The organism is Paraburkholderia caballeronis, assembly GCF_900104845.1.
Classification (GTDB): domain Bacteria; phylum Pseudomonadota; class Gammaproteobacteria; order Burkholderiales; family Burkholderiaceae; genus Paraburkholderia; species Paraburkholderia caballeronis.
Genome location: NZ_FNSR01000002.1, coordinates 1,310,521 through 1,367,349, shown reverse-complemented (window position 1 = coordinate 1,367,349; position 56,829 = coordinate 1,310,521). Strand labels below are relative to the sequence as shown.

Below are 56,829 nucleotides of genomic sequence, written 5' to 3'. Positions count from 1 at the left end.
CGTGAACCTGCCGTTATGCGCGGCGGGGTTCGTCGCGACGCTCGTCTGGGTGCCGCGCAAGGGGGCTGCACTGGCGCCGCTTGCCCGCCGCAGCCTCGACGTGTACGGCCAATTGCTGGCGATCGTCGCGCTCACCGCCGTGACCGGCGCCGTCATCGAATGGCGGTCGCTCGGTTTCTCGCATCCGTTCGTCGTCGGCGGATTCGTGCTGGCGGGTGTCGCGGCGTGCGCGTTCGTCGCGCTCGAAGCGCGCATCGCGGAGCCGATGCTGCCGCTCGCGCTGCTGCGCAATCCGACGTTCAGCGCGGCGGTGCTGTTCGGCGTCTGCGTGAATCTCACGTACTACGGCACCGTGTTCGTCCTCGCGCTGTACCTGCAACACGCACGCGGACAATCGCCGCTGGAAGCCGGGCTCGCGTTCGCGCCGCTGACCGGCGGTTTCCTGCTGTCGAACGTCGCGAGCGGCTGGGTGGTCGCGCGCTACGGCACGCGGCGGCCGATGATCGGCGGCGCGCTGCTCGCCGCGTGCGGTTACGCGCTGCTGATCGCCGTCGATGCGGATACGCCGCTCGCGGCCGTGCTGCTGCCGTTCCTGCTGATTCCGTCCGGCATGGGCCTCGCGGTGCCCGCGATGACGACCGCCGTGCTCGCGTCGGTCGAGCCGGGGCGGGCCGGCACCGCGTCGGCGGTGCTGAACACCGCGAGGCAGGCGGGCGGCGCGATCGGCGTTGCGGCGTTCGGCGCGCTGGCCGGCGGCGGTTTCGCGGCGCAGGTCGTTGCTGGACTGCATGTCGAAGCCGCGATATCGACCGCGCTGCTGTTGATCGCCGCGTGGCTCGCCCGCCGCGTGCGGATGGACTCCGTGCAGTCCGACAACGCCGCGGCGCGTGCCGCGCGAGCGGTGGCCGGAGCCAACGAATCTCGTTGAGCAATGAATGCGTGTCGTCGTGAAGCTTCGATGCCTCTGATAACGAACGCGCCGTCAATACAACAACGCCGACGTGGGTTGCGTCGGCGTTGTCTGGGGAAAACCGGCTTGATATGTCCGATGGTCGTCGCGTATTCACACGAAGTGAAGCCATTCGCGCGACGACCGTTGCACCCGATGCGAACGCACCTAGAGCGTGGTTTCCTGAATCGCGCCGGTCGTCACCGCCCGCTCGATCAGCCCTTCGTCCTGCGCCTTGCGGATCGCATGCGCGATCAACTCGCCCGGCTCCTCGAATTCGGCCTTCAACGCGCCGATCAGGCCGGATGCGTCGAGTATCACCAGGGTCTTTGCCGTATCCGCGAAGCTGATGAGCACGCGACGCGTGCCGTCCTCCGCGAGACTCGCGCAAAACTGTTCGATCTTGCCGCCCACGTTGAAATCGAAGTTCTGTATCAAAACGCGCTCCTTGAGTTGCGTCGCGGGTCAGCCGCGCAGTCCGCCGCGCGGCGTGCGCATCGCATCGACCGACAGCCGCCCCGCACCGGTCACCATCAGCAGCAGGAAACCGCCGGCAATCGCGAGATTCTTCCAGAAATGGACCGCCACGTCCTGCTGCATCGCGGCCTCGGTGACGTTCCAGAAGTCGTGGCCGAAGACCGCCGTTACGACAGCATACACGGCCATTGCGAAGCCGACCGCACGCGTGCGGATGCCGAATACGAGCGCGATGCTGCCGAGCAGTTCGATCGCAATCGCGATCGGCGCGGCCAGTTGCGGATACGGCACGCCGCGCGTCTGCAGATAGCCGATGAAGCCCGCATAGCCCATCAGCTTCATTGCTCCGCCCCACAGAAAGAGGACCGCCAATGCAACGCGGGCAACGAAAATGATCAGGGAATCGGCGGAACGCATCATCAGGAACTCCGGTAGGCAATTGTCGAGTGACCGCGACCCGCGCGTTCAGTTCCCGACCCTTGCATGGAGCGGCGGCGCCTGGTGAAGCAGCCGGCAGGCATCGGGACTCGCGTACAGCGTATCGAAGTTTGAAGAGAGGCCGTCGCCAGGCGGCCGGTTACTGCCAGACCGCGAGGTGCCGGCGACGCTTGAGGCAGGCGACGGAGCAACGGCAACGCGCGGTATGTTGCGGCGGCAAACGAAACCAAAGGTTCGTTTGCATTGCTACAGATATCAGCAGGCGTTGAGAAACACGGTAGCGGATAAGACCTGGGGCAAACCCCGACGACCGGAACGGCATCGGCGAACAGGAACCGCCGACGACGCCGTTGGCACGCTCAGTGCTTATGGTGCATCCAGAAACCGCGATGCGCGTCGAGCCAGCGATCGATGCGTTTTTCCAGCACACCGCGGCCGCGGCGCGAGACCGCCCAAAGCGCGGCGCACACCAGCAACATCACGGCCGGACCGAGAAGGTAAGCAACCAGCGTTTCGTTCATGGCCATCTCCCGCCATGCCAACAGACACAATGGGAATTTTATTTTAGGTGATTGTTTGGCCCGCGATAAGCGCCGTTCATCGTCATCATCCGCCGTCGGATGCGACGGTTTACGCCGTGTCCGCGATTACCCGGAGGGCGTCTTCGGCGGCCATCGCCCCGCTGGAATCGGCCGCATGAATCCGCCTGCATCGCTCGCCGTGCCGCACGCCGAATGGGGCGCTTGTCCCGCGCGGGCGGGCATACAACCGGCATCCGGCGACACCATCGAAGCGGAGATCGCGGTGCCGTGACAACTGCGCGCCGGAAATCAAACGCTGTCATTCCTCGGCGCGACCACGGTTTTCGGCCCGCCGGCTACCGAGGTGTGTTTCCCCGCCGACCAGCAGACCGCCAATGCGTTGCGCGCATAGGACAAGACCTTGCGGCCGGTTTGTCGACCGCCTGAGGCTCGCCCTTCGTCCCGGAAAGACGGAGATGCGACGCAACGCCGCACGCGTGGACCGACCGAGGAACGGCTACGACGAACATCCGGCGCTTTTTAGCGGATAAACCACCGTAACCAAGGTCTGCCTGGCACTCCAGACGCACCACAATGGAGCACACCGAAACATGCGTCGCGACGGCCGCGCGGAGCCAAAGAATCGCTCCGCGCCCTCCTTGCATCCTGTTACAAGCTATCGACTGCGACCTCATGCGACACGCATCGCAGATGCGCCAATTGCAACATGCGTGTTACATTTAATCGTCATACTTATATAAGAGTTGATCCGCATTTCTTACCGGCACGCTAATTTCTTTCGTAAAACTTATTTCCGTATAGCGCAATGCGGCGGCTCGTGCAATCCGTCGTTGCTGCACCACATCAGAGCCGTAACATCTTGTTTTTTTGAGCTTTGATGGTGCAGCCGCACCAGACGCGGCCTTGCGGGAAGCTGTCATCCGATTGCCTTCAAATACTCGAAAAAATTACCGAAATTGAGCAACTCTTCTTGAGCATTTTTTGCAACAGGGATTGATTTCCAAGATAAGCCCTCATACAATTCCGCCCAAGGTGTTACGAGATGTAACACCTTGTATCAAATGTACCGTTCCGCCGATGGCGGCGAAGATCCGGTGCAGGACAAAAAGGTTACAACGGCAGCAAATGCCGGCGGTTAATTCGGGGCTTCGGAATACACAGAAATGGACCGTAGCAGCGAGACGTTGGATTCGATCCGTGAGATCAATCTGTCGTACATCATGCTCGCGCAGCGCATGCTCCGCGAGGACAAGCCAGTCGGCATGTTCCGGCTGGGCCTGTCGTCGGAACTGGCTGATCTGATTGCCGGTCTGTCGCTCGCGCAGATCGTCAAGCTGGCCGCTTCCGACCAGCTCCTTTGTTTTTTCCGCTTCGACGACCATGCGATGCTGTCCGCGCTCACGCAGACCGCCAAGCATGCCGACGTGGCGTCCACCCATGCGGCCATCCTGCTGGCAGGACAGCCGGCGAGCCAATTCGCCTGAAGGAACGTCGATGACCTCCGCCCCCAGGCGCAGCCTGACCGAAGACGCCCAGGAAGTGTTCCGCGCGATTGCGCTGATCGAACTGGGCGCTCGCATGCAGGTGCTGGAAAGCGAACTCACGCTGTCGCGTGACCGCATGATCCGCCTGTATCGCGAGATCAAGGGCGTATCGCCGCCCAAGGGCATGCTGCCGTTCTCGGCGGACTGGTACATGACGTGGCTCGCGAACATCCACGCATCGCTGTTCTACAACACCTATCTGTTCCTGAAGAACGAAGCGCGTTGCTCGCATCTCGACGCGCTCACCAAGGGGTTCCGGCTGTATCTGGAACACTGCCGCCACAACGCGATCGAGCCGGTGCTCGATCTCACGCGCGCGTGGACCCTGGTGCGGTTTTTCGATGCCGATATTCTGCAGCTGACGCCTTGCTGCCGCTGCGGCGGCAAGTTCGTCGCGCACCGCCACGACCTGCAGAACAACGTCGTGTGCGGCGCATGCCAGCCGCCTTCGCGCGCCGGCAAGACGAAAAAGGCGGCTGCAGCGCGACGGGGCGCCGCGCAGACCGACAGCAACCTTCCGGTTACGCCGGACGGCATTGCCGAGGCTGCCTGAGCGTAGGAGAGCCAGATCCGGGTCAACCGGACGATCGACAAGACGCGAAGCCGCCCTGCACATTCCCCGTGCCGGGCGGCGAAGCGCTTTCAGCCGCCTTCAGTCTGCTTCACCCTCCCACGCCGAACGTCTGCAGCACGAGCCACAGGTTCGCCGCGCTGACCACCACGAACAGAAACCACGCAAGCGCCCGCGTCAGCGGCCGGTTCACGAACGCGCCCATCAGCGCGCGGTCGTTGGTCATCCGGATCAGCGGCCACAGCGCGAACGGCAGTTGCAGGCTCAGCACCACCTGACTCGCGACCAGCAGCCGGCCGACCGCGCCGTTGCCGAGCATCGCGACGCCGATCACGGCCGGAATCAGCGCGAGCACGCGGGTAATCAGCCGCCGCTGCCAGCACGGAATCTTCATCTGCAGGAAGCCTTCCATGATCACCTGGCCCGCGACCGTGCCGGTGAACGTCGAGCTTTGCCCCGACGCGAGCAGCGTGATTCCGAACAGGATCGCCGCCGCGCCGGTGCCGACGATCGGCGCGAGCAGCCTGAACGCGTCCTCGATTTCCGTCACCTGGGTGTGGCCGGTTTCGTGGAACGCGGCCGCCGCCAGAATCAGGATCGCCGCGTTGATCAGCAGCGCGAACACCAGCGACACGATCGTGTCGATCCGCGACAGCCCGATCGCCGAGCCGATGCTTTCCGGATCGCGCTTCACCGCGCGCGTCTGCACGATCGACGAATGCAGATACAGGTTGTGCGGCATCACGGTCGCGCCGAGGATGCCGATCGCCAGATACATCGGCTCGCGCGACGACAGCGCCTGCCACGACGGAATCAGCCCATGCGCGACCGACGGCCAGTGCGGATGCACGAGCGCGAGCTGGATCACGTAACCGAGCCCGATGGTCGCGATCAGCCCGGCCATGATCGCTTCGAGCGTGCGGAAATTCTTGCCCTTCAGCCCGAGCACGATCAGCGTGTCGAACGCGGTCAGCACGACGCCGACCATCAGCGAGCAGCCGAGCAGCAGGTGGAACGCGAGCGCGCCGCCGAGCACCTCGGCGAGATCGCACGCGATGATCGATATCTCCGCGAGCACCCACTGCCCGCGCACGACCGGCTTCGAATAGCGGTCGCGCGACAGTTGCGCGAGGTCGCGGCCGGTCACGATGCCGAGCCGCATGGACAGGCATTGCAGCACGATGGCCGCGAGGCTCGACAGCACGACGACGAACAGCAGGCTGTAGCCGTAGCGCGAGCCGGCCTCGATGTCGGTCGCCCAGTTGCCCGGGTCCATGTAGCCGATCGACACCAAGAGGCCGGGGCCGGCGAACTGCCAGATTTTTTTCCAGAACGGCGCGCGCGGCGAAACCGCGACGGTGCCCTGCACTTCGGACGGGCAGAACGGCGCGGTCGCGGTGGTCGGAAGTCTGAACTGCAACGGATACACCTTTGAGGTAGCGCGGCGCGGCGGCCGCTTTATCTGGCCCTCAAGTGTACAGCGTCGGCTCCGGCAGATCGCGGGTCAGCACGTACCGGCCGACGTCGCGCACGCGGTAGTCGAGCGGGTCGTGCAGCGTATGCACGCGCGCGTTGCGCCAGAAGCGGTCGAACGCGAGCGCGGCGTTCGTCGAGCGCGCGCCGCATGCGTCGAACAGTTGCTCGCCGACCTGGAGCGCCGCGCGGTGCGCGACGATCTTCGCCTCGGACACCGCGAGCGCGACCGTCGCGCGCGTCGCCGCGTCGAGGCTCTCGCCGCGATTCCACGCGTCGTCGAGCAGACCGGCCGCGCGGTCCGCGAGCAGCGCCGCGCTCAGGCTGCTGACCCGCATCTCGCCGAAACGCTGTTGCAGATACGGATCGTCGATCGCCTGCGCGACGCCCGAGTTGACCCACGGCCGCCCGTTCTCCAGCACGTACTGGCGCGCTTCTTCGAGCGCGCCTTCCGCGATCCCGACGAACAGGTTCGTCAGCACCAGTTGCGACACCAGCGTGCGCAGCGTCGCGCGCGGCCGCGGCGGCGTCTCCGACCGGTGCAGCACCTCGTCCGCGCGGACTTCGACGTCGTCGAACGACACCGTGCCGCTGTCGGTCTGCCGCTGGCCGATCGGGTCCCAGTCGTCGTGCACGGTGATGCCGGCCCGCGTCGTCGGCACGACCGCGAAGATCGGCTTGCCGGTCGCCGGATCGTGCGCGCTGATCGTCATCATCTGCGAGCCATAGGTGCCGGAGCAGAAACCCTTCTTGCCGAACAGCCGCACGCAGCCGTCCGCGCCCGGTTGCGCGACGAGCCGCGTGTCCAGCGGATTCACCGCGTTGCCCCACCACCAGCGGTTCTCGACCGTGCCGCGCAGATAACGCTCGCGCTGCGCGGCGTTGCCCCACACGTCGACGCTGACCACCTGCAACGCCTCGAAGCCGAGCAGATGCGCGAGCGCGCTGTCCACGCGAGCGAGCGTGCGGATCGTTTCGTAGATATGCGGCCAGCTTGCGCCGTCGCCGCCGAATTCGCGCGGCACCGCGAGCGTCAGCAGGCCGGCGTCCGCGATCAACTGCTTTTCGCGCGCGGCATGGCCGCCGGCGAGATCGCGTTGCGCGGCGCTCGCGCGCAGCGTGTCGGCCAGCGCGGCGAGCCGCGCGGTGTCGTTGTCGAGCGCGGCGGGGCGGCGGGGATCGTTCATGCTGGTGTTCCTGGGCAAGGCATCGAAGGGCGGCGCGCCCGGGCGGCGGCCGCGCGATGGTCGTATGGGTCGGTTATAAACAACGCGGGCATTGCGTTCAAGCCCGCCGCGTCAGGCGGCGCACGAACCGGTCGCCCGCGAACTGCACCACCGCGACGATCGCGATCAGCAGCACGATCACGGTGACCATCACGGTCGTGTCGAAACGCTGGTAGCCGTAGCGGATCGCGAGGTCGCCGAGGCCTCCCGCGCCGACCGCGCCCGCCATCGCCGACGAGCCGATCATCGCAACGACCGTAATCGTGAAGCCGCCGAGAATGCCCGGCAGCGCCTCGGGCAGCAGCACGTGCCAGACGATGTGGCGGCGCTCCGCGCCCATCGCCTGCGCGGCCTCGATCAGCCCGCGATCCACTTCGCGCAGGCTCACCTCCGCGACGCGCGCGAAAAACGGAATCGCGGCGATCGACAGCGGCACGATCGCCGCCCACACGCCGATCGTCGTGCCGACCAGCACGCGCGTCAGCGGCAGCAGCGCGACAAGCAGGATGATGAACGGCGTCGAGCGGAACGCGTTGACGGCCGCGCCGAGCGACGTGTTCAACGCGGGCCGCTCGAACACGCCGCCGCGCGCGGTCGTCACGAGCAGCAGCGCGAGCGGCAGGCCGATCGCGAACGCGACGGCCGCCGATACGCCGACCATCAGCAGCGTGTCGCGAATGCCGCCGATCAACTCTTCGATCCACGTATCAGACATGACCGAGCACCTCCACGCGGCTCGCATGGGAACGCGCGGCGTGCGCGAGCGCGGCCGCGCCGGCGCCGTCCGCGAGCGTCGCGGCGACGACGAGACGCCCTTGCGGACGGCCCTGGATCCGCTCGATTCCGCCGTGCACGAACCGCACGTCATCGCTGCCCGCGCCGAACGCGTGCGCGAGCGCAACGAGGTCCGGCTCGTCGCCGCGCTCGCCGGTGAAGCGCACGTCGAACAGCACGCGCGACGCATCGGCCGGCGCGTCGCCGAGGGGCCGCAGACGCGCGGCGAGTTCCTCGGGAAGATCGTCGCCGGGACGATGCAGCAGCGCGCGCGTCGCGTCGTGCCGCGGGTCGCCGAACACGCGCCACACCGGCCCGGTCTCGACCAGTTCGCCGCGTTCGATCACCGCGACCGTATCGCAGACGTCGCGGATCACTTCCATCTCATGCGTAATCAGCACGATCGTCACGCCGAGCCGCCGGTTGATGTCGCGCAGCAGCGCGAGGATCGAGCGCGTCGTCTCGGGATCGAGCGCCGACGTCGCCTCGTCGCACAGCAGCAGATCGGGCTCGTGAACGAGCGCCCGCGCGATGCCGACGCGCTGCTTCTGCCCGCCGGACAGCCGCGCGGGCCATGCGTCGCGCCGGTCGGCCAGACCGACGAGATCGAGCAGCGCGTTCACGCGCGCGTCGATCGCGGCCTTCGGCACCCCGGCGATCTTCAGCGGCAGCGCGATGTTTTCGTAGACGGTTTTCGCGGACAGCAGGTTGAAGTGCTGGAACACCATGCCGATGCGCCGCCGCAGCGCGACGAGCCCGCGCGAATCGAGCGCGCCGACGTCGACGCCGTGCACGCGCACGGTGCCGCTCGTCGGTTTTTCGAGGCCGTTCACGAGCCGCAGCAGTGTCGATTTACCCGCGCCGCTGCGGCCGATGATGCCGAACACCTCGCCGCGCGCGACGTCGATCGTCACATCGGACAGCGCTGCGTTCGCACCGCCGAACACCTTGCCGACATGGTCGAACACGACGGCGGGCCGCGCCGGATCGGCGTCCGGCGACGCGCCGTGCGCGGCCGGTCCCGGTTCGACGAAGCGTGCCGAGTTGAACCATTTCATCGTCGTGCCTCCGGAGTCGATGTGCGCGCGATGGCCGCCGCCGTCACCACGCGACCGCGTACAGATTGCCGAACGCCTTGTCGAGTTCCTTGCGGACCTGCGGCGAATGCTGATAGATCGCGATGAAGCGGCGGATGCGCGGATCGTTGACGCTCTCGGGCCGCACGACCCATTGAATCGCGAAGTTTTTGTTTTCGAGGCCGTCGAACAGCAGCGCGCTATTCGGATCGGCGGTGCCCGCGAGCTTGATGAAACTCGGATAGCCCTGCGCGAGATCGACGTCGTCGAGCGAGCGCGCGAGTTGCGACGCTTCGAGCTGCACGATCTTCAGATGCTTCGGATTCGCGACGATGTCGAGCGTGGTCGCGCGATAGTCGGCACCCGGCTTCAGCGTGACGAGACCCGCGCGCTGGAGCAGCAGCAGGCCGCGCCCGCCGTTCACTGGGTCGTTCGCGATCGCGACGGTTGCGCCGTCCTTCAGATCCTCGAACCGTTTCACTTTCTTCGAATAGAGGCCGATCTTCATGATCGTGCCGGGCGCGATCGCGACGAACTTATAACCGCCCTGCTTCTCCGCGTTCTCCAGAAACGGGATGTGCTGGAAGTAGTTGACGTCGATGTCCCTGTTCGCGAGCGCCGCGTTCGGCGTGTTCCAGTCGGTGAACTCGATGATCTTCACGTCGAGCCCTTCGGCCTTCGCCTCGCGCGCGGCTTCCTTCAGCGCATCGATCTGCGGCGAGGTCGCGGTGCCGATCTTCAACGTCGGGCTGTCCGCATGCGCGACACCCGCGCCGATCGCGAGCGCGAAACCGGCTGCCGCGAGCACGCCCGCGCGGGGCAACCGGAACAAACGACTCAGGGTACGGGCAACACGGTTCATCGCGGTCCTCTGAACGGAGATGGAGTGATCGTTCGGGAGCGATGCGGCACGCGCAACACAACGGCGCCGAAGGGCGGAACAGACGCCCCGCCTGCGACGCGGATGCGGCGGCGCGCGCGGCGGGCGCACGGCATGCGCATTCGCTCCAGACAGGTCAGAGGATGATAGGGGCGCGCGTGCGGAGGGGCTACAAATGGATTGCGGAAAGAATATCGCGGCCGCTGATATGCGCGCGCCGCCCGAAGGCGGCGCGCGGAACGGCTGTGCTTAAAGCCGCATTTGAGGCCCTATTTCATGGCCTCGTTTCGAGGCTTGAAAAATCAGGCCCGTTTCGCGACGCGCGGATCAGCGCGACGCGAGCGGCGGCGGAGTCGTGTCGTCCGCCTTCTGGTCGCCCCAGCCGCCGCCGAGCGCGCGGACCAGGTTGACCGTCGCGACCGCCTGCACGCCGCGCAGCTGGCTCTCCTGCAGTTGCGACACGAGCACCGCGCGGTCGCTGTCGATCACGTTCAGGTAGCTGACCTGCCCTTCCTGATACTGCGTGAGCGACAGATGCGCGGCGCGCTGCGACGCGTTCACCGCATCGCCCTGCGCGCGGATCTGGTCGTCGAGCAAACGCAGGTCGGACAGGTTGTCCTCGACCTCTCGGAACGCGACCAGCACCTGCTGCCGGTACTGCGCGACGTCCTCGTCGTACTTCGCGCGCGCCTGCGCAAGACCCGCGCGGCGGCGGCCGCCGTCGAAGATCGGCACGGTCAGCGCGGTGCCCGCGAACGGACCGAGCAGGAACGCGCGGCTCGACCACATGAACAGGTCGCCGAGCGTCGCCGACTCGTAGCCGAACGCGCCGGTGATGTCGAGCTTCGGGAAAAACGCCGACTTCGCGAGGCCGACACGCGCGTTCGCAGCGGCCATCGCGCGCTCGGCAGCCGCGATGTCCGGCCGGCGTTCGAGCAGCGTCGACGGCAGCCCCGCCGGAATGCGCGTGGTGACCGGCGCGAGCGGCGTCTGCGGGAACGTGAAGTCCGCGGGCGCCTTGCCGAGCAGGATCGCGAGGCCATGCTCCGACGCCGCGCGCTGCCGCGCGACGCCGATCGCATCGGCGCGCGCGGACGCCAGTTCGTTGCGCGCCTGGGCGACGTCCAGTTCGCTGATGTCGCCTTCGGCGAACCGCCGCTCGACGAGCTTCAGCGCATCCTCGCGCAGCGCGACGGTGCGCCGGTACAGATCGAGTTGCGAATCGAACTGCCGCAGCTGGAAGTAGTTCTGCGCGACGTCCGCCTGCAATGCGAGCTGCACCGACAGGAACAGCGCCTCGCTCTGCTGCGCGTCCGCGCGCGCCGCGTTCACGTTCGAGCTGACGCGGCCGAACAGGTCCGCTTCATACGACGCCGTGGCCTGCGCGCGCCACAACGTCTGCGACGGCACGTTGGCGTCCGCCGGCTGGAACTGCGAAGCGGGCGACAGCCGCTGGCGCGTCGGGCCGAAACCCGCGTCGAGCGACGGGAACCACGACGCGCGCGCGGCCTGCGTCAACGCGCGAGCCTGCTGCACGCGCGCGGCTGCCGCCTTCAGGTCCTGGTTCGCGGCCAGCGCCTGATCTTCGAGCGCGTTCAGCGTCGGGTCGCCGAACACGGTCCACCACTCGCCGCGATGCGCGTCGTCGGCGGGACGCGCGGGCGTCCACGAACCGACGTCGTGCGGCCCCTGCGCATCGGTCTGCTGCGGCGCTTCCTTGAACGCAGCCGGCGCGGCCGCGTCAGGCCGGTGATAGGTCGGCTCGACCGAGCACGCGGCCAGCCACACGGCGAGCGCCGCGGCCGCGGCAACCCGCAGGCCGCCCGACACCGCCGAAAGGCCGCCGTCGCGCCGGTGCGAACCGGCCGAGGCGCCGCGTGCGAACGAATCCATCTTCATTGTCGTTATCTCCGTCAAGCGTCCATCGCCGGCAGCGCCGTGCGCGCAGTGTCCTTCTGCGCGACATGGATCTTGCCGCCCGCGAGCGTGCGCAGCACCACATAAAACACCGGCGTCAGCAACAGGCCGAACGCGGTCACGCCGAGCATCCCGAAGAACACCGCGATCCCCATCGCGTGACGCATCTCCGAGCCCGCGCCGGTCGACAGCACGAGCGGCACCACGCCCATGATGAACGCGATCGACGTCATCAAAATCGGGCGCAGACGCAGCCGGCTCGCCTCGATCGCGGCGGAAAGCGGCGTGTGTCCGTCGTGTTCGAGTTCGCGGGCGAACTCGACGATCAGAATCGCGTTCTTCGATGCGAGGCCCACCAGCACCATCAGGCCGATCTGCGTGAAGATGTTGTTGTCGCCCTGCGTGAGCCACACGCCGGTCAACGCGCACAGCACGCTCATCGGCACGATCAGGATCACCGCGAGCGGCAGCGTCAGGCTTTCGTACAGCGCCGCGAGCACGAGGAACACGAGCAGCACGCTGATCGGGAACACCCAGATGCCCGCGTTGCCCGCGAGAATCTGCTGGTACGTCAGGTCGGTCCACTCCAGCTTCACGCCGCGCGGCAGCGTCTCGGCCGCGACGCGTTCCGCCGCCTCCTGCGCCTGGCCCGACGAGTAACCCGGAGCCGGTCCGCCGTTGATGTCCGCCGCCGTGTAGCCGTTGTAGCGGACCACCATTTCAGGCCCGTACGTCGGCGTCACCGTGACGAGCGACGACAGCGGCACCATCTCGCCGGCGGCGTTGCGCGTCTTCAGCTGCAGGATGTCGTCGGCCTTCTGGCGGAACGGCGCATCGGCCTGCACGCGCACCTGGTACACGCGTCCGAAGCGGTTGAAGTCGTTCACGTACAGCGAGCCGAGGTAGATCTGCATCGTGTTGAACACGTCCGTCACCGGCACGCCGAGCTGCTTCGCCTTCGTGCGGTCCAGATCGACGTTCAGCTGCGGCACGTTGATCTGGTAGCTGGAGAACGTCGGGCCGAGTTCCGGCGCCGTCGCCGCGCGCTTGATGAAGTCCTGGGTTGCGCGGTTCAGCGCCTCGTAACCCACCGCGCCGTGATCCTCGATCTGCATCTTGAACCCGCCGAGCGTGCCGAGGCCGAGCACCGGCGGCGGCGGGAACACCGCGACGAACGAGTCCTTGATCGCCGCGTACTGCTGGTTCAGCGCGCCCGCGATCGCGCCCGCCGACAGCGCGCGGCTGCCGCGCTCCTTGAACGGCTTCAGCGTGACGAACACGATGCCCGCGCTGGAACTGTTCGTGAAGCCGTTCACCGACAGCCCCGGGAACGCGACCGCGCTTTCGACGCCCGGCTGCTTCAGCGCGATCGAACTCATGTCGCGGATCACGCTTTCGGTCCGGTCGAGCGACGCGCCGTTCGGCAGTTGCGCGAAGGCGATCAGATACTCCTTGTCCTGCGCGGGCACGAAGCCGCCCGGCACCACGCGCGCCATCAGCACGGTCGCGCCGATCAGCACCACGTACACCGCGAGCATCGCGCCCTTGTGGCGCAGCACGCCGTTCACGCCGCGGCCGTACTGCTCGGAGCCGCGATGGAACACGTTGTTGAAGCGCCGGAAGAAGCCGCCGAACACGCGGTTCATCCCACGCGTGAGCCAGTCCTCCTTGTCGCCGTGGCCGCGCAGCAGCAATGCGGACAGCGCCGGGGACAGCGTCAGCGAGTTGAACGCGGAGATCACCGTCGAGATCGCGATCGTCATCGCGAACTGCTTGTAGAACTGGCCGGTGAGGCCCGACATGAACGCGAGCGGCACGAACACGGCGACCAGCGTCAGCGCGATCGCGATGATCGGCCCGCTCACCTCCTGCATCGCCTTGTACGTCGCGTCACGCGCGGACAGGCCGCTCTCGATGTTGCGCTCGACGTTCTCGACGACCACGATCGCATCGTCGACGACGATCCCGATCGCGAGCACCATCCCGAACAGCGACAGCGCGTTGATCGAGAAGCCGAAGGCGAGCAGCAGCGAGAACGTGCCGACGATCGACACCGGCACCGCAATGAGCGGAATGATCGACGCGCGCCACGTCTGCAGGAACACGATCACGACGATGACGACCAGCGCGATCGCTTCGAGCAGCGTATGCACCACCGCCTCGATGCTCGAACGCACGAACTGCGTCGGGTCGTACACGATCTTGTAGTCGACGCCAGCCGGGAAGTCTTCCTTCAGTTCCTTCATCGCCGCGCGCACCTGCTCCGAGATCGCGAGCGAGTTCGCGCCCGGCGCCTGGTTGATCGCGAGCGCGACCGCCGGCTTGTTGTCGAGCAGCGAGCGCAGGCCGTACTCGGACGCGGCCAGCTCGATCCGCGCGATGTCGCGCAGATACGTGACGCCGCCGTCCGGATTCGTCTTCACGATGATGTTGCCGAATTCGCCCTCGGTGCGAAGGCGGCCGCGCGCGTTCACCGACAGTTGCAGCGGCGTGCCGGGCACGTTCGGCGACGCGCCGATCACGCCGGCCGCGACCTGCACGTTCTGCTCGCGGATCGCGTTCACGACGTCGGTCGCGGTGAGGCCGCGCTGCGCGACCTTCTGCGGATCGAGCCACACGCGCATCGCGTAGTCGCCCGAGCCCCACAACTGCACTTCGCCGACGCCCTGGATCCGCGCGAGGCGGTCCTTCACGTTCAGCAGCGCGTAGTTGCGCAGATACGTCATGTCATAGCGGTTGTCCGGCGAGATCAAATGCACGACCATCGTCAGCGTCGGCGAACTCTTGATCGTCGTGATGCCGAGCCGCTGCACGTCGTCCGGCAGACGCGGCAGCGCCTGGTTCACGCGGTTCTGCACGAGCTGCGTGGCCTTGTCCGGATCGGTGCCGAGGCGGAACGTGACCGTCAGCGTCAGGTTGCCGTCGCTGTTCGCCTGCGACTGCATGTACAGCATGTTCTCGACGCCGTTGATCTGCTCTTCGAGCGGCGCCGCGACGGTCTCCGCGATCACCTTCGGATTCGCGCCCGGATACTGCGCGTGAACGACGACCGAAGGCGGCACGACCTCCGGATACTCGGAGATCGGCAGCTGGAACAGCGCGATCACGCCGGCCAGCAGGATCAGCACAGACAGCACGCCTGCGAAGATCGGCCGGTCGATGAAGAATTTGGAAATATTCATGGGTCGCCCGCAAGTAAAAAGTGTGGCTCGCGAAAAATCACGAAGCCCCGGCGGCCTTCGTCGCCGCCTGTGCGACCGAGTCGTCGCCCTGCGCGTCGCCGTTCATCGGCACCATGTGCGCGCGCACCGCCGCGCCCGGACGCACCCGCTGCGTGCCGTTCACGATCACGCGCTCGCCTTCGGCCAGGCCGCCGACGATCACGCGCAGGTTCCCCTGCTGGCCGCCGATCTGCACGGTGCGATACACGACCTGGTTGTTGCGATCCACGACGAACACGAACTTCTTGTCCTGGTCCGTGCCGATCGCCGCCTCGTCGACGAGCAGCGCCGGATGCGGGGCGCTGCCGCTCACCTTGATCCGCGCGTACAGGCCCGGCACCAGCGCGCCGTCCGCGTTGTCGAAGCGCGCGCGCACGCGGATCGTGCCCGACGACGTGTCGAGCCGGTTGTCGACCGACTCGATCGTGCCGTTGCGCGAATAACCGGCTTCGTTCGCGAGGCCCAGTTGCACCGGCACCTTGCGGCCGTCGTTCATGCGGCTGATGTAGTCGAGATAGGTCTGTTCGTCCGCGTCGAACGACGCGTAGATCGGCGACACCGACACGAGCGTCGTCAGCGGCGCGGCGCTCGCGCCCGCCGACACGACGTTGCCGAGCGTGATCTCCGCGCGCGACACGCGGCCCGCGACCGGCGCGACGATCCGCGTATAGCCGAGGTTGATCTGCGCCGCTTCGAGCGCCGCCTGCGCGGCCTTCAGGTTCGCGTTCGCCTCGCGCGACGCGTTCTGCTTCTCGTCGTAGTCGCGCTTCGCGATCGCGTTGTCGGTCAGCAGCCGCTGCGCGCGCTCCCAGTCGGTCTGCGCGTAGCCGTTGCGCGCCTGCGCGGCGGCCACCTGCGCGGCCGCCTGATCGACCGCGGCCTGATACGGACGCGGATCGATCACGAACAGCGTGTCGCCCTTCTTCACGAGCGCGCCGTCACGGAAGTTCACCGATACGATCGTGCCGGACACGAGCGGACGCACGTCGACCTTCTCGACGGCCTCCATGCGGCCCGAGTACGACTGCCAGTCGGTGATCGTGCGCTTGACGACCGCGGCCGCGTCCACTTCGGGCGCGGGCGGGGCTTCGGCCGCCGTCGCGCGCCCTTCGTTGCGGGTCACGCCGAACGTCGCGACGCCCGCGACCGCAACCACGGCGACGGCCGCCATCGCGATGCGCGAACGGGAAAGCTGAAAGAGAGGCATGTTGGGCTCCAAGAGTGGCGTTTAGTGGATTTGTTGTTGGGTCAGCACTGTGCGCTGGCGTCGAAGCAGCACTGGAAGAAGCGCGCCGCCTCGCTCAGCGCGGCCGGATGCGATGCGATCTGCGCGTGCGACACGCTCGGGTAGCGGACGACCTGGGTGCGCACGCCCGCATCGATCAGGCGGCTTGCGTATTTCTCCGCCTCGATGTGCAGCACGTCGTTCTGCGCGGTGACGATCAGCGTCGGCGGCAGGCCCGCGAGGCGGCTCGATTCGAGCGGCGCCGCGTACGGATGCATCCGCTGCGCGGCCTCCGGCAGATACGCGCGATAACACGCCGCGCATTCGCGCGCGGTGATGTCGGAGCCGAGCCGGCGCTCGTCGCCGAGGCGCGTGAGGCTCGGATCGAGCATCGGCGCGAACAGCGCCTGCGCGGCGAGCCGCACGTCGCCGCGATCGCGGCCGATGAACGCGAGCACGTTCGCGATCTGTCCGCCCGCATCGTGACCGGCGGCGACGATGCGCTTCGTGCTGCCGCCGAACGCCCGTGCGCGAGTCAGCACCCACAGCGCCGCGCGATGCGCGTCCTCGGGCGCGGCCGGAAACGGAAATTCCGGCGCGAGCGAATAACCGACCGACACGACGAGCGCCGGTAAGCGTTCTGCGAAAAAGCGTCCGGCGACGTCGCCGTCGTCGAGCGAGCCGCGCACGAAACCGCCGCCGTGGAAGTACAGCAGCACCGGCAGGCCGGTCGCGTTCGCGCGCCGGTAAAGGCGCAGGCCGATGTCCTGCACGTAGCCCTCGATCGTCACGTCGGTGACCTCGATCAGCGGGGGGTCGGACTGCGCGGCGCGTGCGGACACCGGCTGCGCAGCCTCGTCGGGCGCGGCCTCGATGGCGGGCGGTGTCGGTGACGTCGAACGTTTGAAGGCATCCATGTCGAAACGGCGCAGTACGCGAAGGTAATCTCGAATGGAGCGAATTGTGGGTTCGGCAGACTCTCAAATAAATGCCTATAATCCGGCAACACAATTCGGCGCACCTGAACAATCTGTTCCCTCTTTTCACGCAACTGATGCGTGCCGTGCGTCCGACCGCTTTCGGAGAATCGCAATGGACCGGCTCCAGGCCATGCAGGTGTTCACCCGTGTCGTCGATACCAACAGCTTCACGCGCGCAGCCGAAACGCTCGACCTGCCGCGCGCGTCCGTCACGACGATCATCCAGAATCTCGAAGCGTTTCTCGGCACGCGGTTGATGCACCGGACCACGCGCCGCCTGTCGCTGACGCCGGATGGCGCCGCGTACTACGAACGCTGCGTGCGCATTCTCGCGGATGTCGAGGAAACGGAAACGAGCTTCCAGAGCGGCAACCGCAAGCCGCAGGGCAAGCTGCGCATCGACATGCCGGGCTCGATCGGCAGGCTGATCGTGATTCCGTCACTGTGCGAATTCCACACGCGTTATCCGGACATCGACCTGCAACTCGGTTTGTCCGACCGCCCGGTCGATCTGCTGCAGGAAGGCGTCGACTGCGTGGTGCGGGTCGGCGCGCTGCAGGATTCGTCGATGGTCGCGCGGCGCATCGGACTGTTCGAAGGGGTGTCGTGCGCGTCGCCGTCGTACCTCGAACAGCACGGCATTCCGCGCACGCTCGAAGACCTCGAAGGACACAAGGCGGTCAATTATTTTTCGAGCCGCACCGGACGCGTGATCGACTGGGCGTTCCTCGTGGACGGCAAGGAAGTCGAGGTGAAGCTGAAGAGCAAGGTGTCGGTCAACGACGCGGACGCGTACGTGACCTGCGGCCTCGAAGGCTTCGGCCTGATCCAGCCGGCGCGCTTCATGGTGCTGCCGCAACTGCGCTCGGGCGAACTGGTCGAGGTGCTGCCGGACTTCAAGCCGCTGCCGATGCCGATTTCGGCCGTGTATCCGCACAGCCGGCATCTGTCGCCGAAGGTGCGCGTGTTCGTGGACTGGATCGCGGAAGTATTCGACCGCTGCCCGCTGCTGAGCGGCCGCGCATCGCTCGACAAGACCTGCACGCAGCGCACGATCGAGCAGCGCGAAAACAAGCCGGACCTCGAAACGCCGGTGGTGACCGAGTGGGTCGCGTAACGCGTTTTCCGCCTTGTTCCTTGCGCGCGGCGCATTCGCGCCGCGCATCATTGTTCTGGATTTACGACAATTCATTTCGCGGCCCGGCGATTTATCGCTGACGCCCGCTCGCCTACATTTGCTCCTGTCGCCGCCAGGCCGGATTCCTTACCCGGAGTCCTGACCGATCGCGCGGCCGCCACGACACGCAGGAGCAGATCATGAAACGCACTTTCGCAGCAGCACTCGTTCTGTCGATCGCCGCCAGCACGTCCGCATTCGCGGGCGGCATCGGCCGCTCGGGCACGTATGGCCCGCAGTGGTCGACGAACGACAGCAGCGCGCCGAAGACCCGCGCCGAAGTGAAAGCGGAACTCGTGCAGTCGTATCGCGACGGCACGCTGCCGTCGATGAACAAGACGAGTTATCCGGAACAGGGGCTAGTCGGCCGCACCCAGGCAGAACGCCTCGCCGTCCAGCAAGGCCTCGGCGACGACGCGACCCGCGTTGCGCGCGCAGGCCAGTAAAGCAGCGGTTGATCCGCGCGGCGGCGCGTTTACCCGTGCGCCGCACGCGCTTCGATCCGCGTGACACTCCCGCGTAACACCCTCTACACGGAGCAATCGATCATGAAGCCCACCACGCCTTCGGAACTCGACAACTGGGACGCCACGGCCCCCGTCTGGACGCCTTATCGTCCTTCGCACTGAAGATCGTCTGTCGATCACGTGAAAACGGCGGCCCGGTCATTCGACCGGGCCGCCGTTTCCGTCCCGACGGACTCCGCGCGTTATCGCTTCACGAAGTCCGGCTCGAAGAACACCCAGCGCACCTGCGGATACGCGCTTTGCAGGTCCGCTTCGATGCGGTTGATCGCATCGACCATCGCGCGGCTTTCCGCGTAGTCGATCATCTCGGCCTGCACCGCGACGACGATCTCCTTGCCCCATTGCAGCGTAATCAGGTTGATGACCGCGTGGATCTCCGGACGCGCGCGCAAAAACGCCTCGATGTCGCGGCGCATTTCCGGGCTCGCGGATTCGCCGACGATCATCGACTTCACCTCGCGCGCGATCAGCCCCGCGATCACCATCAGCAGCAGCCCGACGCCGATCGACCCGCACGCGTCCCACACCGGGTTGCCGGTAATCACCGTCATCAGCACCGCGACGAACGCGATCGCGAGACCGGCCAGCGCCGCGATGTCCTCGCCGGCGACGACCAGCAGGTCCGATTCGCGCGTCTCGCGAAACCAGCGCCACAGCGACTTGTCCGGATTCTGCGCGCGGATCACGCGCAGCGCGCCGAGCAGCGACAGCGTTTCCAGCACGACCGACACGCCGAGCACGCCGAGCGCGACGAACACGAACTGCAACGGCTCGCGCGCGACCAGCCGGTGAATGCCCTCGTACACCGAAAACGCGCCGCCGACGAAAAACAGCAGCAGCGCGACGAGCAGCGCGTAGAAGTTGATCTCGCGGCCGGTTCCCATCGGATGCAGCGCGCTCGCCGGCCGGCGCGCCTGGCGCAGCCCGAACAGCAGCAGCAGTTGATTGCCGCAATCGGCTGTCGAGTGGATCGCCTCCGCGAACATCGAACCCGAGCCGGTGAACGCCGCCGCGACGTACTTGCAGACGGCGATCCCGAGGTTCGCCGCGAGCGCGTAGAAGATCGCCTTCGGCGATTCCGCGCTCATGCGACTTCGACCTGCGCGGCGCCGGCGCCGAGTTCGCCGATCACCGCCGCCTGCGCGAAGCCGTCCGCGCGGAACAGCGCAAGCACGTCGTCCACGCTGTCCGGCGCGCATGCGACGAGCAGGCCGCCGGACGTCTGCGGATCGGTCAGCAGCGCGCGCGCGGCGCCGGGCAGGCTGTCCGCGAGCCGCACGTTGTCGCCGTACGAACTCCAGTTGCGGCCCGACGCGCCGGTGAACACGCCGTCGGCCGCGAATGCCTCGACGCGCGGCAGCCACGGCAGGTCCGCATAACGCAGACGCGCGGTCAGCCCCGCGCCGCGCGCGATTTCGAGCGTGTGGCCGAGCAGCCCGAAGCCGGTCACGTCGGTCATCGCGTGTACGCCCGGCAACTGCGCGAGCGCCGCGCCCGGCGTGTTCAGCTTCGTGGTCGCGTCGATCATCGCGCGGTAGCCCGCGTCGTCCAGTTGATCCTTCTTCAGCGCCGCCGACAGCACGCCGACGCCGAGCGGCTTGCCGAGCACCAGCACGTCGCCGGCCTGCGCGGACGCGTTGCGCTTCACGCGCTGCGGATGCACGACGCCGAGCGCCGCGAGCCCGTAGATCGGCTCGACCGAATCGATCGAATGGCCGCCCGCGACCGGGATGCCGGCCGCCGCGCAGACGTCCTCGCCGCCGCGCAGCACCGCCGCGATCACGTCGTGCGGCAGCACGTTGATCGGCATGCCGACCAGCGCGAGCGCGAGGATCGGCTTGCCGCCCATCGCGTACACGTCGGACAGCGCGTTGGTCGCCGCGATGCGGCCGAAGTCGTACGGGTCGTCGACGATCGGCATGAAGAAGTCGGTCGTCGCGACGATCGCCTGCTCGTCGTTCAAGCGGTACACGGCGGCGTCGTCGGCGGTTTCGGTGCCGACCAGCAGGTCCGGAAACGCGGCGAACGGCGTGCTGCGCGCGAGCAGCTTCGACAGCACGCCGGGCGCGATCTTGCAGCCGCAGCCGCCGCCGTGCGACAGGCTGGTCAGGCGCGGCGCGGCCGCTGGGGAGGAGGAAACACTTTCAGTCATGGTTCGGTTCGCGATGAGACAACAATGGGCAACGCACAATGCGCCCTATTATGTGCCAATCGCCGAGGCGATGCCGGTGCGGCGCGCCAGAGCGACGCGGACCGGGCGTGATTCAACGCGCTTCAGCCCGGACGATCAGGTTCGATGCCTGTTGCACACGCATCGGCGCGGCGCCGCGTCCGGCTCAAGCGGATGCCGACCGGTCCGGCGCATTCAACGCGCGCATCGAGCCGGCCGGCCGCCACGCGCAGAGCGCCGCGACCAGCCATTGCGGATCGTCGTGCGGCAGGTCGTGACCGGCCCACGGATGCTCGACGTGCATCGCGCGCCACGCGCGCGCGAGCCGCGCGGAGCAGACCGGGGCCACGAGCCGGTCGCCATGCGACGACAGCACCAGCACCGGGCAGCGCGGCACGTCGCCGACGCTGAACCGCGCGGCGGCCGCCAGTTGGCGCAGCGCGTTCGCGCGGCTCACCGGCGCGCTGCCGCGAATCGCGCGCCACAGCGCGAGATCGGCCGCGAGCGTGTCGCGGCGATTGCAGGTCAGCGCGTGAATCAGCCGTTCGGCGGCGTCGTCGTCGCCGTGGCCGCCCCAGTGCAGCGCGACGCGCGCGAGCGCCGGCCATGCGGCCGGCCGCAGCCGTTCGTGCGCACGGCTGTACGGCCGCATGCTCGTGTTCACGAGCACCAGTTGCGCGACGTCGTCCGGATACGCAGCCGCCCACGCGGCCGCGACCATCCCGCCAAGCGACATCGCGAGCACGCGATACGGGCCGTGCGCGCCGCGTGCGGACGCATCGCGGCGCACCGCATCGACGTAACCGGCGACGCTCGCGGGCGAAGGCCGACGCGCGAGCGCGCCGTTGCCCGGCAGATCGACCGGCAGCACGTCGCCGGCCGCGTGCGCGAGTTGCTGCGCGAAGCCGGCCCAGTGGCGCGCTTCGCGCGTGAGCCCGCGCAGCAGGATCCACGTGCCGGCGCTCATGGCCCTGGCCGCCGGTACCAGTGGCCGATCGCGGTCTGCAGCAGCTGCTGCCTCCGGCCGCCTTCCGGCAGCCAGTGCGCGGCCGAATAGGCGGCGCGCGTCAGGAACTCGAACAGGCTTGCGTGACGCCGCAGCACGCGCGCGGTGCGATGCGCGATCAACGGATTGAAGATGCCCTGGCGCGACAGGATCTGCCGCGGGTTCTTCTTGATCCACAGCCACGAGCCGAGTTCGAGCGTCAGCGGCAGGAATACGTGCTGCGCGGGCGCACGGTCGTACGCGCAGTCCCACAGGTCGCCGTGCAGCAGATATTGGTGGCTCTGCGGCTCGAACGTGTAGCCGTGATGCGGATGCGCGTTCTCGAACATCGTTTTCAGCGCGTACATTTCCGGCAGATGACGCATCAACTGCCGCGTGCGCGCATACGGAAACCAGATGCTGTCGTTCCAGCCGTAGCCCGAGTGGCAGTCGAGCGCGATGCTGAGCGGGCGCAGCGCCAGTTCGTCGTCGACCACCTTCAGCAGCGCCGCCGCCTCCGGCTCCATCGGCGCGCCGCGCCGGCCGCGATACCACGGCAGCCACGAGCCGATCCGCTGGCCGCCCGCGAGGAACGGCACGCGGTCGTCGGCGTCCTGCGGCGCGTTGCGCATCAGATCGACGCCGTGCGGATTCGCGCGCGTCGCCTGCCACATGCCGCCCGGATTCACGATCGGCATGAACACGAGCCGCACCGATTCGAGCTGCCGCATCAGCAGGTCGTCCCAGCCGAGCCGCGCGATCAGCGTGCGCATGTAGTCGAGCACCAGTTGCGTGCCGATCCGCTCCAGCCCGTGGATGCCGCCGAAGAAGCCGATCGCGGGCGCGTTCGCGTCGCGCGCGCCGACGCTCGCGACGTACAGTTCGAACGCGCGCCCATGCACCCGCGTTTCGCCGACGCTATGGATATCGAACCACGGGCGGCCGGCGTCGAGGAGCACCTTGAGGTCCTCGTACTCGGCGAAGCTGTCGGGCAGGAAGCTGGGCATAACGCTATGTATGCCAACGAGAAATGGCGGTGGAGCACACGCTACCAACCGAATTTGCCACTCAGATGACAATTGGGTAGCGATCGTCGGACAATGCCTGACGCGCTGCGCCTCGATAAGCCCGTCGTCGGCAGCCGAATCCGTACAGCCGATAGCGCCGGGTAACCGTCGTTTTCCCGACGTATCAATCAACACCCTGATGCACGACGTCAAGGTCGTATCGATCTCGCCTCGTGTGCCGAACATCACGGAAAAGCGACATCGCGAAGGCCGCGCACACGAGAAATAGATCGCTCGATTCCCGCACGGCGGCGACCGGGACCGACTGTCGTTATCGGGGACAGCATGCTCGATGGCCCGAATATAGCCGCTCCACCGCGTACTGTGCGTGGCAGTCCCACCCGCGCTGTCACGCGGCCGTCACATCCCGAATGGTTGCGCTCGAACATATAGTCGTCTAGACGTCGCGACGCCTTCACTCAACCGTCACAGTCGGTTCCTAGAATGGCCCCGAATGCAACGGCTGCGGCCGCCCTTCACGCGACGAACTGTTATGGACGCCATACGCATCGAACGCCTGTCGAAAACTTTCGGCAACGGCCGCAAGGCACTCGACGAAATCGGTCTGCGCATCGGCGCGGGCGAAATGGTCGCGCTGATCGGCGCGTCCGGCTCCGGCAAATCGACGCTGCTGCGGCACATCGCCGGCTTCGTCGCGGCCGATCCGCAACCTTCGCAGATCGAAATTCTCGGACGGCCGATCCAGCAGAACGGCCGCATCGTCCGCGAGGTGCGGCACATCCGGCGCGACATCGGCTTCGTGTTCCAGCAGTTCAATCTCGTCAACCGCCTGACGGTCGAAACGAACGTGCTGATCGGCGCGCTCGCGCGGCTGCCGCTGTGGCGTCGCATGACCGGCCGCTTTCCGCGCGCGGAGCGCGAACTGTCGCTGCGCGCGCTCGGCGAGGTCGGCATCGACGCGCACGCGTACGAACGCGCGGCGAACCTGTCCGGCGGCCAGCAGCAGCGCGCGGCCATCGCGCGCGCGCTCGTGCAGCGCGCGCAGCTGATCCTCGCCGACGAGCCGATCGCGTCGCTCGACCCCGAATCGTCGCGCCGCGTGATGGACCTGCTGCGCACGCTGAACGCGAACCACCAGTTGACGGTGGTCGTATCGCTGCACCAGGTCGACATCGCGATGGCGTATTGCCCGCGCACGATCGCGCTGCGCGACGGCCGCATCGTGTACGACGGGCCGTCGGCCGCCTTGACGCCCGCCCTGCTTCAGCAACTGTACGGCAGCGCCGCGCGCGAGCTGCTCGACACCGGCCACGCGGGCGGCATCGCGCCGGCCGCGTTCGACGCGCAACGCACCGCCGCCTGACGAACCCCAATCGACTCCCGATCGCTCAACCACTACGGATCGCCTCCCATGAAACTGCTTCGCTCCCTCCTCGCCACCAGCGTCGCCTGCGTCGCATTCACCGGCGCGGCCGCGCACGCCGAGGACGTGAATTTCGGCATTATCTCGACCGATTCGTCGGCGGTGCTGAAGCAACGCTGGCAGCCGTTCATCGACGACATGAACCGCCAGACCGGCCTCACCGTGAAGGCGTTCTTCGCGACCGACTACGCCGGCATCATCGAGGGGATGCGCTTCAACAAGGTGCAGATCGGCTACTTCGGCAACGCGTCCGCGATGGAAGCGGTCGATCGTTCGAATGGCGAAGTATTCGCGAAGATCCTGTACGCGAACGGCGACGCGGGCTACAAGTCGGTGCTGATCACGAACGTGAACAGCCGCTTCAAGACGCTCGACGACGTGTTCCGCGACACGAAGGACGTGACGCTCGGCTACGGCGATCCGAATTCGACGTCGGGCACGCTGTTTCCGGGCTACTACCTGTTCGCGCAGCGCAACGTGCCGGTGAACTCGACGTCGTTCAAGACGGTGCTGCCGTCGAGCCACGAGGCGAACCTGCTCGCGGTGGTGAACAACAAGGTCGACATCGCGACCAACAACACCGAAATGCTCGATACGCTGAAGAAGCAGCATCCGGACCGCTTCGCCCAGGTGCGCGTGCTGTGGACGTCGCCGCTGATCCCGTCCGATCCGCTCGTGTGGCGCAAGGACCTGCCGGAAGCGACGAAGGAGAAGCTGCGCAACTTCTTCTACCACTACGCGAAGACCGATCCGCACGAGAAGGCCGTGATGGCGAACATCACCGGCTACGGCGGTTTCGCGCCGTCGACCGACGCGCAGTTGATCCCGATCCGCCAGATCGCGCTGTTCCAGCAGAAGCAGAAGATCGAGAGCGACACGAAGCTGTCCGCCGACGATCGCAAGAGCCAGCTCGCGGCGATCGACGCGAAGCTCGGCGCGCTGCCGGCGGCTCCGAAAGAATGAACGCGGCCGACTTCGGCGCGTCGCGCGCCGCGCAGGCGGACGGACGGACCGGCGTTTCGCCGGACGCCGCCGCGGCCCTGCCGGCGGCGGACGCCGCCGCGCAGGCCGCGGGCGTCGCGAACCGCGCGGCGCCGTCTGCGCCGCCCGCGCCGAAGCGCAGCTGGGTGTCGCTCGCGGGCTGGGCGGTGCTGTTCGTGATGCTCGGCGCGGCCTGGCGCGGCGCGGACATGCGCCCGCTCGACCTGTTCGCGGACTCCGCGAACATGGGCCAGTTCGCGCGCGATTTCTTCCCGCCGGACTTCGGCGAATGGCGCACCTACGTGCAGGAGATGCTGGTCACGCTCGCGGTCGCGCTGTGGGGCACCGCGCTCGCGATCGTCTGCGCGGTGCCGTGCGGGCTGCTGTCCGCGCACAATCTCGCGCCCGCGTGGATCCGCCATCCGGTGCGCCGTCTGATGGACGCGTGCCGCGCGATCAACGAAATGGTGTTCGCGATGCTGTTCATCGTCGCGGTCGGGCTTGGGCCGTTCGCGGGCGTGCTCGCGTTGTGGGTCCATACGACCGGCGTGCTCGCCAAGCTGTTCGCGGAAGCGGTCGAGGCGATCGACCCGCGCCCGGCCGAAGGCGTGCGCGCAACGGGCGCGACGCCGCTCGACGAGATCGTCTACGGCGTGCTGCCGCAGGTGATGCCGCTGTGGATCTCGTACGCGCTGTACCGCTTCGAATCGAACGTGCGCTCGGCGATGGTCGTCGGCATGGTCGGCGCGGGCGGCATCGGCGTCGTGCTGTACGAGGAGATCCGCTCGTTCGACTACGCGCAGACCTGCGCGGTGCTGATCATGGTCGTGGCCGTCGTCACCGCGATCGACCTGGTTTCCGCGTGGCTGCGCCAGCGCGTGATCTGACCTCGGCGGCCGTTCAAATCCCTTCCCGCCATCGGTGAATCGGCGCTCGCGCCGATTCGCTGGAATAATCGAACGTTTGTCCGCGCAACCGTTCGCCCTCCCCCGTTGATGGAAACCCCCGTCGTTCTGCTGGTCCTGCTGGCCGCGCTGATGCACGCGAGCTGGAATGCGTTCCTGCATCTGTCCGGCGACCGCCTGTGGCTGCTCGGCATCATGTCGGCGCCGTACATCGTCGCGAGCGTGATCGGCGTCGCGCTGCTGCCGCTGCCCGCGCCTGGCGCGTGGCCGTTCGTCGGCGCGTCGGTCGTGCTGGAGATCGCGTATTGCTTCACGCTGATCCGCGCCTATCGCAGCGGCGACTTCGGGCAGATCTATCCGATCGCGCGCGGACTGTCGCCGCTGCTCGTGTTCGCGGGCGCGCACGCGTTCGCGGGCGAGGCGCTGAAGCCGGCCGCGATCGCCGGCGTCGCGCTGGTGTCGGTCGGCATCATGTCGCTCGCGTTCCGGCGCGGGATGCGCTTTTCCGGCGAAAGCGTGCCGTACGCGCTGCTCACCGGGTTCTTCATCGCGAGCTACTCGGTGATCGACGGCCTCGGCGCGCGCGCCGCCGGCAACGGGCTCAGCTACATCATGTGGGTGTATCTGCTGTGGAACATCCCGCAGTTCCTGCTCGTCTGCCATCTGCGCGGCGGCGTCCGGCGGATGTTCACGTCGGCGGGCACGGTTGCCAAAGGGCTGCTCGCCGGCGCGCTCGCGCTGTCCGCGTACTGCCTCGTGATCGAGGCGTTCCGCTACCTGCCGATCGCGACGGTGTCCGCGCTGCGCGAACTCAGTTCGATCTTCGCGGTGCTGATCGGCTGGCTGTTTCTGCGCGAGCGGCTGACCGCGCGGCGCGTGGTCGCCTGCGCGCTCGTCACGTGCGGCGCGGTGTTGATACGGCTTTAAGCTTGCGTTGAACCGGCGTAGCCGATTCGTGCGCCGGGTTCGCATGCTGGAGATGGGTCGCGGGTCCCGCACGCCATGGCCGTGCGCCGAATCCACGCCTCGAAGCCGGTCCCCGCGACGACGTGGACCGCACGTCACGCCGCACCACCTTCCCGTTCCCGCCGCCGGTTCGCAGGTCTACTGCCGGCAAAGTGGCTCTATCGAATTTATTGCAATGGCTCTGATATCAGGAGCCAAAGGCCCGTATAGTCGCCGCATGAACCCGGCGTTCGTGGCGTCCGTCACGAACGCGACCAACGTCTGTGAAGGAGAGGAACGTGAAGAACGCTGATCTGCAGAGCCGCAAGGACGCCGCCACGCCGCGCGGCGTCGGCGTAATGTGCAACTTCTATGCGGAGCGGGCCGAGAACGCGGAACTGTGGGACGTCGAAGGCCGCCGCTTCATCGACTTCGCGGCCGGCATCGCGGTGCTGAATACCGGCCACCGCCATCCGAAGATCATCGACGCGATCCGCGCCCAACTCGACCGCTTCACGCATACCGCTTACCAGGTCGTGCCGTACGCATCGTACGTCGAGCTGGCCGAAAAGATCAACCACCGCGCGCCCGGCGACTTCGCGAAAAAGACCGCGCTCTTCACGACCGGCGCGGAAGCCGTCGAAAACGCCGTGAAGATCGCGCGCGCCGCGACCGGCCGTCCGGGCGTGATCGCGTTCGCGGGCGGCTTTCACGGCCGCACGCTGATGGGCATGGCGCTGACCGGCAAGGTCGCGCCGTACAAGCTCGGCTTCGGTCCGTTCCCGTCGGACGTGTATCACGCGCCGTATCCGAATCCGCTGCACGGCGTCAGCACCGCCGACTCGCTGAAGGCCATCGAGACGCTGTTCAAGGCGGACATCGATCCGAAGCGCGTCGCCGCGATCATCTTCGAGCCGGTGCAGGGCGAAGGCGGCTTTTACCCCGCGCCGGCCGACTTCGTGCGCGGGCTGCGCCAGATCTGCGACGCGCACGGCATCCTGCTGATCGCGGACGAAGTGCAGACCGGTTTCGCGCGCACCGGCAAGCTGTTCGCGACGCAGTATTACGACGTGACGCCGGACCTGATCACGATCGCGAAGAGCCTCGCGGGCGGGATGCCGCTGTCGGGCGTCGTCGGCCGCGCGGACGTGATGGACGCCGCCGCGCCCGGCGGCCTCGGCGGCACCTATGCGGGCAACCCGCTCGCGGTCGCGGCTGCGCATGCGGTGCTCGACGTGATCGACGGCGAAAACCTGTGCGAACGCGCGACCGTGCTCGGCGACCGCCTGAAGGCGAAGCTCGCGACGCTGAAGGCCGACGTCCCGCAGCTCGCGGACGTGCGCGGCCCCGGCGCGATGGTCGCCGCCGAGTTCTGCAAGCCGGGTTCGCACGAGCCGGATGCGGCGTTCACGAAGCGCGTGCAGACGCTCGCGCTCGAACGCGGCCTGCTGCTGCTGGTCTGCGGCGTGTACTCGAACGTCGTGCGCTTCCTGTTCCCGCTGACGATCCAGGACAACGTGTTCGACGAGGCGCTCGCGATCCTCGAAGACGTGATCCGCGAAGCGGTCGGCGTCGCCGCCTGACGCGCGCGGCTCGTTTCGACGCTCGACGAAAACGGCATGCCGGCCGCTGCCGGCGTGCCGTTTCTTCATAGGGCCGCGCCTTCGCGATGCGCCAGGCGCGCGCCGTCAACGCATCCCTTCGGAGACAAGCATGAACCTGAAAGACCCGACGCTGCTGCAAACGAACGCGTGGATCGCCGGCGAATGGCAGCGCGCGGACGACGATTCGACATTCGACGTGGTGAACCCGGCGACCGGCCAACTGATCGGCTCGGTGCCGCACATGGGCGTATCGGAAACGCGCCGCGCGATCGCGGCCGCGAACGCCGCGTGGCCCGCATGGCGCGCGAAGACCGCCAAAGAGCGCGCGGCGATCCTGCGCCGCTGGTACGACCTGATGCTCGAACACGCGGACGACCTCGCGCTGATCCTGACGACCGAGCAGGGCAAGCCGCTCGCGGAGGCGAAGGGCGAGATCCTGTACGCGGCGTCGTTCATCGAATGGTTCGCGGAGGAAGGCAAGCGCGTCTACGGCGACACGATCCCGACGCCGGCCGCGGACCGCCGCATCGTCGTCACGAAGGAGCCGGTCGGCGTCTGCGCGGCGATCACGCCGTGGAACTTCCCGGCCGCGATGATTACCCGCAAGGTCGGCCCCGCGCTCGCGGCCGGCTGTCCGATCGTCGTGAAGCCCGCCGAAGCGACGCCGTTCTCCGCGCTCGCGCTCGCGGTGCTCGCGCAGCGCGCGGGCGTGCCGGCCGGCGTGCTCAACGTCGTGACCGGCGACCCGAAGGCGATCGGCTCCGAGCTGACCGGCAACCCGACCGTGCGCAAGCTGTCGTTCACCGGCTCGACGCCGGTCGGCCGTCTGCTGATGGGCCAGTGCGCGCCGACCGTGAAGAAGGTGTCGCTGGAACTGGGCGGCAACGCGCCGTTCATCGTGTTCGACGACGCGGACCTCGACGCGGCCGTCGCCGGCGCGATCGCATCGAAGTATCGCAACAGCGGGCAGACGTGCGTATGCACGAACCGCTTCTACGTGCACGACCGCGTGTACGACGCGTTCGCGAAGAAACTCTGCGACGCGGTCGGCCAGTTGAAGGTCGGGCTCGGCACCGACGCGGGCGTCACGCAAGGTCCGCTGATCAACGACGCGGCGGTGCGCAAGGTCGAATCGCACATCGAGGACGCGCTCGCGAACGGCGCGCGCGTGCTCGTCGGCGGCAAGCGGCATGCGCTCGGCCACGGCTTCTTCGAACCGACCGTGCTCGCGGACGTGACGCCGACCATGAAGGTCGCGCGCGACGAAACGTTCGGCCCGCTCGCGCCGCTGTTCCGCTTCTCGTCCGACGACGAGGTGATCGCGATGGCGAACGACACCGAGTTCGGACTGGCCGCCTATTTCTACAGCCGCGACATCGGCCGCGTGTGGCGCGTGGCCGAGGCGCTCGAATACGGGATGGTCGGGATCAACACCGGACTGATCTCGAACGAGGTCGCGCCGTTCGGCGGCGTCAAGCAGTCGGGGATCGGGCGGGAAGGGTCGCACTACGGGATCGACGACTATGTCGTGATCAAGTATCTGTGCATGGCGGGAATGTGATGCGGCGGTGAACGCCGCAGGTCCGGCCGATGCGTCGGCCGGACCTGAAGAAGCAGAACGGCGGCGCGCCGCGCGAGCATCGGTCGGCGCCGATGACCGCGCCGCACGCCGCCGTTACCGTCGCGTCGTCAGTCGGATCAGATGCGTTCGATCGCGATCGCAATGCCCTGGCCGACGCCGATGCACATCGTGCACAGCGCGTAACGCCCCTGGGTGCGATGCAGTTGATACATCGCCGTCGTCACGAGACGCGCGCCGCTCATACCGAGCGGATGGCCGAGCGCAATCGCGCCGCCGTTCGGGTTCACGCGGGGATCGTCGTCCGCGACGCCGAGCAAACGCAGCACCGCGAGACCCTGCGACGCAAACGCTTCGTTCAGCTCGATCACGTCGAACTGGTCGATCTTCATACCGAGGCGCGCGAGCAGCTTCTGCGTCGCCGGCGCCGGGCCGATGCCCATCACGCGCGGCGCCACGCCGGCCGTCGCGATGCCGAGCACGCGCGCACGCGGCGTCAGGCCGAAGCGCTTTGCGTTTTCCTCGTTCGCGAGCAGCAGCGCGGCCGCGCCGTCGTTCACGCCCGACGCGTTGCCGGCCGTCACCGAGCCGTCCGGACGCACGACGCCCTTCAGCTTCGCGAGCGCCTCGATGCTCGTTTCGCGCGGATGCTCGTCGCGCGACACGACCACCGGATCACCCTTCTTCTGCGGAATCGTGACCGACACGATTTCCTGCGCGAGCGTGCCGTCCTGCTGCGCGCGCGCCGCCTTCTGCTGGCTGCGCAGCGCGAACAGGTCCTGGTCCGCGCGGCTCACGCTGTAATCCTGCGCGACGTTCTCGCCCGTTTCCGGCATCGAATCGACGCCGTACTGCTGCTTCATCAGCGGGTTCACGAAGCGCCAGCCGATCGTCGTGTCGTAGATCGCGGCGTCGCGCGAAAACGCGCTCGTCGCCTTGCCCATCACGAACGGCGCGCGGCTCATGCTTTCGACGCCGCCCGCGATCATCAGCCCGGCCTCGCCCGACTTGATCGCGCGCGCGGCGATGCCGACCGCGTCCATCCCGGAACCGCACAGCCGGTTCACCGTCGAGCCCGGCACGTTGTCGGGCAGACCGGCCAGCAGCAGCGACATCCGCGCGACGTTGCGGTTGTCCTCGCCGGCCTGGTTCGCGCAGCCGTAGATCACGTCGTCGATCGCGGTCCAATCGACTTCCTTGTTGCGCTCGATCAGCGCCTTCAGCGGCACCGCGCCGAGGTCGTCGGCGCGAACCTGCGCGAGCGAGCCCGCGTAACGGCCGATCGGGGTGCGAATCGCGTCGCAAAGAAAAGCTTCCGTCATCAATATCTCCGGTTTGACTGGTGCGCGGGCGACAACGGGAAGGCATCGGGCGCGCGGGTCCAGTTGCGCATGAAGTTCGCCATACGAACCGATGATCGTTTGACGAACATTTGGCGCTCATGATAGGCGCGCGGCCGGATGGGTGTCAAGCAAGCCGCGGGGCGCGGTATTCGTACAGTACAGGAAGTGAGGCAGGTAGAAGTTGTTGCGGAGGATACCCGGGCACGCATGCAGATAATGAAGGGCGAGCCCGTGGATTGACCGCCGGATCACCCTTCCGGCTCCGAATGACGGGCAGCAGGCCCATCAGGAAAAAGCCGATGGCAGCCGAGGAATGCCCGGCAGCAAAAGAAAAAACCGGAAAACCCCTGTCAAACAGGATTTTCCGGCCTGGGGTCCCGATGCCCTTAACGCGGCGACATGTTCTATGGCGGTTCAGGACGCGTCACGACGAATCAATGAAGACTTTGTTCGCGAATCAGCGGAACGGGACATCAGGCCGAATGCGACGCAGTGGTTAAGTTTCAAAGATCGCCCGGCACGCCATACGATGGCGCGGCCTCCGGATTCCTCGCGCGAGTCGCGTAATCATTCATCTGCGGTGCGTAGCGCAGCCAGAGCGCCCGTAGATCGGCGATCGGCGTTTCGGACCAGTCCACACGCAATTCGGCAACTGGCCAGACATCGTTGTCGAACACGCAGAAGCCGGCGGAATGAACCGGCCCAGCCTCTCCTCCAGCATCCGCGCCCGCTTCCAGCGCCGCCAGCAGTCGTTCGGCAAGAAAAGCATCGGCCCGTGCCTCGAACGCTTTCACCATCGCCGCGATCACCTCTTCGTTCGCGAGCAGATTACCGGCCGCGACACAATCCCGTCCCATCACGGTGGCCGTGGTGCCAAGCCCGTTCTCCCCGGTGAAAACGGCGGTCTCGCCATCCGTGTCGATCGAGGCCAACTGCCGCCATTGCGCATTGGCCCGCGCCGCCACCATTTGAGTCACGACGCTGCCGGCACCGAATCCTTGCTTCAGCAGTTGAATGCCGAGCACGCCGAGACGAGGATCGGTCACGTTCTGGCTCAAGACGACCCCCTGCGCGCTGCCCCACAGGCATCGGCTCGGCACGGCGATACTGGAGCTGCAGACGACACCGCCCATCGCACCGGTGCGCGCGCACCGGCCTGCCAGCGAAAAAGTCATGATGCGCCTCCCGTCGGCTGCGAAATGACGGCCGTCGCATCGATCTCGACGAGCCATTCGGGACGCGCGAGCGCCGACACGACGATGCCGGTCGACACCGGATAGACACCCTTGAGCCAGCGGCCAACGACGTTGTAGACAGCCTCGCGATACCGTATATCGACGAGGTAAATCGTGACCTTGCAGATGTCTTCGAGCTTGCTGCCCGCCTCGTCCAGCAGCATCGCGATGTTCGCCATGGCCTTCTCGGCCTGTGCAGCGACATCACCGACGCCGACCGACTCCCGCGTATCGAGATCCTGGCCGATCTGCCCGCGCAGGAACACGATGCCGTTAGCGACCACGGCCTGGCACAGGTCGTTGTCGAGTTTCTGCTCCGGATAGGTCTCGCGGGTATTGAATTGACGGATGCGAAGATGGCTCATGGAAACGTCCTGTGATTGTCTAAAGGTGGCAAGCGAGGCCGGAATCTATCGTCCCGGCTCATGCCGCGGACGTCTCCCGGCCGTGTTGTATGGCATCGTGATGGGCAAAATATTTGCGCTGGGTGTCGATATGCTCCGCGACGCGCTGGGCGTCGCGCCAGACGCCCCAGATGAATGCGGACGCACGACACGACAGCCACGGCAAGCCGATGAAGTAAAGCCCCGGCTCGACCGACACGCCGCGCTGGTGCAGCGGCTTGCCGTTCGCACCGAATGCGTCGACGTCCAGCCAGCCGAAATCGACCGCATAGCCGGTGGCCCAGACGATCGACGTGATGCCGGCTGCGGCCAGATCCAGTTCGAGCACCGGATCCGTGACGCACGCCGGATCGGGCAGGATCACGCGGGCCTCGGGTTCTTCCGGCAGATCCAGGCCGTTGCGCGCGGCATAGGCGTCGGCCGTATCCAGCACCGTCAGGTAATTCTCGTCGCCGCGCGCGAGATTGTCAGCGAGATCGGGCGCGAATGCGGCGACACCGTTCTCGAACGATTGCGTCACGCCGACCAGCGTCATGCCCTGATGTGCGAGTTGCCGGAAATCCACCGTGTACCCGCCGCGCGCGCCGCTCACCGCGATCGTGACGTGCTCCCGGCCCGGCTGCGCCACTTCCTTCTCCCATTCGCCGAGCACGCCGAGCCACCAGCAGAAATCCCGGCCGCGATAACGACGTGGTGGCCGGTCGTGAGGCCCGACAGACAGATACACGGCACGCCCCGCGCGAAGCAACTCCTCGGCAATCTGCACACCCGACGATCCCGCGCCGACCACCAGTACGCCGCCCGCCGGCAATTGCGCCGAATTGCGGTAAGCGGCCGAATGAATCTGGAACAGCGCCGGGTCGCGCGGCGCGATCGCAGGAATCACCGGACGCTGGAACGGCCCCGTCGCCACCACGACACGCCGGGCATCGATCATGCCGTCCGACGTCTCCACCGAAAAACCCGGCCGCCCCGTATTCCGGGTCACCCGGCGAACCTCGACGCCGGTACGGATCGGCGCATCGATCCGCTTCGCATAAGCCTCGAAATAGGACGCGACCTGCTCCTTCGGCACGAACGAACCCGGATCGAGTCCGTCGAACTCCATCCCCGGGAAGCGGTCGTGCCAGGCCGGTCCGTTGGCGACCAGCGAATCCCATCGCCGGGTCCGCCAGCTCTCCGCGATACGATCGCGCTCCACCACGAGGTGCGGCACCCCGAGCCTACCCAAATGTTCGCTCATCGCCACGCCGGCCTGGCCTGCGCCTACCACGAGCGTGTCTGTCGACGTCATTTCCACTGTCACGGTGATCTCCGGTTGAGGGCCGCCCGATCGCAATCGGAACACGCAAAAAATTTACGCTCTGCCTGGACATCCGGAAAACATATTTCAAAAATGCATAAGATCGTTTTTGGCTATGCAGGCTAATTTGACCACTGCACAATCGGCTGCGGCATAACTCTCATCCGCCCGGAGCGTATCGATGGACATTCCTCAATTGCGATATTCGCTGCGCCAGCTGCGCTACTTCGTCGTCACGGCGGAAGTGCTGTCATTCACCGCGGCGGCCCGGAAACTGCACATCTCGCAGCCGTCGATCTCGACCGCCCTGGCCGAACTCGAAGCCTCGTTCGACGTGCAGCTGTTCATCCGCCATCATGCAAGCGGGCTGTCGCTGACCACGGCCGGGCGAGACATGCTGGGCCTCGCGCGCAATCTGCTGAAAAACGCGGAAGAACTGCAGGCCAGCGCGCGCGAACTGGACGGCGGCATGTCGGGGACGATCGCGCTCGGCTGCCTCGCATCGCTCGCGCCACCGCTCATGCCCATGCTCATCAGTCGCTTCCTCAGCGATTTCCCCGGCGTCCAGTTCGATACGCACGAAGCCCATCAGGACGATCTGCTGCGCGGTCTGCACGATGGCACGCTCGATCTTGCGCTGACCTATAGCCTCGATCTTGAGGACGACATTGCCTTCATGCCGCTCGCCACGCTCCCTCCCTACGCGATCCTGCCCGAACGACATCCGCTCGCAGGAACCTCCAGCGTCGCACTCGCGGATCTGCTCGACGAACCCTACGTGCAGCTCGACCTGCCTCATAGCCGCGAATATTTCATGGCGCTGTTCGATCCGCTTGGACGCCGCCCCGTACCGGCATTCCGGTCGGCTCAGCCCGAAGTCGTGCGCGGTCTGGTCGCGAACGGCCTCGGCTACAGCATCTTGAACTTTCCGCTGAAATCGACGCGCACGACCGATGGCGCGGATTTCGTCATGCGCCCGTTCCGCGACGAAGTCACGGCAACCACGCTCGGCATCGCCCAGTCGCGCAGCATGAAACCCCGCCAGATCATCAAGCGCTTCGCCGAGTTCTGCGAAGCGCACGTTCACGCTCTGCGCCAGATCCCCAGCTCTTCAGGCGATGCATAGCGAAGACTTATGCAATGAATTTTTTTAAATTTATTTCCCTTAAATACGGCAGACCATAAATTAGCGGAACGCTGCTGACCAAGGTATCGAAACCGTACCGATGCAAACCGCAGGAAGCAGACAATTGACGCCTACCTCGCCATGACGCACCCATTGCTGCCATCCACGCTCGACCTGCTGGAACACCTGATCCGCTTCGATACGCGCAGTTCGGAATCGAATCTGCCGCTCATGGCGTTCGTACAGGACTATCTGAATAGCTGCGGCGTCGCCTCGACACTCGTGTACGACGACGCACGCACCAAGGCCAGCCTGTTCGCCACGATCGGCCCGACGGATCGTCCCGGGCTGTGCCTGTCGGGACATACGGACGTCGTACCGACGGCCGGCCAGCCGTGGACAATGCCGCCATTCGAGCTGACCCGCGCGGCCGACCGCGTCTACGGGCGAGGCGTCGCGGACATGAAGGGATTCATCGCTGCCGTGTGCGCCGTCGTCCCGCGTTTCGTGCAGGCCTGTACCGATACTCCGATCCATCTGGCCTTCAGCTACGACGAGGAGATCGGCTGTGTCGGCGTGCGTCCTCTGCTGGCCCGACTGGCGCAGGCCCCTGTCAAGCCGGCAGGCTGCATCATCGGTGAACCGACCGGCATGCGCGTCGCCGTCGCCCACAAGGGCAAGCTCGCCTACCGATGCTGCGTGAGGGGGCTGGCCGGGCACTCGGCGCTGACGCACCTGGGCGTCAATGCGGCCGATTTTGCGGCGGAACTTGTCACGTTTCTGCGCCGTACCGCGCGCGATCTCAGACAACACGGCCAGCACGACGAGCGTTTCGACCCGCCATACACCACGGTTCATACCGGCAGGATTCACGGCGGAATTGCGCTCAACGTGATTCCCGATCACGCAGAGGTGGAGTTCGAGATTCGCAATCTGCCGGACGAATCACCCGCGGCTCTGCTCGATTCCGCGCGAACGTACGCCGCGAACGAACTGATTGCCGAAATGCGCGCCACCTACCAGGACAGCGATATCGAGTGGCAGCAACTGGTCGCCTATCCGGGACTCGCGGACGAATCCGACGCAGCATGGCTCAAACGGCTCGCCTGCGAGGCGGTCGGCAACGATCAGGTTCGCACGCTGTCGTTCGGCACCGAAGGCGGGCTGTTCCAGGCGATCGGTATTCCGACCGTCGTCTGCGGCCCCGGCGGGATCGAACAGGCGCACAAGGCCGACGAATATGTGACGTACGAGCAGCTCTCGAAGTGCCTGACTTTCATGGATACGCTCGTCGACAGGCTCGGCGAGCCGGGATGGACACCCGGCGCATGACACCGGTCGCCGTCCTCAGCCGGGGCGAAGACCTGTCGGCATGCCGATCCACCTGCTGCTGCTGACGGCGCGATCGTCGGCGTATTCGACACCGGGCTGGTGCCGGCGGATCACATACGCTGCAGCAACCCTCTCCGGTCGTGACGCTAATTCGGGCAGGCTCATTAGGACATCGTCTGCGCGGAACACGGCTGCGTAGCAGCACCAGCAGCGCCAGCAGCGCCAGTCGCGCGCCGCAGGAAACGCCGACACAGGCTATCCACCGACGTGCAAAAATGCGGCAGATGGCGCCGCGCGGCCAGACGCAGCTCGTCGATATTGCGCGCATCCCGCGCATGCGCGGGCGCAGCCAGACGTCGCTTCATGCGCGGAAGGCAGACTGCATGCGCGCAGACAGCATACGGCGCCCGGCATGGTCACGCCGCATACGACGGATCCTCACGGTCGAGAATCCGTTTCATTTCCTCGAAATGGGCGAGCGAAAAATCGCGAATGCCCTCCCAGTCGCGCGCCGTCTTCTCAGCCACTTCGTCCGTCAGAATATGGAGGGGCCGGTTCGTCGCGTAGGCGGTCGCCAGGATCTGGCAGGCGCGTTCGAGCGTGTACATGTCGTCGAAGGCCTCGCCGATGGTCGGCGCGGTCACCATTACGCCGTGATTGCACATCATCAGCCGCGAGTGATCGCCCAGCAGCCGCACCAGGCGCTCGCCTTCGGCCTCGGTATCGGCCATGCCGCCGAACGCCGCATCCAGCGCCACCCGGTTGAAGTAGCGCGCCGTGTTCTGCTCGATCGGCTGGATGGTCGGATCCTTCAGCGTCGAAATCGCGGTCGCATAGACGGGGTGCAGATGCATCGCAACGCGCACGTGCGGCAAGCGGCGATGCAGCTGCCCGTGAATCGCCCATGCGGTCGGATCGATTTCGCCATTCCTCAGACTGCTCGAATCGTCCGCATCGACCAGCACCAGATCGCTGGCGCAGATACGCGAAAAATGCTTCCATTTCGGGTTCATCAGGAACTGCCGGCCGTCCGGCGAAACGGCCGCACTCAAATGATTCGCCACCGCCTCGTGCATGCCGAGACGGGCAAAGCAGCGGAATGCCGCGGCGAGATCGATACGCAATTGGGCTTCGTTCATGGGTTCCGGGAAAATCAGTGAAAGCGGCGCACGAATCATGCGCGACGGTCTGGGCTGCCGTCGGACCAGAACGCGTTCCGATCCAGATAGTTCTGCAGGAACTGCTTGAGCCGCGGATTCTCCGAAGCGCGGAACACGTCGCCCGGCGCGCCCCGCACGGCAATACGCCCCTGGTCGATAAACACGACGGTATCGGCCATCTGTGCCGCGAACCCCATTTCGTGCGTGACGACCGCCATCGTCATGCCGTCGCGCGCGAGCTGTTTCATGACCTGCAGGACTTCGCCGACGAGTTCGGGATCGAGCGCCGAGGTCGGCTCGTCGAACAGCATGATGTGCGGCTCCATCGCCAGCGCACGCGCAATCGCCACGCGCTGCTGCTGGCCGCCCGACAGTTTCGTCGGATAGGCGTCGGCACGGTACGACATGCCCACCATCTCCAGCATCCGGCCGGCGCGCTGCGTCGCGTCGGCATTCGACAGGCCGCTCACGCGCAGCAGGGCTTCCTTGACGTTCGCGAGCGCGGACATGTGCGGCCACAGGTTGAACTGCTGGAATACCATGCCGACGTTGCGACGAACCCGGTTGATCTCGCTGGCCGTCGCGCGCACGCGCCGGCCGCCGCGTTCGACATAACCTAGCAATTGGCCTTCGATGCGCACTTCGCCGTGGTCGTATGTCTCCAGCGCGGCCAGGCAGCGCAGCAGCGTGCTCTTGCCGGAACCCGACGGCCCGATAATGCAGGTCACCTCGGACCTGGCGATCGTCAGATCGACGCCGCGCAACACGTCCACCGCGCCGTAGCGCTTGTACAGCCCCCGCACCTCGACCAGCGCTGCCGCCGAGGTCGATGCAGCCGATACAGGCAGTTGCACGATGTCGCTCGAATCACTCATACCCGCCTCGTGGAATTCATGCGATAAAGCGGCCGACACGCCGCTCCGCCCAACGGCCCGCCGAACTCGCAAGCTCGACCAGCAGCAGATAGCACAGCGACAGCACGAGCAGCGTTTCGACGAACGCGAACGTCGCCGAGCCGATACCGGTCAACACGAAGGTCAGTTCCGGCACGGTCACGATCGACAGCACGGCGGTTTCCTTGCTCAGCACGATCGCCAGATTCGTCATGGCGGGCAGGATCAGCACCAGCATCTGCGGCAACTGTACTCGCCTGATCGCCTGCCAGCGCGTCAACCCCAGGCACGACGCGGCTTCCAGATGCCCGCGCGGCACTGACGAGAATCCGGAACGAAATACCTCGGAGAAATACGCGCCCGCGTAAAGCGAGAGACTCGCCACGCCGGCCACCAGGGGCAGCAGCGTCAGCCCGAACGCCGGGCCACCGTAGTACAGCAGGAATAGCTGCACGAGAAACGGCGTGCCGCGGAACAACTCGATATAGATACGCAACACCGCCCTCACGCCGCGCCCGCAAAACTGCTGCATCAGCGCAACGACGAAACCGATCAGCGCGCCGATCGCGAGGCTGACGGCCCATGTGCCGATCGTCATGACCAGGCCCGAACCGATCTCCGGCAGGTTGTGCGTAATGACAGCAGGATCAAAACCCGACATCGGCTTTCCTCGATGGCGAACGGTTGCGTGCGGCGCGCGGGCTCAAGCGGCGTTCAGGCGCCGCTCGGCAGCATGCACGAACAGCGCAAGCGTTCCACAGATTACGAAATAGATCAGCCCCGCCGCCGTATAGGCTTCGAGCGGCTGATAGGTGCTTGCCGCAATGTTCTGCGCCGTGCGCGTGATCTCCGCGACGCCAACCACCGAGATCAGCGACGATGCCTTGATCAGCAGCACCATCTCGTTGACCAGCAGGGGCAGCGTCGCGCGCACCACCTGGGGCACCTCGATGCGCCACAGGCGATCCAGAGACGAAAAGCCGAGCATGCGCGCCGCCTCGATCTGTCCGGGCGGCAGAGTCACGAAGCCGCCACGCAGGATCTCCGCCACATAGGCCGCCGAACACAACGACATCGTCCCGATCGCCGCCACCAGCGGCGACACGTTGATGCCGACGAACGGCAGCAGGTAATACACAAGCAGCAACTGCACGAGCATCGGAATACCGCGGAACACGCGCACATACAGATCGGCTGCGATCCGAAGCGCACGCCACGCGGACAGGCGCGCCGAACAGACGGCCAGACCGACAAAAAAACCGAGCACCAGCCCCGCGGCCGACACTCCGACGGTCATCAGCGCGGCATGCAGCAACAAGGGCAAGCCATCGAGGAAGGCATTCAGGCTAAACATGGCGACCTGTCAGTGAAACGTCGTGACGGGCGAAAGCCATGCTTCGCCCAGCCTTTCCATCAGACGCTCGGCGTCGGCAACGAAGCCGGCATCGGTTCGACCGTCCCGAACCACTTCTTCTGCAGCGCGCCCAGCGTGCCGTTCTTGTTCAAGGTCGCCAGTGCCGTGTTGAATGCGTCGTCGAGACTCTGGCTGTCAGCATCCTTGCGCATGCAGTACGCGAAATAGACCTGCACGCCGAACGGCGGCTGCACGACGGCAAACACCGTCGGCCGCTGCTTGGCGACATACGCGATGTTGGTCAGAGAATTCGCGACTGCGCTCAGGCGCCCGGCCGCGAGATCCGCATAGGCCTGATTGTTGTCGACGTACCCGCGCTCCGTCGGGGCCGGCTTCAACGACGCAGCGTAGGCCATCAGTTGAGCCTCCTGCGCACTGGTTCGCTGCGCGCCGACCACCTTGCCGGCGATATCCGACGATTGCTTGATGCTCGTATCGTTGGCGCGCTTGAGCAGCGCATCGGTAGCATCGGCGATCGGGTAGGTGAACGCATAGCGTGCCATGCGCGCCTTCGTCATCGTCAGCGGACCGGCCACCATGTCGAACTTGCCGGCATCGAGCCCGGGCAGCACGCTCTCCCACGGCAGATCGATGAACCGCACCTTGACGCCGATGATCTTGCCGACCTCCGCGAACAGATCCTTGTTGAATCCCGCCTGCTGGCCGTTCTCCAGGAAGTCGAACGGGGCGAACTGCATCTCCGTGCCGACTACCAGTTCGCCATGCTGCTTGACCCGACTCAGCAAATCGTCGGCATGCGCGGAGAGACTGCCCGCGCACAACGCCAGAGTGAGAAGAAGGCCCTTCCAGTGCTTGAATGAACTCATATGGAACGCTCCGACAGGTGTGATTTTGAAATTGGCCGCGCAGATCCGCAACGGAATTCATGCAATTTCTCCAGCAGCGCATCGAATTTACGTGGCCAATAAGCGAGGGAAAATATTGTTTTTCAATGCAACCACTAATCTCAGGCTATGCAGCCCGACGACGTCGCTCAGTGCGCCTCGTATGCAACGTAGTGGCGCTGTTCCGGTATCGCGGGTTTCACGCAGGCCGATCGCGACGAGATATTCATCGAAGGCAGGCTCGTGACCGCCAGGCCGCCGCACCAACGCGAGACAGGCGTCATCTTCCAGAACCATGCGCGGTTCAACGTCCGGCCGAAATCGAATCAATCGCTGGACGGCAAGCGCCATGCACGCCCGCGCCTGTCGGGAAAACACCGCCCAATGCTGCCGGGCCGCGCCACCTATGCGCCGGCCAGGCGACTGCGGCTGGCCGAGGCGTTCATGCAGCGCCGCCGCGCCTGTATTTCAGATCAGTACATTCCCGGCATGAGTGCCGGGAATTACTTCGGCCTGCGGCACACCCAATGCAACGCATTCAGGCGAGGCGCGGAAACTCGCTTTCCGGCAACGCATCGCCGGGCTTGAGCACGGCCGCGAGATGGGGATAGGGAGGCGAGGTTTCGCCGCCGCGATCGGCATAGACGGCATCGTCGCCGAGCCAGCGGAACGAGACCACGCGTCGCGACCGCGAGGCCGAAGCGTTGCCCGGCGCACCGTGCACCGTATGGAAATCGAAGGCGATCGCATCGCCCGGTTCGAGATCCCAGCCAAGCATCCGGTAGTCGCCGCGATTGGCCTCGATGTCGGGCAACGCCTCAAGCCGCCCGGACTGATGGTCGTAGGCTACGCCGCTGAACTTGCGCGGCCGGAACAGCTTGCCCCAGCGGTGCGAGCCGGCGACAAATTCGACACAGGTTTCGCGCGGCACGGGATCGAGCGGAATCCAGAGACTGACGGTCTGGGCCGCCTCCACACAGTAATAGGGCCCGTCGTGATGCCAGGGCGTGATCTTGTCCGCTCCGGCTTCCTTGACCAGCACGTGCTCGTGAAAGATACGCGCGCACTGCGAGCCCATCAGGGCGCGCGCGATCGCCGCCGACGGCCCCTGCTCGACGAAGCGCCGAAACGGTTCGATGCGCTGCCAGTTGCAGTAGTCGCCGAAGAAGCGGCCGCCCGTGCGCTCCGGCGTATAGTTGCGGAACCACGGGCCCGGTTCGGCCTCGTTGCATTCGACGCCTTGCCGTAAGGTGTCGATCCAGTCGCGAAACAGGCCGCGCAGCACCACGGCGCCATCCTGTTCGAATGCTTCCCGCTCCTTCGTCAACATAACCCGGTCTCCTCGGTCCAGAGAATGGAAATGGCCCCGTCAGGCATCGATCGCCGCGCTGGCCGCCTGCGCGCGCGAACGCAGCCAGTTGATGCTGCTGAACAGCGCCACGGCAAACACGATCAGTACAGTTGCGACGGCCAGGATCGACGGATCGATCTGATCGCGGATGCCGCTCCACATCCGGCGCGGCACGGTCTGCTGAGCGGGACCGCCGATAAACAGGATGACGATCACCTCGTCGAACGAAGTGGCGAATGCGAAGATGCTGCCGGTCGCGACGGCGGGTAGTATCAGCGGCAGGGTCACGCGCCGGAACACCGTCCATTGCGACGCGCCGAGTCCGGCCGCCGCGCGCAACAGGCTGCGGTCGAACGACAGCAGCGAAGCCGTGACGGTAATCACGACAAACGGCGTGCCGAGCGCCGCATGCGCGAGCACGACGCCCGCGTAAGAATCGACCAGCCCCAGCGGCGCGAACACCAGATAGAAGCCGGCCGCGACGACCACGATCGGAATGATCATCGGCGAGATCAGCAGCGGCATGACCAGCCCGCGCAGCGGAAAGTCCGCGCGCGCCAGGCCCAGTGCCGCGAGTGTGCCGAGGCCGGTCGAAATCAGTGTGGCCGCCGCGCCGATGCCCATGCTGTTCGCGAAGGCGTGCTGCCAGTTCTGGCTACCGAAAGCCTGCGCATACCAGCGCAGCGAAAAGCCATCCATCGGATAGGAAAAATAGGATCCGGAATTGAACGACAGCGGCACGATCGCGATGATCGGCGCGATCAGAAAGAAAAACACCAACGCACTGTGCACACGCAGCCCGGCAAGCGCGAGGCGCGTGGAAACGAGTCGGGTTTCGTGTGTCGGCATGGGAGTCTCCGTTCCGGTCTCGCGCGTCTAGCCGAAGCGCAGCCGGTCGATGCCGACCAGACGGTTGAACAGGAAGTAGAACACTGCGGTAAATACGACCAGATAAGCGGACAACGCGCCGGCCAGCCCCCAGTTCAGCAGATCGTTGGTCTGCGAGGCAATCAGCTGACTGATCATGGCGTCGCCCGCCCCGCCGAGCAGCGCCGGCGTGATGTAATAGCCGAGCGCCAGCACGAACACGAGGAAACAGCCGGCGCCGACGCCCGGTAGCGTCTGCGGCACATAGACCCGCACGAACGCCGTGGCCGGGTGGGCGCCGAGCGACTGCGCGGCGCGCATGTAGACCGGCGAGACGTTCTTCATCACGGAGTAGATCGCGAGAATCATGTAGGGCAGCAGGATATGCGTCATGCCCACCAGCACGCCGATGCGATTGAAGACCAGCGGCACGGGATGGTCGATCAGATGCAGCGCCATCAACACCTGGTTGACGACACCGGATGGCTGCAGCAAGACGTACCAGGCCGTCGTACGCACCAGCAGCGAGGTCCAGAACGGCACGATCACGAACAGCATCAGCCGGTTGCTCTGCTTCGGCGGCAGGTTCGCGAGCAGATAGGCGACCGGATAGCCGAACATCAGACAGAGCAGCGTCACCGATGCGCTGATCCAGACCGTCCGGCCGAAGGCGGCGCGGTAAACGGCGCTGTCTGCCGGCACAGGCGCGATCGAGCCATCAGGTCTGACCTGCGCATCGATGGCGTTCAGCAGATAGTCGGGCGTCGGCGTCGAGGCCGCGCGCTTGAGCAACCGCCAGGTTTCGGGCTGTCCCCAACGTGCGTCGAAATCGATCAGCGCGGGCTTCCAGGCATCCGGCGTCTGCCCACGCACCTTTCGAGAAGTTTTCAGCAACAGACTGCGGAACTCCGGTTCGTAGAGGTTCATGCGCCGCGCGATGTCGCCGAGCCTGCCGTCGGCCGCTGCCTGCCCGAGCCCGGCAGCCAGCGCCGCGAAGACCGGTTCGCCCGGGGTACCCGAACCGTCCCAGGCGCGCAGCATCGGCGTCAGCGCGGGCATGCCGCGGGGCACCTCGGGATTCTCCACGCTGCGCGCGAGCAGGATCGCGATCGGCGCGATAAAGGTCGCCAGCAGGAACACGAGCAACGGCGCCGCGAGCAGAAACGCGCGCAGCGCGGCCTGGCGCCGCGCCCGCCGGTAGGCCGCCGGCCCGCCGGCGCGCAACGGCACGCCCGATACAGAAGACAGGGACGAATTCACGGGGTCGTTCCGGCTCGCATGCTGGCGGTCTGCGCGGCGCGCTTACTGCGTCAGCCAGGTCTGGAAGCGCTTGTCGATCGCGTCTGCGTTGTCGGCCCAGAACGTCGCGTCGATCTGCAACGCATGCTTGAAGTTGGCCGGCGCGGTCGGCAGGTCGGCCAGCCGCGCCTTGTCGATCAGCGGGATCGAATCCTTGCGCGGCGGCGCGTAGGCGATGTACCTGGACAGATCGGCATAGGCCTGCGGCTGCGCGGAGAATGCGATGAATTTCTTCGCCTGATCCGCATGCTTCGCGCCAGTCGGCACAGCCCACCATTCGTAGTCGTACACCTGCCCATCCCAGACGATCCGGAACGGCTTTTTGTCGTCATGCACCGCAGCGTCGATCCGGCCGTTGTAGGCCTGCGTCATGACCACCGCGCCGTCGGCGAGCAGCTGCGGAGCCTGCGAGCCGGCATCCCACCAGACAATGCTGGACTTGATCGTATCGAGCTTCTTGAACGCCCGGTTGACGCCGTCCGGCGTGGCCAGCACCTTGTAGACATCGTGCGGCGCCACGCCGTCGGCCATCAGCGCCCATTCGAGCGCTGCCTTCGGCGACTTGCGCATTCCGCGCTTGCCTGGAAATTTCGCGAGATCGAAGAAATCGGCGATGGTGGTCGGGGGCGCCTTGAACCGGGTCGTGTCGTACGCATACACGGTGGACCAGACCATCGCGGCCACCGAGCAGTCGAGCAGCGAGCCCGGCAGGAAATCGCCCGTCTTGCCGAGCATCTTCGGATCGAGTTTCTCGATCAGGCCTTCGTCGCAGGCATTGATTGCATCGTTGGTCTCCATGTCGACCAGATCCCAGGTCGGGTTCCTCGCCTGCTCCATCGCCTGCAGCTTGGCCAGGCCGCCGTCGTAGGACTCGGTCGAGAAGCTGGTGCCGGTCTTGGCGGTGAACGGCTTGAACCAGGCATTTTCTGCCGCGGTTTCGTAGGCGCCGCCGAACGTGACGACCGACAGGGTATCGGCCGCAAAGGCTGCGGTCGGCAAGAGGGCAAAGGCGAGCGCGGTTGCGATGGAACCAGGGCGCGGCTTGAGGCGAGAAGCGTTCATACCCGGGTGACTCCTGTGACAGGGGGCGAAATGGTGGAAGACGACGCGGAAACGGAACGGCCCGGCGAGGCGGCCGGACGACGGACGGGCGGCACGGCGAGCACCTTGCAGTCGTCGCCGCGCCAGACCACGCAGGTCGCGGCGCCGAGCAGCGGCAGATCCTGTCGCTGCGTGTTCGGCACTTTCACGATCAGGCGCTCGCCATCCGCGAGCGCGAGATGAACGCGGTGATGGTCGCCGCAGTAGACCAGTTCGCGCACCGTCGCGGCCAGCACGTTGCGCACATCGGCCGACCCGGCATCGGACGCGCCCGTCAGCGCGGCGCGCTCGGGCCGCAGCGCGAGCATGGCGGCCTCGCCCACGGCCAGGCCGCTGCCGCAGCGGCCACGAATCGCCGTCCCGCCTGCGAGCATCAGCGTGGCCCACTCGCCCTCGATCGCGCTCACATGTCCGCACAGATCGTTGTTCTCGCCGACGAAGTTCGCCACGAAGGCGTTCTGCGCGTTCTCGTAGAGTTCGGTCGGCGCGGCGACCTGCTGGATGCGGCCGTCCGAGAACACGGCAACGCGATCCGACATCGTCAGCGCCTCGCTCTGGTCGTGCGTCACATAGACGATAGTCAGCCCCAGCTCGCGATGCAGACGCATGATTTCGTACTGCATGGTTTCGCGCAGACGCTTGTCGAGCGCGCCGAGCGGCTCGTCCATCAGCACCACCCTCGGCTCGAACACCAGCGCGCGCGCCAGCGCCACACGTTGCTGCTGACCGCCCGACAACTGCGCGGGATGCCGTGCAGCCAGGTGCCCGAGTTCGACCATGTCGAGCGCGCGCTGGACCCGCACCTTCTGTTCGGACCGGCTCAGCTTTCGCACGGACAACGGAAACGCGACGTTCTGCGCGATCGTCATGTGCGGAAACAGCGCATAGTTCTGGAACACCATCCCGATGTCGCGCCGATGCGGCGGCGTGTCGTTGAGGCGCTTGCCGTCAAGCAAGATCGTACCGTCGGTCGGCGATTCGAAGCCCGCGAGCATCATCAGCGTGGTGGTCTTGCCGGAGCCGGACGGGCCGAGCAGCGACAGAAATTCGCCGCGCGCCACGTCGAGATCGAGTTCCTCGACGACGGCATGAATGCCGTCGTAGGACTTGCTGACGCCCGAAAAAGAAATGAACGCCTGGCTGGACATCATCGATCGGGACCCCGGTCTCGTGGAAAGCGTCGCATCAGGCCGACAGCCGCCCGGCCAGATAACGCGCGAAATCGTAATTCGGCCGTTCGAGATGGCTCAGATGCCCGGGCTTCGCGAGCGGCGCGCGCACGCCGCGAAACACCGACTCGACACCGCGCCGATCCTCCGCGTTGACCTCGTCGAGCAGTTGCTTCAGCGTCGCCATGTATTCGGCCGCCCTGGGATCCTCGATGAATTCCGGCGCCAGACCGCCGCCGAAGCAGATGCCGACGCGGTTCACGCCGAGCGGCTGCAGCACGAGATACCAGAAGTAGCCAGGCGTCAGCGTGATCAGGTGCGTCGGATAGATCGACAGCAGCGCAGTCGTCTTGCGCCAGTGGCCCTGCAAACGCGTATTGTCGGGATGCGCATTGCCGATCGGCAGCGAAGCTTCCTTGGTGATCCAGTGATAGTTGAACGCGGACCGGCCCGGCGGGCACTCCATCTCCTCAAGCTTCGAATGGGGGCCCACCGTTGCCCGATGCAGCATCGGCAGATGGTAGCTCTCCATGAAATTCTCGGCGAGAATCTTCCAGTTCGTATCCCAGACATGCTCTTCGTAGAAAGTCTCGATGTACGAAGTCATGCCGTAGCGCTCGATCAACGGCGTCAGTTCGGCCAGTTGCGCCGACACGGGCGGCGCGGCCGGGTCGAGCGTCACGTAGATCCAGCCTTGCCAGGTCTCACAGCGGACCGACGGCAATGCATAGGATTCTTTACAGAATCCCGGCTGCCGATCCATCATCGGCGCCCCGTTCAGCGCGCCATCGAGCCGGTAGGTCCAGCCGTGGTACGGACACGAGATGCGACGCACATTGCCCCGCCCCGTTAACAGCACCGACATGCGGTGCAGGCAGACGTTCGAGACGGCGCGCAGCGTACCGTCCTCGCTGCGCAACACGGCGATCGGCTGACCGTCGATATCGGCGGTCAGATAGTCGCCCGGCTCGGCCAGCGCGCTCGCGCGGCCGACGCAGAGCCATTCGCGGCGAAAGATGTCGCGCTGCTCGCGCGCCAGAAAGTCAGACGAGGTGTAGACATCCGGCGGCATCGCGAGGGCGTTCTCGAACGGGCGCGCACAGTTCTCGCTTAACCGGCGGATGACATCGTCCGCCGGATCCAACGATATCGAGGGGGTTGCCATACAGCCTCCGCTGTCCCATAGGACATTGCATTGGCTGCCAATCTAACAAGTCAAATTCCAAGTCAAAATATTCTTTTCGGATGTAATGCAAAGCATTCTTCTATGCTAAGACCGGATCGGCCGCGAGCACGTGACGGCCATCGTCAGCGGTGCACGCGGCGGACAGACGGTGGGCTTCCGTCAACCCGCGAGAAGGTTGTCCTGGCAGCGAACCTGGACCGGCCAGAGAGTGAAATGAGAGGCACATCATGGCGCGCGGCAAAGTCTTGACGGCCGCCACTACTCTCCTAGAAGTCGAGCGTGTCAGATTTGTTGGGCGTCTGCGGCACCTCGATTTCTCCCTGCGCCGCTCTCCGGTACTGGCCGGGCGCAACAGCCATCACGCGCTTGAATGCGCTACTGAAGGCACTGTCGGATGCGTACCCGACCGAGGCCGCCGCCTCGGAGATCGAGGCGCCTGCCCGAAGCTCGCGTCTCGCCAGATACATTCGCCATTGGGTCAAGTAAGCGAGTGGCGGAACGCCCATCATTTCGCGGAATCGTACCGCGAGCGACGTTCTCGACATCCCCGCTTTTTTCGCCAGTTCTTCAAGACCCCAGTTCCGGGAAGGCTCACTATGGATGTGACTCAGCACGACGGCTAACCGTTGGTCGCCGAAGCCCTTCAGCCACCCTTTGTCGCCATCCGAAGCATGTGCCAGATAGGCTCGTAGTGTCTGGATGAATAACAGTTGGGCCAGTCCTGATATGACGGCCGCCCGGCCCGGCCGACCGCCCTTCATTTCCGCCACCAGTTGTTCAAGCAACCAGGCAAGTGGCCTGGCTTCGTCTGTGGTTCCCCGGACATGAATGAGCGGCGGCAGACCGTTCAGAAGTAATGCTTGCCGATCTGCATCAATCTGCACGGTGCCGCCCAGCATGGTGAAGTCACAACCTTCGCCAAGCTGATACTGATCGTTGCCGTCCCGAACGACCGGCGTGGTCGTCGCATCCGGAACCAGCGCTGCGGCGCTGGCGAGAGTCAGGGTGCGTGTGCCATTGGTAATCAGGACGTCGCCGATGTCCGCCCGGGCCGGCTCAGCCATGCCGTCAATGGAATACCAGCAACCCCCCTCTGTGACCGCACAAAATTTGATCGCATCCAGATTAATGAAGCGGCGTGCCCAGGCGCCGCCCGCGACAAGCCGCCCGGACAAATCGCAACGAGCCTGAAGGAAGTCCAGTAGGTCTGAGAGGGGATCGGCCTGCAAAATTGAACTCTCGCGCATAAAAATTGAACTGACGCGTCTTCTTCGTACATTCTTATCAGCCTACCATGCGATGAATTAACTCGTCCCGGAGATCTCGCATGCCTCTCAATCACTTCGTCACGCTCGGGCGTTCTGGCCTGCGTGTCAGCCCGTATTGCCTCGGAACCATGACCTTCGGCGAAGACTTCGGCTGGGGTGCAAGCCCCGAAGAGTCGTTCCACATGCTCGATGAGTATCGAGGCCGCGGGGGAAACTTCGTGGATACGGCCAATATCTACACTGCCGGTCATTCCGAGCAGATCATCGGCGACTATCTCAAGCAGAACAAAGTCCGGCGCGACGAGATCGTGCTCAGCACGAAGTTCTATTGCAACCTGTTCCCCGGCGATCCGAACGGTGGCGGCGCCGGACGCAAGGCGCTCATCCAGCAGTGCGAAGCCTCGTTGAACCGGCTCCAGAGCGACTACATCGACATCTACTGGCTGCACAACTGGGATCGGATGGCACCGATCGAAGAAACCTTGCGAGGTCTCGACGATCTCGTCACGGCTGGCAAGATCCGTTATGTCGGCTTCTCGGACATTCCCGCCTGGAAAACGGCCGAGGCGCAGACAATCGCCCACTTCCGCGGATGGGCGCCGATCATCGCGTTGCAACTCGAATATTCGCTGCTGGAGCGGACCAGCGAAGGCGAACTGTTTCCGATGGCGCAGGCGATGGGAATGGGCATCATGCCCTGGTCTCCGCTCAAAAGTGGTTTCCTGAGCGGCAAGTTCAGGCGCGGCGGCACAGGCCAGGTCGACACGAAGCGTACGAACATGGTCGGCGTTCCCAGTGAAGCGGACTACGACATCATCGAAGCGGTCGTGGAGGTTGCGTCGGAGCTTGGCATCAGTCCTGCGTCGGTGGCGTTGGCCTGGGTCAGATCGCAAGCCGGCGTCAGTTCCACCCTGATTGGCGCTCGGCGGCTCGATCAACTCAAAGACAATCTCGATTCTCTCGAAGTGGCGCTGTCCGCCGAGCAGATCGGCAAACTCAGCCTGGTCTCCAAACCAAAGCTGAATTTCCCGGCCGAGAACAACGACACTCTGGCGCCGATGCTCGCTTTCTCCGGCATGACGGTTGATGGCCGAACCGTGCCGTCACTTGCCCGGCTCTCTGCCTGACGGCGAGAGCGTGAAGGAACGCGATATCGCCACAGATGACGTATCGCTGCATGTTGTCGAGTGTGGAGAGGGACCCGCAGTGATGTTCTGTCACGGGTTCTCTGACACAGGGCGTAGCTGGCGGCGCCAGATGTTTCAGCAGATGCGTCCAGCGGCTGACAACGAGTGGGCTGACGCGAGAAAAACGCTCCCGGCAGCTTTCTACTGGACGTCTGGGGAAGCTCCGAAAGAAGCGCGTTGGCATCCGATGGACATCGACCGCGGCCTGCTTCGGCCCGCGCCGTCCGGACTACCGAGCTTCGTTGATCCCACCGACTTCGCCGTTATGGTCGGTCAATTTGAGCGTAACGGATTTCACCGCCCGCTCAACGACTACCGTGCGCTTGAGTCCTGTCTCAGGCATCGGTTTTCGCCGGCCGCAGGTTTCAGATCCCATCTTTCTTGCTGGTTGGCGCAGCAGATGGTCTGAACGAGCTACACCCCGTCACGCGGGAAGTCCTGCGGCACGTCCTTGTAGATCTACGAGGGTTATCGAGCGCCCGGAAGCAGGCCACTGGCCCCCACTTGAGGCGGCAGAGCAAACGAATGCCGCACTAATCGGCTTTTTAGATGCAAGCAATTAGAAAATCTGTATATCAAATTGCCGAGAAATTACTCTGATTCAGGAAAAGGACATATAGCAATGAGCACAGCCCAGGCACCGATCGGTTCAGGTTTTAGCCGCGCTTCCACGACCGCGGACATCATTAAGGGCGTCGATCTGGTCGGCAAGGTAGCCATCGTCACGGGAGGCTACTCGGGCCTCGGACTGGAAACAGCACGCACGCTCGCCTCGGCGGGCGCGCGAATCATCGTGCCGGCGCGCGACGTCGAGCGCGCGCGCAGAACCATCGCCGAAGCAGGCGGCGGCATGGAGGTTCAATCGATGGATCTCACCGATCCCCGTTCGATCGATGACTTCGCACGCGACTTCGTCGAAACAGGCCTGCCGCTTCATCTGCTCATCAACAACGCCGGCATCATGGCGTTGCCCGAACTGAAGCGCGACGCACACGGCAATGAGCTGCAGTTTTCCACCAACCACCTCGGCCATTTCCGGCTGGCTCTGCGACTCTGGCCGGCGCTTAAGCGGGCGGGTGGCGCGCGCGTCGTATCAGTCTCGTCCGCCGGGCACCGCTTCTCGCCGGTCGTTTTCGACGACATCAATTTCGAGCGCCGTGACTATGATGCGTTCAAGGCGTATGGCCAGTCCAAGACGGCCAACATCCTCTTCGCGGTTGGCCTTGATCGGCGAGGCAAGGACGAAGGCATTCGCGCGTTCGCGCTCCATCCCGGCGGGATCTCGGGAACGAATCTCGGTACGCACGTCGGGCTGGAAAGGCTGAAAAAGAGCGGATTCATCGACGAGAATAATCGGCCGGTCGTCGATCTGAGCCGTGACATGAAATCGGTGCCGCAGGGAGCGGCCACCCACGTCTGGTGCGCGGTCAGTCCGCAACTCGACGGCAAAGGCGGCGTGTATTGCGCCGATTCCGACATTACTTCCGTATTGCCGGAGGGCGGATCTGTCGATATTGCCGGCGAAGACCGCTCCAAACGTCCGACCGGTGTCGAAGCCTATGCGATTGCCCCGGACGCAGCCGAGGAACTCTGGCGCAGAAGCGAGGAAATCACCAGCGTCTCCATCCCGCGCCAGTCGTGATGTGATGACGTCGTGCTTATGTGCAAGAGCCGGAGGGGAAGCTCATCGCACTGCTTCGGTTTAGCGGCGTTGAATCTGGAAACAGAAAATCGTAAATCCAATCCTGCTCTTCTGGTTCCCGCGATGTTCGTCTGGGGCGTCCTGCAAGGCGTGGTGCTGACGGGAATTTCGACCGTGCTGACAACAGCAAGCCGGTGCGACGAAAGGCATGGCAACAGCCCTGAACAGTTCATTGACTTATCTGGCCGTTGCCTTGGGTGCCACCCTACCTATTCACAAGCCGAACTCGACGCTGTAGCAAGGCGACTCAACGAGCGTCCGCGTAAGACGCTTAACTTTGACACACCGGCCGAGCGGTTCCATCAATCCGTTGCATCGACCGCTTGAATCCGCAGTTGTCTTCAATCCCGGGCGTTGGCTGGAGTGCGCGTCGCCCCAACGCGGCTGGTAGCTGGAGGGAGTCTTGATAGGGTCGACCAGCCGGAGAGCCCCTTCACACAAGGCTCCCCGGCTGCGATGCGCTTAACGCGACATCATGTTCATCGTGACGTTATGCATCACCCATATCGTACCGAACACGAGGAACGCCGCCGCAAGCACCGTATAAGCGATCGCCAGCAGGTTCCACCCCTGCCCGGACGACGTGTTCAGATGCAGGAAAAACACCATGTGCACGATGATCTGCACGAGCGCGAGAATCGCGATCACGATCATCGACGTGCCCGGGTCCATCGCGCCGTGCAGCACGAGGCCGAATGCGCCGGCCGTCAACAGCACCGACAGGACGAAGCCGGCGATATAACCGCCGAGGCTGCCATGCGGCTCCTGAGCGGGCGAATGAGAATGAGCCATTTAGAGCACGCTCCCGAGATAAACGAAAGTAAACACGCAGATCCAGACGACGTCGAGGAAGTGCCAGAAGAGGCTGAGGCAGGTCAGACGACGCACTTCCTGCTCGCCGAGGTTCTGGCTGCGCACCACCTGCACCATCAGCACGACCATCCAGATCAGGCCGGTGAACACGTGAAGCCCGTGCGTGCTGACCAGCGCGAAGAACGACGACAGGAACGCGCTGCGATCCGGGCCGGCGCCCTGCTCGATCAGATGCGAGAACTCGCGCAGTTCGATCACGAGGAAGGTCACGCCGAGCGCGAACGTCACCGCGAGCCAGCCGAGCACCGTGCCGGATTTGCGCTGGTGCGCGCCGAGCATCGCAAAGCCGTACGTGATGCTCGACAGCAGCAGCACGCCGGTTTCGAGCGCGACGCCCGGAATGTCGAACAGATCCTTGCCGGTCGGGCCGCCCGCAAACTGGTGCGCCATCACGCCGAACACGGCGAACAGGGACGCAAACAGAATGCAGTCGGTCATCAGGTACACCCAGAACCCGAATACCGAGTGCGACTCCGGATGTTCGTTGTAGTCGTGTTCGGCGAGCGTCGCCGCATTGGTTTTCTGTAACATCAGTTGGCCTCCACGGCAGCCAGCGCGCGATTACGCCGTTCTTCGATTTCTCGGACTTCGTCGGCGGGAATGTAGTAACCGTCGTTCCGGCCGAAGCTGCGGAGCGCGATGACCGCAACGATCGCGATCAGCGACACGACCGCAAGCCACGTGATGTGCCACACGCCGGAGAATCCGAACACGAGGCTGAGTACGCCGATGAAGAAACCCGCGCTGGTGTTCGACGGCATATGGATGTCGCGATAGTTGTCCGCGACGCCGAGACCCTGGCCGGTTTCCTTCATGTGCGCGAACTCATCCAGTTCGGTAACCTGCGGGATCACCGCGAAGTTGTACACCGGCGGCGGCGACGACGTTGCCCATTCGAGCGTGCGCGCGCCCCACGGATCGCCGGTCACGTCACGGTATTCCGGCTTGTTGCGCTTGATGACGCTGACGATCACCTGCGTGACCTGCAGCACGACGCCGACCGCGATGATCGCAACGCCGACCGTGGCGAGGATCAGCCACGGCTGCCAGTCCGGATTGTCGTAGTGGTTGGTCCGGCGCGTCATGCCCATGAAGCCGAGCACGTAAATCGGCACGAAGGCGACGTAGAAGCCGACGAACCAGCACCAGAACGCGCCCTTGCCGATCTTGTCGTTCAGCTTGAAGCCGAACACCTTCGGGAACCAGTAGCTGAAACCCGCGAGGTAGCCGAACACGACGCCGCCGATGATCGCGTTATGGAAGTGCGCGACGAGGAACAGCGAGTTGTGCAGCACGAAGTCCGCGCCCGGAATCGCCATCATCACACCGGTCATCCCGCCGATCGAGAACGTGACCATGAAGCCGATCGTCCACAACACCGGCGCGGTGAACTCGATCCGGCCGCGATACATCGTGAACAGCCAGTTGAAGATTTTCACGCCGGTCGGAATCGCGATGATCATCGTCATGATGCCGAAGAACGCGTTCACGTCGGCGCCCGCGCCCATCGTGAAGAAGTGGTGCGCCCACACGAGGAACGCCAGCACCATGATCACGCACGACGCGTACACCATCGTCTTGTAGCCGAACAGCGGCTTCTTCGAGAACGTGGCTATCACTTCCGAATAGATGCCGAACGCAGGCAGCACGAGGATGTACACCTCGGGGTGGCCCCACGCCCAGATCAGGTTCAGATACAGCATCGCGTTGCCGCCGCCGTCGTTCGTGAAGAAGTGCGTGCCGACGTAGCGGTCGAGGCCGAGCAGTGCGAGCGCGATCGTCAGGATCGGGAACGTCGCCATGATCAGCACGTTCGAGCACAGCGCGGTCCACGTGAACACCGGCATCTTCATCAGCGACATGCCAGGCGCACGCATCTTGATGATCGTGACGAAGAAGTTGATCCCGGTTATCAGCGTGCCGACCCCGGACAACTGGATCGCCCATATGTAATAGTCGACCCCGACACCCGGACTGAACTGCAGCTCGGACAGCGGCGGATACGCGAGCCAGCCGACCTGCGCGAACTCGCCGATCACGAGCGACAGGTTCATCAGGATCGCGCTGATCGCGGTCATCCAGAACGACAGCGAGTTCAGGAACGGGAAGGCGACGTCGCGCGCGCCGATCTGCAACGGCACGACGAGGTTGAACAGACCCACCATCAGCGCCATCGCCATGAAGAAGATCATGATGACGCCGTGCGCGGTGAAGATCTGGTCATAGTGATGCGCTGGCAGGTAGCCCGGCCCGTCGAGCGCGACCGCCTGCTGGATACGCATCATCACCGCGTCGACGAAACCGCGCACCAGCATCAGCACCGCGACGACGATGTACATCACGCCGATCCGCTTGTGATCGACGCTCGTCAGGTACTCGCTCCACAACCACTTCCACTTGCCCGCGACCGTGATGGCCGCCGCTACGCCGATGACCAGCAGCGCCATGAAGGCCGCAGCCCCCATGATGATGGGCTGATCGAACGGAATCGCCTCTAATGTGAGTTTGCCGAACATGCGTTACCCCTTCGTACCGCAGGCAGCGTCACGAAAATCAGTGACGTGGCCGTTGTTGTACTTCGCAATGATGTTGTGGAAGAGCTTCGGATCGACGGTCGAGAAGTACTGCACCGGCGCCTTTTCGCTCGGCTGCGCAACCGTCGCGTACTGGTCCATGCCCAGTTGCTGCGGCGTCGCCTTCACCTTTTCGACCCACGCGTTGAATTCCTCGGGGGACTTCGCGAGCGTGCGGAACTTCATGTCCGAGAAGCCGCGGCCGCTGTAGTTGGACGACAGGCCGGCGTAGTCGCCCGCCTCGTCGGCGATCAGGTGCAGGCGCGTCTGCATGCCCGCCATCGCATAGACCTGCGTGCCGAGCTGCGGGATGAAGAACGAGTTCATCACCGAATCGGACGTGATCCGGAAGTTGATCGGCGTGCCGACCGGCACCGCCAGCTGGTTCACCGTCGCGATGCCGAGATCCGGGTAGATGAACAGCCACTTCCAGTCGAGTGCGACGACGTCGACGTTGATCGGCTTCACTTCCGATTGCAACGGCTTGTACGGGTCGAGTTCGTGCGACGTCTTCCACGTCAGGATGCCGAGGAACAGGATGATCAGCGTGGGGATCGTCCAGACGACGAATTCGATCGCCG

54 protein-coding genes and 1 pseudogene (2 of these 55 cut by a window edge) are annotated in these 56,829 nt (G+C 65.5%); 18 read left to right on the top strand and 37 right to left on the bottom strand.

Annotation, left to right across the window (positions count from 1 at the left end; genetic code table 11):
* On the top strand, positions 1-928 hold the 3' portion of the coding sequence (locus BLV92_RS22625) for an MFS transporter (RefSeq protein ID WP_090549134.1). Its footprint begins 530 nt before the window's first position; 928 of the gene's 1,458 nt are visible here — the last part of the coding sequence; its start codon lies beyond the left edge, outside the window; its stop codon occupies positions 926-928.
* A gap of 189 nt (positions 929-1,117) precedes the next feature.
* On the opposite strand, the gene BLV92_RS22620 is transcribed toward BLV92_RS22625, so the two are convergent.
* The 4 genes from BLV92_RS22620 to BLV92_RS31745 form a co-directional block, all read right to left on the bottom strand.
* A complete protein-coding gene (locus BLV92_RS22620; protein ID WP_090549131.1) occupies positions 1,118-1,387 on the bottom strand; it encodes a hypothetical protein in 270 nt (89 codons plus the stop codon).
* Between the two features lie 27 nt (positions 1,388-1,414).
* Complete coding sequence (locus BLV92_RS22615) at positions 1,415-1,846, bottom strand: DoxX family protein (protein WP_090549128.1); 432 nt, start codon at positions 1,844-1,846, stop codon at positions 1,415-1,417.
* A gap of 377 nt (positions 1,847-2,223) precedes the next feature.
* Positions 2,224-2,385 carry a hypothetical protein gene (locus BLV92_RS32185; RefSeq protein ID WP_166676631.1) on the bottom strand — a complete coding sequence of 54 codons (162 nt, stop codon included), beginning with the start codon at positions 2,383-2,385 and terminating at the stop codon, positions 2,224-2,226.
* Between the two features lie 740 nt (positions 2,386-3,125).
* On the bottom strand, positions 3,126-3,326 hold the full coding sequence (locus BLV92_RS31745; protein ID WP_143040719.1) for a hypothetical protein: 201 nt from the start codon (positions 3,324-3,326) through the stop codon (positions 3,126-3,128).
* A gap of 243 nt (positions 3,327-3,569) precedes the next feature.
* Between BLV92_RS31745 and flhD the strand changes: the two genes are divergently transcribed.
* Together flhD and flhC are read left to right on the top strand one after the other, a co-directional pair.
* The gene (gene flhD / locus BLV92_RS22610; protein ID WP_090549125.1) at positions 3,570-3,890 is read left to right on the top strand and encodes a flagellar transcriptional regulator FlhD; all 321 of its coding nucleotides are present in this window, start codon (positions 3,570-3,572) and stop codon (positions 3,888-3,890) included.
* A gap of 10 nt (positions 3,891-3,900) precedes the next feature.
* Positions 3,901-4,503, top strand: a complete 603-nt coding sequence (gene flhC / locus BLV92_RS22605; RefSeq protein ID WP_090549122.1) for a flagellar transcriptional regulator FlhC — start codon at positions 3,901-3,903, stop codon at positions 4,501-4,503.
* A gap of 109 nt (positions 4,504-4,612) precedes the next feature.
* Here flhC and BLV92_RS22600 read toward each other — a convergent pair whose 3' ends face one another.
* From BLV92_RS22600 to BLV92_RS22560, 9 genes are all read right to left on the bottom strand, one after another.
* Positions 4,613-5,941: an Nramp family divalent metal transporter gene (locus tag BLV92_RS22600; RefSeq protein WP_090551343.1), complete on the bottom strand. Its 1,329-nt coding sequence runs from the start codon at positions 5,939-5,941 to the stop codon at positions 4,613-4,615.
* Positions 5,942-5,990: 49 nt separating this feature from the next.
* Positions 5,991-7,181, bottom strand: a complete 1,191-nt coding sequence (locus tag BLV92_RS22595; protein ID WP_090549119.1) for an acyl-CoA dehydrogenase family protein — start codon at positions 7,179-7,181, stop codon at positions 5,991-5,993.
* A 97-nt stretch (positions 7,182-7,278) separates the two neighbouring features.
* On the bottom strand, positions 7,279-7,935 hold the full coding sequence (locus BLV92_RS22590; protein ID WP_090549116.1) for a methionine ABC transporter permease: 657 nt from the start codon (positions 7,933-7,935) through the stop codon (positions 7,279-7,281).
* The gene (locus tag BLV92_RS22585; RefSeq protein WP_090549112.1) at positions 7,928-9,052 is read right to left on the bottom strand and encodes a methionine ABC transporter ATP-binding protein; all 1,125 of its coding nucleotides are present in this window, start codon (positions 9,050-9,052) and stop codon (positions 7,928-7,930) included. The genes BLV92_RS22590 and BLV92_RS22585 overlap by 8 nt, the downstream gene beginning before the upstream one ends.
* Positions 9,053-9,095: 43 nt before the next feature.
* A complete protein-coding gene (locus BLV92_RS22580) occupies positions 9,096-9,932 on the bottom strand; it encodes a MetQ/NlpA family ABC transporter substrate-binding protein (RefSeq protein ID WP_090549109.1) in 837 nt (278 codons plus the stop codon).
* A gap of 345 nt (positions 9,933-10,277) precedes the next feature.
* Positions 10,278-11,843 carry an efflux transporter outer membrane subunit gene (locus tag BLV92_RS22575; RefSeq protein ID WP_090551340.1) on the bottom strand — a complete coding sequence of 522 codons (1,566 nt, stop codon included), beginning with the start codon at positions 11,841-11,843 and terminating at the stop codon, positions 10,278-10,280.
* A gap of 20 nt (positions 11,844-11,863) precedes the next feature.
* Positions 11,864-15,049, bottom strand: coding sequence for an efflux RND transporter permease subunit (locus tag BLV92_RS22570; protein ID WP_090549107.1), 3,186 nt, complete (start codon positions 15,047-15,049; stop codon positions 11,864-11,866).
* A gap of 37 nt (positions 15,050-15,086) precedes the next feature.
* Entirely contained in the window at positions 15,087-16,295 is a 1,209-nt protein-coding gene (locus BLV92_RS22565; protein ID WP_090549104.1) for an efflux RND transporter periplasmic adaptor subunit, read from the bottom strand.
* 41 nt (positions 16,296-16,336) lie between these two features.
* Positions 16,337-17,230: an alpha/beta hydrolase gene (locus BLV92_RS22560; protein ID WP_090549101.1), complete on the bottom strand. Its 894-nt coding sequence runs from the start codon at positions 17,228-17,230 to the stop codon at positions 16,337-16,339.
* Positions 17,231-17,405: 175 nt separating this feature from the next.
* On the opposite strand from BLV92_RS22560, the gene BLV92_RS22555 reads away from it, so the two are divergent.
* Together BLV92_RS22555 and BLV92_RS22550 are read left to right on the top strand one after the other, a co-directional pair.
* Complete coding sequence (locus BLV92_RS22555; RefSeq protein ID WP_090549098.1) at positions 17,406-18,410, top strand: LysR family transcriptional regulator; 1,005 nt, start codon at positions 17,406-17,408, stop codon at positions 18,408-18,410.
* Between the two features lie 200 nt (positions 18,411-18,610).
* Positions 18,611-18,916, top strand: a complete 306-nt coding sequence (locus BLV92_RS22550; RefSeq protein ID WP_090549095.1) for a DUF4148 domain-containing protein — start codon at positions 18,611-18,613, stop codon at positions 18,914-18,916.
* 263 nt (positions 18,917-19,179) lie between these two features.
* Here the strand turns inward: BLV92_RS22550 and BLV92_RS22545 are convergent, their stop codons facing one another.
* From BLV92_RS22545 to BLV92_RS22530, 4 genes are all read right to left on the bottom strand, one after another.
* A complete protein-coding gene (locus BLV92_RS22545; protein WP_090549092.1) occupies positions 19,180-20,085 on the bottom strand; it encodes a cation diffusion facilitator family transporter in 906 nt (301 codons plus the stop codon).
* Positions 20,082-21,149 carry a selenide, water dikinase SelD gene (gene selD / locus BLV92_RS22540; RefSeq protein WP_090549089.1) on the bottom strand — a complete coding sequence of 356 codons (1,068 nt, stop codon included), beginning with the start codon at positions 21,147-21,149 and terminating at the stop codon, positions 20,082-20,084. The genes BLV92_RS22545 and selD overlap by 4 nt, the downstream gene beginning before the upstream one ends.
* Before the next feature lie 184 nt (positions 21,150-21,333).
* Positions 21,334-22,134, bottom strand: a complete 801-nt coding sequence (locus BLV92_RS22535) for an alpha/beta fold hydrolase (RefSeq protein ID WP_090549087.1) — start codon at positions 22,132-22,134, stop codon at positions 21,334-21,336.
* Complete coding sequence (locus BLV92_RS22530) at positions 22,131-23,159, bottom strand: M14 family zinc carboxypeptidase (RefSeq protein ID WP_090549085.1); 1,029 nt, start codon at positions 23,157-23,159, stop codon at positions 22,131-22,133. The genes BLV92_RS22535 and BLV92_RS22530 overlap by 4 nt, the downstream gene beginning before the upstream one ends.
* A gap of 553 nt (positions 23,160-23,712) precedes the next feature.
* On the opposite strand from BLV92_RS22530, the gene phnC reads away from it, so the two are divergent.
* The 6 genes from phnC (at position 23,713) to gabD (ending at position 30,599) form a co-directional block, all read left to right on the top strand.
* Positions 23,713-24,543: a phosphonate ABC transporter ATP-binding protein gene (gene phnC / locus BLV92_RS22525; protein ID WP_090549082.1), complete on the top strand. Its 831-nt coding sequence runs from the start codon at positions 23,713-23,715 to the stop codon at positions 24,541-24,543.
* 48 nt (positions 24,544-24,591) lie between these two features.
* Positions 24,592-25,566, top strand: coding sequence for a phosphonate ABC transporter substrate-binding protein (gene phnD, locus BLV92_RS22520; protein WP_090549079.1), 975 nt, complete (start codon positions 24,592-24,594; stop codon positions 25,564-25,566).
* A 77-nt stretch (positions 25,567-25,643) separates the two neighbouring features.
* Positions 25,644-26,471 carry a phosphonate ABC transporter, permease protein PhnE gene (gene phnE / locus BLV92_RS22515; RefSeq protein WP_373681888.1) on the top strand — a complete coding sequence of 276 codons (828 nt, stop codon included), beginning with the start codon at positions 25,644-25,646 and terminating at the stop codon, positions 26,469-26,471.
* Between the two features lie 108 nt (positions 26,472-26,579).
* Entirely contained in the window at positions 26,580-27,416 is an 837-nt protein-coding gene (locus tag BLV92_RS22510) for an EamA family transporter (protein ID WP_090551338.1), read from the top strand.
* Between the two features lie 317 nt (positions 27,417-27,733).
* Entirely contained in the window at positions 27,734-29,017 is a 1,284-nt protein-coding gene (locus BLV92_RS22505) for a 4-aminobutyrate--2-oxoglutarate transaminase (RefSeq protein WP_090549073.1), read from the top strand.
* 130 nt (positions 29,018-29,147) lie between these two features.
* Entirely contained in the window at positions 29,148-30,599 is a 1,452-nt protein-coding gene (gene gabD / locus BLV92_RS22500) for an NADP-dependent succinate-semialdehyde dehydrogenase (protein ID WP_090549071.1), read from the top strand.
* 137 nt (positions 30,600-30,736) lie between these two features.
* On the opposite strand, the gene pcaF is transcribed toward gabD, so the two are convergent.
* The 4 genes from pcaF to BLV92_RS22480 all read right to left on the bottom strand — a co-directional run bounded on the left by pcaF (position 30,737) and on the right by BLV92_RS22480 (position 34,905).
* Entirely contained in the window at positions 30,737-31,939 is a 1,203-nt protein-coding gene (gene pcaF / locus BLV92_RS22495; protein WP_090549068.1) for a 3-oxoadipyl-CoA thiolase, read from the bottom strand.
* Positions 31,940-32,463: 524 nt separating this feature from the next.
* Positions 32,464-33,135, bottom strand: a complete 672-nt coding sequence (locus tag BLV92_RS22490; RefSeq protein WP_090549065.1) for a DUF1028 domain-containing protein — start codon at positions 33,133-33,135, stop codon at positions 32,464-32,466.
* Positions 33,132-33,560 carry a RidA family protein gene (locus BLV92_RS22485; RefSeq protein ID WP_090549062.1) on the bottom strand — a complete coding sequence of 143 codons (429 nt, stop codon included), beginning with the start codon at positions 33,558-33,560 and terminating at the stop codon, positions 33,132-33,134. The genes BLV92_RS22490 and BLV92_RS22485 overlap by 4 nt, the downstream gene beginning before the upstream one ends.
* Positions 33,561-33,618: 58 nt before the next feature.
* Complete coding sequence (locus BLV92_RS22480) at positions 33,619-34,905, bottom strand: flavin-containing monooxygenase (protein ID WP_090549059.1); 1,287 nt, start codon at positions 34,903-34,905, stop codon at positions 33,619-33,621.
* Positions 34,906-35,083: 178 nt separating this feature from the next.
* Between BLV92_RS22480 and BLV92_RS22475 the strand changes: the two genes are divergently transcribed.
* Entirely contained in the window at positions 35,084-36,028 is a 945-nt protein-coding gene (locus BLV92_RS22475; protein ID WP_090549056.1) for a LysR family transcriptional regulator, read from the top strand.
* Positions 36,029-36,181: 153 nt separating this feature from the next.
* Positions 36,182-37,360 (top strand): acetylornithine deacetylase, encoded by a 1,179-nt coding sequence (argE, locus tag BLV92_RS22470; protein WP_309147467.1) that lies wholly within the window; start codon positions 36,182-36,184, stop codon positions 37,358-37,360.
* 416 nt (positions 37,361-37,776) lie between these two features.
* Here the strand turns inward: argE and BLV92_RS22465 are convergent, their stop codons facing one another.
* From BLV92_RS22465 to BLV92_RS22445, 5 genes are read right to left on the bottom strand one after another with little or no spacing between them, the layout of a single operon-like run.
* Positions 37,777-38,499, bottom strand: a complete 723-nt coding sequence (locus BLV92_RS22465) for a class II aldolase and adducin N-terminal domain-containing protein (RefSeq protein ID WP_090549051.1) — start codon at positions 38,497-38,499, stop codon at positions 37,777-37,779.
* Between the two features lie 35 nt (positions 38,500-38,534).
* Complete coding sequence (locus BLV92_RS22460; RefSeq protein ID WP_090549048.1) at positions 38,535-39,395, bottom strand: amino acid ABC transporter ATP-binding protein; 861 nt, start codon at positions 39,393-39,395, stop codon at positions 38,535-38,537.
* A gap of 16 nt (positions 39,396-39,411) precedes the next feature.
* Positions 39,412-40,074: an amino acid ABC transporter permease gene (locus BLV92_RS22455; protein WP_090549045.1), complete on the bottom strand. Its 663-nt coding sequence runs from the start codon at positions 40,072-40,074 to the stop codon at positions 39,412-39,414.
* Positions 40,075-40,116: 42 nt separating this feature from the next.
* Complete coding sequence (locus BLV92_RS22450) at positions 40,117-40,767, bottom strand: amino acid ABC transporter permease (RefSeq protein WP_090549043.1); 651 nt, start codon at positions 40,765-40,767, stop codon at positions 40,117-40,119.
* A 59-nt stretch (positions 40,768-40,826) separates the two neighbouring features.
* Positions 40,827-41,654: a transporter substrate-binding domain-containing protein gene (locus BLV92_RS22445; RefSeq protein ID WP_090549040.1), complete on the bottom strand. Its 828-nt coding sequence runs from the start codon at positions 41,652-41,654 to the stop codon at positions 40,827-40,829.
* A 261-nt stretch (positions 41,655-41,915) separates the two neighbouring features.
* On the opposite strand from BLV92_RS22445, the gene BLV92_RS31740 reads away from it, so the two are divergent.
* Positions 41,916-42,260, top strand: a complete 345-nt coding sequence (locus BLV92_RS31740) for a type 2 periplasmic-binding domain-containing protein (RefSeq protein WP_143040718.1) — start codon at positions 41,916-41,918, stop codon at positions 42,258-42,260.
* Here the strand turns inward: BLV92_RS31740 and BLV92_RS22440 are convergent.
* From BLV92_RS22440 to BLV92_RS22410, 7 genes are all read right to left on the bottom strand, one after another.
* Complete coding sequence (locus BLV92_RS22440) at positions 42,211-43,002, bottom strand: phytanoyl-CoA dioxygenase family protein (protein WP_090549037.1); 792 nt, start codon at positions 43,000-43,002, stop codon at positions 42,211-42,213. The two genes, BLV92_RS31740 and BLV92_RS22440, sit on opposite strands and share 50 nt — an antisense overlap.
* A gap of 39 nt (positions 43,003-43,041) precedes the next feature.
* The gene (locus BLV92_RS22435; RefSeq protein WP_090549034.1) at positions 43,042-43,872 is read right to left on the bottom strand and encodes an ABC transporter permease; all 831 of its coding nucleotides are present in this window, start codon (positions 43,870-43,872) and stop codon (positions 43,042-43,044) included.
* A 27-nt stretch (positions 43,873-43,899) separates the two neighbouring features.
* Complete coding sequence (locus BLV92_RS22430; RefSeq protein ID WP_373681887.1) at positions 43,900-45,138, bottom strand: ABC transporter permease; 1,239 nt, start codon at positions 45,136-45,138, stop codon at positions 43,900-43,902.
* Positions 45,139-45,192: 54 nt separating this feature from the next.
* Positions 45,193-46,251, bottom strand: coding sequence for an ABC transporter substrate-binding protein (locus BLV92_RS22425; protein WP_090549029.1), 1,059 nt, complete (start codon positions 46,249-46,251; stop codon positions 45,193-45,195).
* Complete coding sequence (locus BLV92_RS22420; RefSeq protein ID WP_090551336.1) at positions 46,248-47,438, bottom strand: ABC transporter ATP-binding protein; 1,191 nt, start codon at positions 47,436-47,438, stop codon at positions 46,248-46,250. Before BLV92_RS22420 ends, BLV92_RS22425 begins: the two co-directional genes overlap by 4 nt.
* A gap of 37 nt (positions 47,439-47,475) precedes the next feature.
* Positions 47,476-48,624, bottom strand: a complete 1,149-nt coding sequence (locus tag BLV92_RS22415) for an aromatic ring-hydroxylating oxygenase subunit alpha (RefSeq protein WP_090549026.1) — start codon at positions 48,622-48,624, stop codon at positions 47,476-47,478.
* 287 nt (positions 48,625-48,911) lie between these two features.
* On the bottom strand, positions 48,912-49,892 hold the full coding sequence (locus tag BLV92_RS22410; protein ID WP_208862130.1) for an AraC family transcriptional regulator: 981 nt from the start codon (positions 49,890-49,892) through the stop codon (positions 48,912-48,914).
* A gap of 80 nt (positions 49,893-49,972) precedes the next feature.
* On the opposite strand from BLV92_RS22410, the gene BLV92_RS22405 reads away from it, so the two are divergent.
* The 4 genes and pseudogenes from BLV92_RS22405 to BLV92_RS31730 all read left to right on the top strand — a co-directional run.
* Complete coding sequence (locus BLV92_RS22405; protein WP_090549023.1) at positions 49,973-51,040, top strand: aldo/keto reductase; 1,068 nt, start codon at positions 49,973-49,975, stop codon at positions 51,038-51,040.
* A 10-nt stretch (positions 51,041-51,050) separates the two neighbouring features.
* On the top strand, positions 51,051-51,509 hold the full coding sequence (locus BLV92_RS31735; RefSeq protein WP_143040717.1) for an alpha/beta fold hydrolase: 459 nt from the start codon (positions 51,051-51,053) through the stop codon (positions 51,507-51,509).
* Positions 51,510-51,722: 213 nt separating this feature from the next.
* Positions 51,723-52,742, top strand: a complete 1,020-nt coding sequence (locus BLV92_RS22400) for an SDR family NAD(P)-dependent oxidoreductase (RefSeq protein ID WP_090549019.1) — start codon at positions 51,723-51,725, stop codon at positions 52,740-52,742.
* 270 nt (positions 52,743-53,012) lie between these two features.
* Positions 53,013-53,129, top strand: a pseudogene (locus BLV92_RS31730) (IS30 family transposase); the annotation flags it as partial.
* Between the two features lie 135 nt (positions 53,130-53,264).
* Here the strand turns inward: BLV92_RS31730 and cyoD are convergent.
* The 4 genes in view from cyoD to cyoA are tightly spaced (at most 3 nt apart) and all read right to left on the bottom strand, a layout consistent with a single transcriptional unit that may run on beyond the window.
* A complete protein-coding gene (gene cyoD, locus BLV92_RS22390; RefSeq protein ID WP_090549015.1) occupies positions 53,265-53,594 on the bottom strand; it encodes a cytochrome o ubiquinol oxidase subunit IV in 330 nt (109 codons plus the stop codon).
* A complete protein-coding gene (cyoC, locus tag BLV92_RS22385; RefSeq protein ID WP_090549012.1) occupies positions 53,595-54,206 on the bottom strand; it encodes a cytochrome o ubiquinol oxidase subunit III in 612 nt (203 codons plus the stop codon).
* Positions 54,206-56,191, bottom strand: coding sequence for a cytochrome o ubiquinol oxidase subunit I (gene cyoB / locus BLV92_RS22380; protein ID WP_090549009.1), 1,986 nt, complete (start codon positions 56,189-56,191; stop codon positions 54,206-54,208). The genes cyoC and cyoB overlap by 1 nt, the downstream gene beginning before the upstream one ends.
* Positions 56,192-56,194: 3 nt before the next feature.
* Positions 56,195-56,829, bottom strand: the 3' portion of a protein-coding gene (gene cyoA / locus BLV92_RS22375) for a ubiquinol oxidase subunit II (RefSeq protein ID WP_090549006.1). The gene runs 256 nt beyond the window's last position; only the last 635 of its 891 coding nucleotides appear in the window; the start codon falls outside the window, past its right edge; the stop codon is at positions 56,195-56,197.

Coding starts and splice junctions, on each gene's coding strand:
- BLV92_RS22615 (WP_090549128.1), bottom strand. CDS start 1,846: ATGATGCGTTCCGCCGATTCCCTGATCATTTTCGTTGCCCGCGTTGCA.
- BLV92_RS32185 (WP_166676631.1), bottom strand. CDS start 2,385: ATGAACGAAACGCTGGTTGCTTACCTTCTCGGTCCGGCCGTGATGTTG.
- BLV92_RS31745 (WP_143040719.1), bottom strand. CDS start 3,326: ATGACAGCTTCCCGCAAGGCCGCGTCTGGTGCGGCTGCACCATCAAAG.
- flhD (WP_090549125.1), top strand. CDS start 3,570: ATGGACCGTAGCAGCGAGACGTTGGATTCGATCCGTGAGATCAATCTG.
- flhC (WP_090549122.1), top strand. CDS start 3,901: ATGACCTCCGCCCCCAGGCGCAGCCTGACCGAAGACGCCCAGGAAGTG.
- BLV92_RS22595 (WP_090549119.1), bottom strand. CDS start 7,181: ATGAACGATCCCCGCCGCCCCGCCGCGCTCGACAACGACACCGCGCGG.
- BLV92_RS22590 (WP_090549116.1), bottom strand. CDS start 7,935: ATGTCTGATACGTGGATCGAAGAGTTGATCGGCGGCATTCGCGACACG.
- BLV92_RS22585 (WP_090549112.1), bottom strand. CDS start 9,052: ATGAAATGGTTCAACTCGGCACGCTTCGTCGAACCGGGACCGGCCGCG.
- BLV92_RS22580 (WP_090549109.1), bottom strand. CDS start 9,932: ATGAACCGTGTTGCCCGTACCCTGAGTCGTTTGTTCCGGTTGCCCCGC.
- BLV92_RS22575 (WP_090551340.1), bottom strand. CDS start 11,843: ATGGATTCGTTCGCACGCGGCGCCTCGGCCGGTTCGCACCGGCGCGAC.
- BLV92_RS22570 (WP_090549107.1), bottom strand. CDS start 15,049: ATGAATATTTCCAAATTCTTCATCGACCGGCCGATCTTCGCAGGCGTG.
- BLV92_RS22565 (WP_090549104.1), bottom strand. CDS start 16,295: ATGCCTCTCTTTCAGCTTTCCCGTTCGCGCATCGCGATGGCGGCCGTC.
- BLV92_RS22560 (WP_090549101.1), bottom strand. CDS start 17,230: ATGGATGCCTTCAAACGTTCGACGTCACCGACACCGCCCGCCATCGAG.
- BLV92_RS22555 (WP_090549098.1), top strand. CDS start 17,406: ATGGACCGGCTCCAGGCCATGCAGGTGTTCACCCGTGTCGTCGATACC.
- BLV92_RS22550 (WP_090549095.1), top strand. CDS start 18,611: ATGAAACGCACTTTCGCAGCAGCACTCGTTCTGTCGATCGCCGCCAGC.
- BLV92_RS22545 (WP_090549092.1), bottom strand. CDS start 20,085: ATGAGCGCGGAATCGCCGAAGGCGATCTTCTACGCGCTCGCGGCGAAC.
- selD (WP_090549089.1), bottom strand. CDS start 21,149: ATGACTGAAAGTGTTTCCTCCTCCCCAGCGGCCGCGCCGCGCCTGACC.
- BLV92_RS22535 (WP_090549087.1), bottom strand. CDS start 22,134: ATGAGCGCCGGCACGTGGATCCTGCTGCGCGGGCTCACGCGCGAAGCG.
- BLV92_RS22530 (WP_090549085.1), bottom strand. CDS start 23,159: ATGCCCAGCTTCCTGCCCGACAGCTTCGCCGAGTACGAGGACCTCAAG.
- phnC (WP_090549082.1), top strand. CDS start 23,713: ATGGACGCCATACGCATCGAACGCCTGTCGAAAACTTTCGGCAACGGC.
- phnD (WP_090549079.1), top strand. CDS start 24,592: ATGAAACTGCTTCGCTCCCTCCTCGCCACCAGCGTCGCCTGCGTCGCA.
- BLV92_RS22510 (WP_090551338.1), top strand. CDS start 26,580: ATGGAAACCCCCGTCGTTCTGCTGGTCCTGCTGGCCGCGCTGATGCAC.
- gabD (WP_090549071.1), top strand. CDS start 29,148: ATGAACCTGAAAGACCCGACGCTGCTGCAAACGAACGCGTGGATCGCC.
- pcaF (WP_090549068.1), bottom strand. CDS start 31,939: ATGACGGAAGCTTTTCTTTGCGACGCGATTCGCACCCCGATCGGCCGT.
- BLV92_RS22490 (WP_090549065.1), bottom strand. CDS start 33,135: ATGACTTTTTCGCTGGCAGGCCGGTGCGCGCGCACCGGTGCGATGGGC.
- BLV92_RS22485 (WP_090549062.1), bottom strand. CDS start 33,560: ATGAGCCATCTTCGCATCCGTCAATTCAATACCCGCGAGACCTATCCG.
- BLV92_RS22475 (WP_090549056.1), top strand. CDS start 35,084: ATGGACATTCCTCAATTGCGATATTCGCTGCGCCAGCTGCGCTACTTC.
- BLV92_RS22465 (WP_090549051.1), bottom strand. CDS start 38,499: ATGAACGAAGCCCAATTGCGTATCGATCTCGCCGCGGCATTCCGCTGC.
- BLV92_RS22460 (WP_090549048.1), bottom strand. CDS start 39,395: ATGAGTGATTCGAGCGACATCGTGCAACTGCCTGTATCGGCTGCATCG.
- BLV92_RS22455 (WP_090549045.1), bottom strand. CDS start 40,074: ATGTCGGGTTTTGATCCTGCTGTCATTACGCACAACCTGCCGGAGATC.
- BLV92_RS22450 (WP_090549043.1), bottom strand. CDS start 40,767: ATGTTTAGCCTGAATGCCTTCCTCGATGGCTTGCCCTTGTTGCTGCAT.
- BLV92_RS22445 (WP_090549040.1), bottom strand. CDS start 41,654: ATGAGTTCATTCAAGCACTGGAAGGGCCTTCTTCTCACTCTGGCGTTG.
- BLV92_RS22440 (WP_090549037.1), bottom strand. CDS start 43,002: ATGTTGACGAAGGAGCGGGAAGCATTCGAACAGGATGGCGCCGTGGTG.
- BLV92_RS22435 (WP_090549034.1), bottom strand. CDS start 43,872: ATGCCGACACACGAAACCCGACTCGTTTCCACGCGCCTCGCGCTTGCC.
- BLV92_RS22425 (WP_090549029.1), bottom strand. CDS start 46,251: ATGAACGCTTCTCGCCTCAAGCCGCGCCCTGGTTCCATCGCAACCGCG.
- BLV92_RS22420 (WP_090551336.1), bottom strand. CDS start 47,438: ATGTCCAGCCAGGCGTTCATTTCTTTTTCGGGCGTCAGCAAGTCCTAC.
- BLV92_RS22415 (WP_090549026.1), bottom strand. CDS start 48,624: ATGGCAACCCCCTCGATATCGTTGGATCCGGCGGACGATGTCATCCGC.
- BLV92_RS22410 (WP_208862130.1), bottom strand. CDS start 49,892: ATGCGCGAGAGTTCAATTTTGCAGGCCGATCCCCTCTCAGACCTACTG.
- BLV92_RS22405 (WP_090549023.1), top strand. CDS start 49,973: ATGCCTCTCAATCACTTCGTCACGCTCGGGCGTTCTGGCCTGCGTGTC.
- BLV92_RS22400 (WP_090549019.1), top strand. CDS start 51,723: ATGAGCACAGCCCAGGCACCGATCGGTTCAGGTTTTAGCCGCGCTTCC.
- cyoD (WP_090549015.1), bottom strand. CDS start 53,594: ATGGCTCATTCTCATTCGCCCGCTCAGGAGCCGCATGGCAGCCTCGGC.
- cyoC (WP_090549012.1), bottom strand. CDS start 54,206: ATGTTACAGAAAACCAATGCGGCGACGCTCGCCGAACACGACTACAAC.
- cyoB (WP_090549009.1), bottom strand. CDS start 56,191: ATGTTCGGCAAACTCACATTAGAGGCGATTCCGTTCGATCAGCCCATC.